The sequence below is a fragment of the Alphaproteobacteria bacterium genome (assembly GCA_033762625.1).
In the GTDB taxonomy this organism is placed as follows: domain Bacteria; phylum Pseudomonadota; class Alphaproteobacteria; order UBA9219; family RGZA01; genus RGZA01.
On sequence record JANRLI010000016.1, the window covers coordinates 1 to 57,671 of the forward strand.

The 57,671-nt window shown below is 50.3% G+C and carries 55 protein-coding genes, 1 tRNA gene and 1 pseudogene (1 of these 57 running past the window's edge); 15 read left to right on the forward strand and 42 right to left on the reverse strand.

Going from position 1 to position 57,671, the window contains the following annotated elements; all coding sequences use genetic code 11:
- From SFW65_07680 to SFW65_07690, 3 genes are all read right to left on the reverse strand, one after another.
- Positions 1-1,345, reverse strand: a 1,345-nt coding sequence (locus tag SFW65_07680; GenBank protein MDX1922992.1) for a DNA-directed RNA polymerase subunit beta', incomplete at its 3' end; no start/stop codon positions are given.
- A 78-nt stretch (positions 1,346-1,423) separates the two neighbouring features.
- Positions 1,424-5,617, reverse strand: a complete 4,194-nt coding sequence (rpoB, locus tag SFW65_07685) for a DNA-directed RNA polymerase subunit beta (protein ID MDX1922993.1) — start codon at positions 5,615-5,617, stop codon at positions 1,424-1,426.
- A 387-nt stretch (positions 5,618-6,004) separates the two neighbouring features.
- On the reverse strand, positions 6,005-6,280 hold the full coding sequence (locus SFW65_07690) for a hypothetical protein (protein ID MDX1922994.1): 276 nt from the start codon (positions 6,278-6,280) through the stop codon (positions 6,005-6,007).
- 305 nt (positions 6,281-6,585) lie between these two features.
- Here SFW65_07690 and rpmE point away from each other — a divergent pair.
- Positions 6,586-6,792: pseudogene (gene rpmE, locus SFW65_07695) on the forward strand (50S ribosomal protein L31).
- Positions 6,793-7,006: 214 nt separating this feature from the next.
- Here the strand turns inward: rpmE and SFW65_07700 are convergent.
- Genes SFW65_07700 through SFW65_07710 form a run of 3 tightly spaced genes read right to left on the reverse strand, consistent with a single transcriptional unit; the run spans position 7,007 to position 10,144 of the window.
- The gene (locus SFW65_07700; GenBank protein ID MDX1922995.1) at positions 7,007-7,591 is read right to left on the reverse strand and encodes a hypothetical protein; all 585 of its coding nucleotides are present in this window, start codon (positions 7,589-7,591) and stop codon (positions 7,007-7,009) included.
- A 41-nt stretch (positions 7,592-7,632) separates the two neighbouring features.
- On the reverse strand, positions 7,633-7,785 hold the full coding sequence (locus tag SFW65_07705; GenBank protein MDX1922996.1) for a hypothetical protein: 153 nt from the start codon (positions 7,783-7,785) through the stop codon (positions 7,633-7,635).
- Position 7,786: 1 nt separating this feature from the next.
- A complete protein-coding gene (locus SFW65_07710; protein ID MDX1922997.1) occupies positions 7,787-10,144 on the reverse strand; it encodes a hypothetical protein in 2,358 nt (785 codons plus the stop codon).
- A gap of 181 nt (positions 10,145-10,325) precedes the next feature.
- On the opposite strand from SFW65_07710, the gene SFW65_07715 reads away from it, so the two are divergent.
- Positions 10,326-11,297: an NrtA/SsuA/CpmA family ABC transporter substrate-binding protein gene (locus SFW65_07715; protein ID MDX1922998.1), complete on the forward strand. Its 972-nt coding sequence runs from the start codon at positions 10,326-10,328 to the stop codon at positions 11,295-11,297.
- 81 nt (positions 11,298-11,378) lie between these two features.
- Here the strand turns inward: SFW65_07715 and SFW65_07720 are convergent, their stop codons facing one another.
- A complete protein-coding gene (locus tag SFW65_07720; protein MDX1922999.1) occupies positions 11,379-12,200 on the reverse strand; it encodes a flagellin in 822 nt (273 codons plus the stop codon).
- A gap of 123 nt (positions 12,201-12,323) precedes the next feature.
- The gene (locus tag SFW65_07725; GenBank protein MDX1923000.1) at positions 12,324-12,791 is read right to left on the reverse strand and encodes a DUF1465 family protein; all 468 of its coding nucleotides are present in this window, start codon (positions 12,789-12,791) and stop codon (positions 12,324-12,326) included.
- Between the two features lie 580 nt (positions 12,792-13,371).
- Between SFW65_07725 and SFW65_07730 the strand changes: the two genes are divergently transcribed.
- Together SFW65_07730 and SFW65_07735 are read left to right on the forward strand one after the other, a co-directional pair.
- Positions 13,372-13,446 (forward strand) — tRNA-Gln (locus SFW65_07730).
- Between the two features lie 438 nt (positions 13,447-13,884).
- Positions 13,885-14,715, forward strand: coding sequence for a hypothetical protein (locus SFW65_07735; protein ID MDX1923001.1), 831 nt, complete (start codon positions 13,885-13,887; stop codon positions 14,713-14,715).
- A gap of 86 nt (positions 14,716-14,801) precedes the next feature.
- Here the strand turns inward: SFW65_07735 and SFW65_07740 are convergent, their stop codons facing one another.
- Together SFW65_07740 and SFW65_07745 are read right to left on the reverse strand one after the other, a co-directional pair.
- The gene (locus tag SFW65_07740) at positions 14,802-16,367 is read right to left on the reverse strand and encodes a DUF5666 domain-containing protein (protein MDX1923002.1); all 1,566 of its coding nucleotides are present in this window, start codon (positions 16,365-16,367) and stop codon (positions 14,802-14,804) included.
- Positions 16,351-17,181: a DUF6502 family protein gene (locus SFW65_07745; protein ID MDX1923003.1), complete on the reverse strand. Its 831-nt coding sequence runs from the start codon at positions 17,179-17,181 to the stop codon at positions 16,351-16,353. The genes SFW65_07740 and SFW65_07745 overlap by 17 nt, the downstream gene beginning before the upstream one ends.
- A 174-nt stretch (positions 17,182-17,355) precedes the next feature.
- Between SFW65_07745 and SFW65_07750 the strand changes: the two genes are divergently transcribed.
- The gene (locus tag SFW65_07750; GenBank protein ID MDX1923004.1) at positions 17,356-17,895 is read left to right on the forward strand and encodes a hypothetical protein; all 540 of its coding nucleotides are present in this window, start codon (positions 17,356-17,358) and stop codon (positions 17,893-17,895) included.
- A 145-nt stretch (positions 17,896-18,040) separates the two neighbouring features.
- Here the strand turns inward: SFW65_07750 and SFW65_07755 are convergent, their stop codons facing one another.
- The 4 genes from SFW65_07755 to SFW65_07770 form a co-directional block, all read right to left on the reverse strand.
- On the reverse strand, positions 18,041-19,021 hold the full coding sequence (locus SFW65_07755) for a TerC family protein (protein ID MDX1923005.1): 981 nt from the start codon (positions 19,019-19,021) through the stop codon (positions 18,041-18,043).
- A gap of 27 nt (positions 19,022-19,048) precedes the next feature.
- A complete protein-coding gene (locus SFW65_07760) occupies positions 19,049-19,276 on the reverse strand; it encodes an amphi-Trp domain-containing protein (GenBank protein ID MDX1923006.1) in 228 nt (75 codons plus the stop codon).
- Between the two features lie 27 nt (positions 19,277-19,303).
- Positions 19,304-19,540 carry a hypothetical protein gene (locus SFW65_07765; GenBank protein MDX1923007.1) on the reverse strand — a complete coding sequence of 79 codons (237 nt, stop codon included), beginning with the start codon at positions 19,538-19,540 and terminating at the stop codon, positions 19,304-19,306.
- Positions 19,541-20,108: 568 nt separating this feature from the next.
- On the reverse strand, positions 20,109-22,058 hold the full coding sequence (locus tag SFW65_07770; protein MDX1923008.1) for an autotransporter outer membrane beta-barrel domain-containing protein: 1,950 nt from the start codon (positions 22,056-22,058) through the stop codon (positions 20,109-20,111).
- Between the two features lie 250 nt (positions 22,059-22,308).
- Between SFW65_07770 and SFW65_07775 the strand changes: the two genes are divergently transcribed.
- On the forward strand, positions 22,309-23,223 hold the full coding sequence (locus SFW65_07775) for a hypothetical protein (GenBank protein MDX1923009.1): 915 nt from the start codon (positions 22,309-22,311) through the stop codon (positions 23,221-23,223).
- Between the two features lie 6 nt (positions 23,224-23,229).
- On the opposite strand, the gene SFW65_07780 is transcribed toward SFW65_07775, so the two are convergent.
- From SFW65_07780 to SFW65_07850, 15 genes are read right to left on the reverse strand one after another with little or no spacing between them, the layout of a single operon-like run.
- Positions 23,230-24,765 (reverse strand): cryptochrome/photolyase family protein, encoded by a 1,536-nt coding sequence (locus tag SFW65_07780; GenBank protein ID MDX1923010.1) that lies wholly within the window; start codon positions 24,763-24,765, stop codon positions 23,230-23,232.
- Position 24,766: 1 nt separating this feature from the next.
- On the reverse strand, positions 24,767-25,639 hold the full coding sequence (locus tag SFW65_07785) for a complex I NDUFA9 subunit family protein (protein ID MDX1923011.1): 873 nt from the start codon (positions 25,637-25,639) through the stop codon (positions 24,767-24,769).
- A gap of 2 nt (positions 25,640-25,641) precedes the next feature.
- Positions 25,642-26,205, reverse strand: coding sequence for a glutathione peroxidase (locus tag SFW65_07790; GenBank protein MDX1923012.1), 564 nt, complete (start codon positions 26,203-26,205; stop codon positions 25,642-25,644).
- A 22-nt stretch (positions 26,206-26,227) separates the two neighbouring features.
- Positions 26,228-26,908 (reverse strand): heme-binding protein, encoded by a 681-nt coding sequence (locus tag SFW65_07795; protein ID MDX1923013.1) that lies wholly within the window; start codon positions 26,906-26,908, stop codon positions 26,228-26,230.
- Positions 26,909-26,940: 32 nt separating this feature from the next.
- On the reverse strand, positions 26,941-27,708 hold the full coding sequence (locus SFW65_07800) for an SDR family NAD(P)-dependent oxidoreductase (GenBank protein MDX1923014.1): 768 nt from the start codon (positions 27,706-27,708) through the stop codon (positions 26,941-26,943).
- Position 27,709: 1 nt separating this feature from the next.
- The gene (locus SFW65_07805) at positions 27,710-28,231 is read right to left on the reverse strand and encodes a DUF3833 domain-containing protein (GenBank protein ID MDX1923015.1); all 522 of its coding nucleotides are present in this window, start codon (positions 28,229-28,231) and stop codon (positions 27,710-27,712) included.
- Positions 28,191-28,835: a hypothetical protein gene (locus SFW65_07810; GenBank protein MDX1923016.1), complete on the reverse strand. Its 645-nt coding sequence runs from the start codon at positions 28,833-28,835 to the stop codon at positions 28,191-28,193. Before SFW65_07810 ends, SFW65_07805 begins: the two co-directional genes overlap by 41 nt.
- A complete protein-coding gene (locus tag SFW65_07815) occupies positions 28,825-29,988 on the reverse strand; it encodes a cyclopropane-fatty-acyl-phospholipid synthase family protein (protein ID MDX1923017.1) in 1,164 nt (387 codons plus the stop codon). Before SFW65_07815 ends, SFW65_07810 begins: the two co-directional genes overlap by 11 nt.
- Positions 29,989-30,045: 57 nt before the next feature.
- Positions 30,046-30,840 (reverse strand): DUF1365 domain-containing protein, encoded by a 795-nt coding sequence (locus SFW65_07820; GenBank protein MDX1923018.1) that lies wholly within the window; start codon positions 30,838-30,840, stop codon positions 30,046-30,048.
- Entirely contained in the window at positions 30,831-32,084 is a 1,254-nt protein-coding gene (locus SFW65_07825) for an FAD-dependent oxidoreductase (protein MDX1923019.1), read from the reverse strand. Before SFW65_07825 ends, SFW65_07820 begins: the two co-directional genes overlap by 10 nt.
- Positions 32,085-32,133: 49 nt before the next feature.
- Positions 32,134-33,135, reverse strand: coding sequence for a HAMP domain-containing sensor histidine kinase (locus SFW65_07830; protein MDX1923020.1), 1,002 nt, complete (start codon positions 33,133-33,135; stop codon positions 32,134-32,136).
- Positions 33,125-33,799: a response regulator transcription factor gene (locus SFW65_07835; GenBank protein MDX1923021.1), complete on the reverse strand. Its 675-nt coding sequence runs from the start codon at positions 33,797-33,799 to the stop codon at positions 33,125-33,127. The genes SFW65_07830 and SFW65_07835 overlap by 11 nt, the downstream gene beginning before the upstream one ends.
- The gene (arsC, locus tag SFW65_07840; GenBank protein MDX1923022.1) at positions 33,796-34,209 is read right to left on the reverse strand and encodes an arsenate reductase (glutaredoxin); all 414 of its coding nucleotides are present in this window, start codon (positions 34,207-34,209) and stop codon (positions 33,796-33,798) included. Before arsC ends, SFW65_07835 begins: the two co-directional genes overlap by 4 nt.
- 16 nt (positions 34,210-34,225) lie before the next feature.
- Positions 34,226-34,987 (reverse strand): ABC transporter permease, encoded by a 762-nt coding sequence (locus tag SFW65_07845; protein ID MDX1923023.1) that lies wholly within the window; start codon positions 34,985-34,987, stop codon positions 34,226-34,228.
- Entirely contained in the window at positions 34,987-35,937 is a 951-nt protein-coding gene (locus SFW65_07850; protein MDX1923024.1) for an ABC transporter ATP-binding protein, read from the reverse strand. The genes SFW65_07845 and SFW65_07850 overlap by 1 nt, the downstream gene beginning before the upstream one ends.
- Before the next feature lie 160 nt (positions 35,938-36,097).
- Between SFW65_07850 and SFW65_07855 the strand changes: the two genes are divergently transcribed.
- From SFW65_07855 to ilvA, 3 genes are all read left to right on the forward strand, one after another.
- Positions 36,098-37,240, forward strand: a complete 1,143-nt coding sequence (locus tag SFW65_07855; protein MDX1923025.1) for a hypothetical protein — start codon at positions 36,098-36,100, stop codon at positions 37,238-37,240.
- Between the two features lie 20 nt (positions 37,241-37,260).
- Positions 37,261-37,716 carry an organic hydroperoxide resistance protein gene (locus tag SFW65_07860; GenBank protein MDX1923026.1) on the forward strand — a complete coding sequence of 152 codons (456 nt, stop codon included), beginning with the start codon at positions 37,261-37,263 and terminating at the stop codon, positions 37,714-37,716.
- A 184-nt stretch (positions 37,717-37,900) separates the two neighbouring features.
- Positions 37,901-39,448, forward strand: a complete 1,548-nt coding sequence (ilvA, locus tag SFW65_07865) for a threonine ammonia-lyase, biosynthetic (GenBank protein ID MDX1923027.1) — start codon at positions 37,901-37,903, stop codon at positions 39,446-39,448.
- 25 nt (positions 39,449-39,473) lie between these two features.
- Here the strand turns inward: ilvA and SFW65_07870 are convergent, their stop codons facing one another.
- The 6 genes from SFW65_07870 to SFW65_07895 all read right to left on the reverse strand — a co-directional run bounded on the left by SFW65_07870 (position 39,474) and on the right by SFW65_07895 (position 46,692).
- On the reverse strand, positions 39,474-41,675 hold the full coding sequence (locus SFW65_07870) for a hypothetical protein (protein MDX1923028.1): 2,202 nt from the start codon (positions 41,673-41,675) through the stop codon (positions 39,474-39,476).
- A gap of 8 nt (positions 41,676-41,683) precedes the next feature.
- Entirely contained in the window at positions 41,684-42,199 is a 516-nt protein-coding gene (locus SFW65_07875; GenBank protein MDX1923029.1) for a hypothetical protein, read from the reverse strand.
- A 13-nt stretch (positions 42,200-42,212) separates the two neighbouring features.
- Entirely contained in the window at positions 42,213-42,926 is a 714-nt protein-coding gene (locus SFW65_07880) for a hypothetical protein (protein MDX1923030.1), read from the reverse strand.
- 174 nt (positions 42,927-43,100) lie between these two features.
- The gene (locus tag SFW65_07885; protein MDX1923031.1) at positions 43,101-46,043 is read right to left on the reverse strand and encodes a hypothetical protein; all 2,943 of its coding nucleotides are present in this window, start codon (positions 46,041-46,043) and stop codon (positions 43,101-43,103) included.
- Positions 46,044-46,150: 107 nt separating this feature from the next.
- On the reverse strand, positions 46,151-46,363 hold the full coding sequence (locus tag SFW65_07890; protein MDX1923032.1) for a hypothetical protein: 213 nt from the start codon (positions 46,361-46,363) through the stop codon (positions 46,151-46,153).
- Positions 46,360-46,692: a hypothetical protein gene (locus SFW65_07895; protein ID MDX1923033.1), complete on the reverse strand. Its 333-nt coding sequence runs from the start codon at positions 46,690-46,692 to the stop codon at positions 46,360-46,362. Before SFW65_07895 ends, SFW65_07890 begins: the two co-directional genes overlap by 4 nt.
- A 316-nt stretch (positions 46,693-47,008) precedes the next feature.
- On the opposite strand from SFW65_07895, the gene SFW65_07900 reads away from it, so the two are divergent.
- Positions 47,009-47,320, forward strand: coding sequence for a DUF1153 domain-containing protein (locus SFW65_07900; protein MDX1923034.1), 312 nt, complete (start codon positions 47,009-47,011; stop codon positions 47,318-47,320).
- A 121-nt stretch (positions 47,321-47,441) separates the two neighbouring features.
- Here SFW65_07900 and SFW65_07905 read toward each other — a convergent pair whose 3' ends face one another.
- Both SFW65_07905 and ubiA read right to left on the reverse strand, forming a co-directional pair.
- A complete protein-coding gene (locus SFW65_07905; GenBank protein ID MDX1923035.1) occupies positions 47,442-48,155 on the reverse strand; it encodes a 50S ribosomal protein L11 methyltransferase in 714 nt (237 codons plus the stop codon).
- Positions 48,152-49,036: a 4-hydroxybenzoate octaprenyltransferase gene (gene ubiA / locus SFW65_07910; protein MDX1923036.1), complete on the reverse strand. Its 885-nt coding sequence runs from the start codon at positions 49,034-49,036 to the stop codon at positions 48,152-48,154. Before ubiA ends, SFW65_07905 begins: the two co-directional genes overlap by 4 nt.
- Positions 49,037-49,261: 225 nt before the next feature.
- Here ubiA and SFW65_07915 point away from each other — a divergent pair, with 225 nt between their 5' ends.
- The 4 genes from SFW65_07915 (at position 49,262) to cysK (ending at position 52,529) form a co-directional block, all read left to right on the forward strand.
- A complete protein-coding gene (locus tag SFW65_07915) occupies positions 49,262-49,816 on the forward strand; it encodes a LemA family protein (protein MDX1923037.1) in 555 nt (184 codons plus the stop codon).
- 18 nt (positions 49,817-49,834) lie between these two features.
- Positions 49,835-50,899, forward strand: coding sequence for a M48 family metallopeptidase (locus SFW65_07920; protein MDX1923038.1), 1,065 nt, complete (start codon positions 49,835-49,837; stop codon positions 50,897-50,899).
- An 87-nt stretch (positions 50,900-50,986) separates the two neighbouring features.
- Positions 50,987-51,505: a serine O-acetyltransferase gene (gene cysE / locus SFW65_07925; GenBank protein MDX1923039.1), complete on the forward strand. Its 519-nt coding sequence runs from the start codon at positions 50,987-50,989 to the stop codon at positions 51,503-51,505.
- Between the two features lie 25 nt (positions 51,506-51,530).
- On the forward strand, positions 51,531-52,529 hold the full coding sequence (gene cysK, locus SFW65_07930) for a cysteine synthase A (GenBank protein MDX1923040.1): 999 nt from the start codon (positions 51,531-51,533) through the stop codon (positions 52,527-52,529).
- Here the strand turns inward: cysK and SFW65_07935 are convergent.
- Positions 52,526-52,999 (reverse strand): hypothetical protein, encoded by a 474-nt coding sequence (locus SFW65_07935; protein ID MDX1923041.1) that lies wholly within the window; start codon positions 52,997-52,999, stop codon positions 52,526-52,528. The two genes, cysK and SFW65_07935, sit on opposite strands and share 4 nt — an antisense overlap.
- 89 nt (positions 53,000-53,088) lie before the next feature.
- On the reverse strand, positions 53,089-53,445 hold the full coding sequence (locus SFW65_07940) for a hypothetical protein (GenBank protein ID MDX1923042.1): 357 nt from the start codon (positions 53,443-53,445) through the stop codon (positions 53,089-53,091).
- Positions 53,446-53,580: 135 nt separating this feature from the next.
- Between SFW65_07940 and SFW65_07945 the strand changes: the two genes are divergently transcribed.
- Positions 53,581-54,303, forward strand: a complete 723-nt coding sequence (locus SFW65_07945; GenBank protein ID MDX1923043.1) for a hypothetical protein — start codon at positions 53,581-53,583, stop codon at positions 54,301-54,303.
- A gap of 97 nt (positions 54,304-54,400) precedes the next feature.
- Here SFW65_07945 and SFW65_07950 read toward each other — a convergent pair whose 3' ends face one another.
- The 3 genes in view from SFW65_07950 to SFW65_07960 are tightly spaced (at most 26 nt apart) and all read right to left on the reverse strand, a layout consistent with a single transcriptional unit that may run on beyond the window.
- Positions 54,401-54,907, reverse strand: coding sequence for a hypothetical protein (locus SFW65_07950; GenBank protein ID MDX1923044.1), 507 nt, complete (start codon positions 54,905-54,907; stop codon positions 54,401-54,403).
- A 26-nt stretch (positions 54,908-54,933) separates the two neighbouring features.
- Entirely contained in the window at positions 54,934-56,925 is a 1,992-nt protein-coding gene (locus tag SFW65_07955) for a hypothetical protein (protein MDX1923045.1), read from the reverse strand.
- 26 nt (positions 56,926-56,951) lie between these two features.
- On the reverse strand, positions 56,952-57,671 hold the 3' portion of the coding sequence (locus tag SFW65_07960) for an adenylosuccinate synthase (GenBank protein MDX1923046.1). Its footprint extends 573 nt past the window's final position; the window shows 720 of its 1,293 coding nt (coding positions 574-1,293); its start codon lies beyond the right edge, outside the window — the gene reads right to left on this strand; it ends in the stop codon at positions 56,952-56,954.

Genomic DNA, 57,671 nt, shown 5'->3' on the forward strand with positions numbered 1-57,671 from the left:
GGATAGCTTTACCTTCGATCAATACCGGTTCGAATGCCTGAATACCAAGTCTGTGGAGCGTTGGCGCGCGGTTAAGCAGCACGGGATGCTCGCGGATAACTTCTTCCAGGATATCCCAAACTTCGGGGCGTTCCTTTTCAACAAGGCGTTTTGCCGCCTTGATGGTGGATGCCATGCCGTAAATTTCCAGTTTGGCGTAAATGAATGGCTTGAACAATTCCAGCGCCATCTTCTTTGGCAGACCGCATTGGTGAAGCTTCAATTCTGGGCCAACGACGATAACCGAACGACCCGAATAGTCCACGCGCTTACCGAGCAAGTTCTGACGGAAGCGACCTTGCTTACCCTTCAACATGTCGGCGAGTGATTTCAGCGGACGCTTATTCGCGCCGGTAATCACGCGGCCACGACGACCATTGTCGAACAATGCGTCAACTGACTCTTGCAACATACGCTTTTCGTTGCGGATGATGATGTCTGGCGCGCGCAGTTCAATAAGGCGTTTCAAACGGTTGTTACGGTTGATGACGCGGCGGTACAGATCGTTCAAATCCGATGTCGCGAAACGACCACCATCCAATGGAACCAATGGACGCAATTCAGGTGGAATGACCGGAACAACTTCCAAAATCATCCATTCTGGGCGTGCGCCGGATTCAAGGAAGCTTTCGATCAGCTTCAGGCGTTTTACCAGCTTCTTGCGCTTGATGTCGCTGCCGGTTTCGCGCATATCATCACGAACCTTCACGCGCTCCGCGTTCAGATCAAGGCTGATAAGCATTTTCTTGATTGCTTCCGCGCCAATGCTGGCTTCGAATGCGTCTTCGCCGTATTCATCCTGCGCGTTGATGTATTCTTCTTCGGTGATCAACTGGCGGAACTTGAATGGCGTAAGGCCGGGTTCGGTCACCATGTATGATTCAAAATACAAAACCTTTTCAAGATCTTTCAAGGTCATGTCGAGCAACAAACCGCAACGTGAGGGGAGCGACTTCATGAACCAGATATGCGCAACAGGCGCGGCCAATTCAATGTGGCCCATGCGGTCGCGGCGAACCTTTTGCAGCGTGACTTCAACGCCGCACTTTTCGCACACGATGCCGCGATACTTCATGCGCTTATACTTACCGCACAAGCATTCGTAATCTTTAATTGGTCCAAAAATGCGCGCGCAGAACAAACCATCGCGTTCTGGCTTGAACGTACGGTAGTTGATGGTTTCCGGCTTCTTGATTTCGCCGAACGACCAGCTGCGGATGCGCTCTGGCGAAGCAAGACTAATCCGGATGTGATCGAATTGCTGGGCCTGCGTCTGCTGATTAAAAAGGGCCATAATATCGTTCATTTTACTTCTTCCTTTTTTCTTTTAGGAAACTTCAAAAATTTTCTGAAAACCGCCGGAGCGTTTGCTCCGGCAATTCCGTTATTCCTTACCAATCAACAAAGCTGGTTTACCCGGTGTGTCGTCATTGGCTGCTGGTGCGCCTTCCAATGCTTGGCCTTCCGCGCCCAAATCCTGGCGGGTAAGCTCGACATTAAGACCAAGTGAACGCATTTCCTTAACCAAGACGTTGAAGGATTCAGGGATACCTGCCTCGAAATTGTCTTCGCCGCGGATGATGCTTTCATAAACCTTGGTACGACCGGAAACGTCATCCGACTTAACGGTGAGAATTTCCTGCAAGGTGTATGCAGCGCCGTAAGCTTCAAGTGCCCACACTTCCATTTCACCAAAGCGCTGACCACCAAAGTGCGCTTTACCGCCCAGCGGTTGCTGCGTAACAAGCGAGTAAGGCCCGATCGAACGTGCGTGGATCTTGTCATCAACCAAGTGATGCAGCTTCAGAATATAAATGAAACCAACGGTCACCTTGCGGTCAAACGGTTCGCCCGTGCGGCCATCGATTAGTGTAACTTGGCCGGAGCTATCAAGGCCGGCTTGTTTCAACATGCCGACGATATCGTCTTCGCGTGCGCCATCAAACACTGGCGTTGCAAACGGAACACCCTTACGCAGGTTATTCGCCAGCAACATCAGCTGATCGTCATCCATGCGTTTGATGTCACGGTTATAAATATCTTCGCCATAGACTTCGCGAAGACGCTCACGCACCGCTTTCAAATCACCGCGCTTGTAATAATACGCATCGAGCATTTCGCCGATTTGCTTACCAATACCGGCAGAAGCCCAACCCAAATGGGTTTCCAGAATTTGGCCCACATTCATACGTGAAGGCACGCCGAGCGGATTAAGCACAACGTCAACCGGTGTACCGTCTTCAAGGCATGGCATGTCTTCAATCGGGTTGATCTTGGAGATAACACCTTTGTTACCGTGACGACCGGCCATCTTATCGCCGGGTTGCAGCTTGCGCTTCACGGCAATAAATACCTTCACCATCTTCATCACGCCGGGGGACAATTCATCGCCGCGTTGCAGCTTTGAAACCTTGTCTTCAAAACGCTTCTTTAATGCATCAATTGCTGCATCAAAGCTCTTTGAAACGGCTTCAATTTGCTCCATCACGCCGTCATCTTTAAGCGCAATTTGGCGCCATTGGCCATGGGTGTAGTCCGCGAGCAATGCTTCGGTGATTTCTTTGCCAGCCGGGAAGTTCTTAGGACCCGATACGGCCTTTTGGCCGATGAGCAAGTTCTTCAACTGGTCAAAGAAGCCGCGTTCCAGAATGGCGCGTTCATCATCACGGTCTTTTGCAAGACGGGTGATTTCTTCGCGTTCAATCGCAACGGCGCGTTGATCCTTATCAACGCCGCGGCGGTTAAACACGCGCACCTCAACGATGGTACCGGAAACGCCGGGCGGCACTTTCAAGCTGCTATCGCGAACGTCGGCAGATTTTTCACCGAAAATGGCGCGCAGCAATTTTTCTTCTGGCGTCATTGGGCTTTCACCCTTTGGTGTGACCTTACCAACGAGGATATCGCCGGGGTTCACTTCTGCGCCGATGTAAACAATACCTGCTTCATCGAGGTTCTTCAGTGCTTCTTCGCCCACGTTTGGAATATCGCGGGTAATTTCTTCCTGACCCAGTTTGGTATCACGCGCCATCACTTCGAATTCTTCGATGTGGATGGAGGTGAACACGTCATCGCGCACGATGCGTTCGGAGATCAAGATACTATCTTCGAAGTTGTATCCGTTCCATGGCATGAACGCGACGAGCACGTTGCGGCCAAGCGCCAATTCACCCAGCTGCGTGGATGGGCCGTCAGCGATGATATCGCCGGCCTTTACCACATCGCCTACGCGCACCAATGGGCGCTGCGTAATACAGGTGTTTTGGTTGGAACGCTGGAACTTCAGGAGGTTGTAAATATCAACGCCAAGACCACCGTTCTTTGCGGCCTTATCATCATTGACGCGGACAACCACGCGGGTGGCATCCACTTGGTCAACAATACCGGCACGTTTTGCAACTACGGTCACGCCGCTATCGCGTGCTACGGTGCCTTCCATACCTGTACCAACAAGCGGCGCATCACTTTGTAATAAAGGTACGGCTTGGCGTTGCATGTTGGAGCCCATGAGCGCGCGGTTCGCGTCATCGTTTTCAAGGAACGGAATAAGCGCAGCAGCAACCGAAACCAGCTGCTTGGGCGATACGTCGATGAATTCGATTTGGTCTGGTGGCAGCATCATGTACTCACCGCCCTTACGGCAGGAGACGAGTTCTGCAGTCAATTTGCCCGATGCGTCCAGCGCAGCGTTGGCTTGCGCCACCACATGCTGGCCTTCTTCCATCGCGCTCATATACACAACTTCATCCATCACCTTGCTCTTGGAAACGCGGCGATATGGCGTTTCAATAAAGCCGTATGGGTTTACCTGTGCGTAGGTTGCAAGCGAGTTGATCAAACCAATATTCGGACCTTCCGGTGTTTCAATCGGGCAGATGCGACCATAATGGGTTGGATGGACGTCGCGCACTTCAAAGCCAGCGCGTTCACGCGTCAAACCACCTGGGCCAAGGGCCGATAGACGGCGCTTATGGGTGATTTCCGACAATGGGTTGGTTTGATCCATAAACTGTGAAAGCTGTGATGAACCAAAGAATTCACGAACAGCTGCCGCTGCTGGTTTTGCGTTCACAAGGTCAGATGGCATCACGGTATCGATTTCAACCGAACCCATGCGTTCCTTGATCGCACGTTCCATGCGCAACAACCCAACACGGTATTGGTTTTCCATCAATTCACCGACCGAGCGAACACGGCGGTTACCCAAGTGATCGATATCATCCACTTCGCCGCGGCCATCTTTCAGGTCGTGCAAAATCTTGATGATCTGAATGATGTCGGCCTTGCGCAACACGCGTACGGTGTCAGCAGCCTGAACATTCAAACGGCCATTGATTTTAACGCGGCCAACGGGTGAAAGGTCATAGCGTTCCAAATCAAAGAATAATCCGCGGAATAAGGCTTCAGCCGATTCAAGAGTTGGCGGTTCACCGGGGCGCATCACGCGGTAGATATCGATCAGCGCTTCTTCGCGGGTGGAGTTGCGGTCAACCATCATGGTGGAGCGCAAATATGGGCCCACATTCACATGGTCGATTGCCAGAACAGGAATTTCCTTCGTGTTCAATTCAGCAAAGTTTTCCAGCATGTCCTTGGTGATTTCATCGCCAGCTTCGTGCAATACAAGGCCGGTCTTGGCATCAATCACGTCTTGGGCAAGGTATTGGCCCATGAGTTGTTCGGATTGAATGAGGATTTCACGCAGACCTTCTTCTTCCAACTGCTTTGCCTTGCGGGCGGTAATCTTCGCGCCGGCTTCCACTACCACTTCACCGCCCTTGGCGTTGACAAGGTCATGGGTCAGCTTCACGCCGCGCCAGTTTTCTGGGATGTAGCGGGTCTTCCAACCGGTCTTGGTGCGGTCGTAAGTTTTGGTTTCGTAGATGGAGGAGAGGATTTCTTCCTTGCTCATCCCAATCGCTTCACCGGGAGCGAGTGGCTTTTCCTGCGCATCGCGTTTTGCGCGCATCTTTTCGGTCGCTTCATCGTCCAGCGCATACATCAATGTGGTCACTGGAAGTTTACGGCGACGGTCGATACGAACATACAAAATATCCTTCGCATCGAATTCAAAGTCGAGCCATGAACCGCGGTAAGGAATAACGCGCGCAGCAAACAGGAATTTACCCGAAGCATGGGTCTTGCCATTGTCATGGTCAAAGAACACGCCAGGTGAGCGATGCATCTGGGATACGATCACGCGTTCGGTTCCGTTGATAACAAACGTACCGTTATTCGTCATCAATGGCATATCGCCCATATACACATCTTGTTCTTTGATGTCGCGGATGGAGCGAAGGCCCGTGGTTTCATCCACGTCAAATACGGATAAACGAAGGGTTACACGCAATGGCGCGGCAAAGGTCATGCCGCGTTGCTGGCATTCTTCAACGTCGTATTTTGGTTCTTCGAGTTCATAAGAAACGAAATCAAGAACAGCGCGCTCAGCAAAATCTTTAATCGGGAAAACGGATTTGAAAACTTCCTGAAGACCAGTCACCGTGCGGCCAGTTGCAGGTGTGCCCATCTGCAAGAATGCTTCGTAAGATTGGCGTTGCACTTCGATGAGGTTTGGCATCGAGACAACTTCGCTGATGCGACCAAAACTTTTACGGATGCGTTGGCGTCCGGTGAAGCTGTTTGTATCTGGGAGAATTTCTTTTGTTTTTAGAATCGTGGCCATGTCATTCCCTTAAGGGTCAAAAGTTTTTGCGCGGCGCATTTGCGAAAAAGACAAAAAGCGAAAACGACCGATAGTAAAAAAAATTCTGCCACGCGGCCTATCACCTTTGATCAGTGATGCGTGTCATCGGGTATCTTTATTGTCAGCAAGTGTGCACGAGGGGTGAATCACCATATTTTAGAGGGGCATGCAAGCACAATTTACAGATTTTTAATGCCCGGGGTTTAACGCGCGAAATAGGGGAATTTTAATCTTTAGCCAGCATGGGCTGATCGCCCTATTTTATTGAAGCTTTTGCTTCACACATTCGGCAATACGCCTGCCAATGCTGCACGATGGGCGCGCAGCCGCCCCTTCGGTCATATTTCCCTCGTAATCAAAGCGGCATGGCTCGAATGTATCGGTTTTGGGGTTGGTGGTTAGCACGTTATACCCCCTAGAACCGCCAATAAAATGGAACTTTTGCGGAATTACAGGCTTTAAGTCATCCGCGCATAGCCGTGCCAATGCCGATGGGTCTTTCAAAGCATGCTGCCCATGCGCCGGGGGAATGGGCATCGTCACCACCAGCCCGCCTACAAAAGCAAGGTCTGCAAAAAACTGCGCCGTTCTAAATCTTAAAAAATGCATCACTACTCTTTAACACTCATATCATTGAATGATAAGCATCATTTCCAGTATCGTTTTCTTGGCGGACAGAATTAATGAATTCACTGCGAAAAGCCCTTGCGTTGCAAGGTTTGGCTGTCTATAAACGCCGCTTGCCGAACATTTAAAGGGCGGCGACTGCCGACCCGCGAGCTAATGCGAGCGAAGCCCCCATAAAAAACAATACGGCGTTTGAGCGATTTAAGGACAATACTATGAAAGAAAAAATTCACCCCGATTATCACACCATCAAGGTCATTATGACCGATGGCAGCGAATTCGAAACCCGTACCACCTGGGGTAAGCCTGGCGATACCATGCGCCTCGACATCGACCCAAAGACCCATCCCGCTTGGACAGGTATTTCCAAGTTGATTGGCAGAGGCGGTCAGCTCGACAAATTCAAAAACCGTTTTGCTGGCATCGTTGATGTTAAAGGCCACAAAGAAGGCGAAAAAGTAACCGGCAGCGTAAACAAGGCCGAAAAGAAAGCCGCCGACAAGGCAGACGCCAAGAAGAAGAAATAATTTAAGAGCAGGGCCGGTTGCGGGAACCGCAGAGGCATCGCTCAAACAACTATAGAATTTAAAAACCCCGCTCTAAGGCGGGGTTTTTTTCCCTTATATATAAATCCGGTTACGCAGGCTGTGGCATCGCTTTAATCGCAGCAATAATCGCTGCTGGAATTTGTTTTCGGTAAGCCCCCAGCTCTGTGGCATCGCTGGCAATTCGTGGCAATTGCGCACCGACCAACTGCACCACCTTTCCAAACACCGCATCAATATCTGGGCGATGCGTCGGGTTCATCGCTCTCGCTGGCGCAACCGGCAGGCGGCTTGCAAGAATGCCAACAGCCGCATAAACCGCCTGGCCTTGGCGAATGGCATCGGGAATACCTTCTCTGATTTTTGCAATTTCAGCGGCATCGGTTGGCATTTCAACACCAAGGATGGGTGTTGGCTTCTTCAAATCTTCCTCAATCGTCGCAACAACCGCATCAAAGACGTACTGAATGTCATCGGGGTTGTGCGGGTCTAAATGCAGTTCGCCATTCGCAATTGCGCGGCGCGTAATTTCCATCGCGGTCAATACCGCTTGCCCCAAAATACCGGTCACACAGGATGAAACATGCGTTGCACACGTGCCGCATTCGGTTAACCCCAAATTACCTTGCGGGCCTGCGCCGGGTGTTGCGCCATTATCGATATTCAATTGTACCATTATACGCTCCTTTAAAAAACGAAGTTAAAAATATCGCGCCGCTACTTCGCGGTTTGATTATATTGCTGCAAGATCAGTGCAACCTGTTCCTGCATGGCAGCCAATTGCCCCTGCCGGCTTTGGCAGTTATTACAATCGCCTGAACATTCTTTGGTTTTTTCTGTCACCTGCGTGACGTGGTTTGTTTCACACATATTATGCTGCCTTTCCTGGTGCTGGCGCTGGTGGCGCAGCTTTGGCCCGCGGCGCCAGTTTATCCAGCGCTGCGTTACGTACTTGGGATGCTAGATTTGGGTCTGCGGCCGTGCGGCTGCACCCGCCGGGCCCGCATCCCGCGCAACCGGTGCAAGGGCCTTTGTTTTTATCAAAATCTTTTTTTGCTTCTGCAACATTTTGATCGCTAACCCTCAACTGAACGACCGTCGATCCATTGCCAGTAAGCGAAGCCCCCTTGCATCCGATACAACCCGATCCCTTGCTGGGGCAAACATCGCATCCGCTTTCGACTTTTACGTCTTTCTTATCTTTGGAATCCTTGTTATCGGCCTTCGCTTCTTGTGCGCGATCATTCGGGCGTTCCGGTAATTTCTGTTCTTTGGGGTCCGCTGTTTTTGCTTCACCCGCTTTGGGATCACCTGCCTTCGCTTCTCCACCCTTTGCATCACCTTGCCTTGCTTCGATGCGCGTTTCTTCACGCGCTTCGTGACGCGCTTCGTGACGCATGTGAACTGGCTGGCCTTTGGTAACATTTGCATCTGTGCCTGACGGAACGGAACGCGCTTCAACACCCTTCGCGCCCGTATCTGCACCCATGGGCTGAACTGTGGTATCAACAGCCGTTTGAACCTGCACAGCAGCTTGGCCTTGCTGCACGGCAACGATTGGCGCATTCCCGGTTACTTGTGTGCCACTAACTTGCGTTCCTCTAATCGGTGCTGCCGTTTGCTGCATGACAGGTTGAGATGCGATCGGCTGCGAGCCGTTCACTTGTGTAACCACCGGCTGTGTAACCACGGGCTGTGCACCTGTCGGCTGCATTCCAGCTGGTTGCACATGTTGCTGGACGCTGGGTTCACGATGTTGGGGTGTCTGAACAACCGCCTGAACAACCGGCTGAACAACCATTGGCGTACTGCGCGCAGGTGTTGTTTGAACAGAAGTGCTTTGCAGCGCTGCGTCTGCACTTGCAACAAGCGTTGTCACTCCGTTAGCGGGACGCGTGATGTTAAGCGCATTCGCGAGTGATTCCTGCATGGTGTGCACAGGTGATGTCACAACTGCTGCTCTGGCAACGGCCTGTTCTAGCGAAACATTTGGCGAAATAGCGGTTACGGTTGTGCCTTTTGGTGTTTGCCGCGCCGCATCCACGCGCACTTGTTCAACTGCAACCGGCGCAGATTGTGCGCGCGCTTGAACATGCACATTTGCGGTTGCATTTAGCTGCACGCCGGTTGCTGACGCTTTTACGCCTGCATCAATGCGCGCCGCTGCATCAACGCGCGTTTGCGGCGTTGCGATTGGCGCAGTTTTGACTAGCACATCACCCTTTGTCACAGGCGCAATCGGTTGGCCTTTTGCATCAACGCGCACTTCTGCGATTTGGCCTTTTGCAATAGGCATTGTTTTTGCTTCTGCAGTTATTCGCGCATCCATTCTTGTGGGCGGTGTTGTCTTTATGTCAGCAGCTACTTTTACATCACCCTTCACAGCCGCATCAGCGCCTTTAGCAGCTGGAGCTATTTTTGCTTCCACCACTGGCGCTTTCATTTGCAAAATGGTTGCGGATGCACGCGGCGCGGTTGACACCATGTTGAATTTTGCCTGCAAGCGTTCTACCTGCTGCATGACCATATTTTTAACGGCGATATGGCGCGGATCAACCGCAGGCAATGCGCGGATTGCTTGCGTAATCGCAGCAATGGCCGCCGTTTTTTGCTCAGCGGTGGGCAGTTCCGCCTTGTTCTGCAAGCCTTTTTCAATCTGCTTGGTAAGCGCTTCAACCTGCTTGAACACCGCCGTGAGGCCTTGCACGAATTTCTGTCCAGCAGCAATCATGCCCTGCACCACTTGCGATGAACCGCTGCGATCGGTCATCTCCAATTGCTTCATCACCACATGTTGCAGGTATTGGATGCGGCGCAATTCCATCAGCAACCGCGTATCTTCTTTTTGTTCTTCGGTATAGTAAATGTATTGTGCGGTGACGCCGGCATCCGGAAACTTCAATTGCGCATCGGGCCCGTTTTTTAATGCGTCTTCCCCCTGCACCACTTCCAGCAAGACGCGCCGTTCCTTATTGCCGAATTTTTCCGCGCCATCAGCAATTTGATTGATTTGAAGTTGAGTGAGTTCTTTAATCGCTTCGCCCAGCTTTGCTCTGGTTTCGGCAGCCACGATGACGGGCTTTCCATCCACCGTGAAACGATTCGAACCCATACGTTCAATCGTATCTTCAAGCTCGCGGAGAAATTCTACTTCACTGTCGTTATGGTTCTCCGGAGCATCAATCTCTGCTTCGGCCTTTGATAATACTGAATAATTGCGGGGTCTCACGATAAAGCCTATCTGGTACAGGGTGGTTATGCGACTAAGAATGATTATTAATAATGGTGTTATAATGATAATGATCCTTAATATCAATAAGGATCTTTATTAAATTATAATTTTGCTAAGTTGTTGTTTCTATGTATTATTTTCATTAATTGCCATCCGCATCACAGCCACCAAACCGCGCATGAACAACCTCGAGAAAATAGTCATCATTGCTGGCGCTTCGCTCGTTATCGGGCTCAGCGCCGCCGTGTTCTGGCCAAAACCAGAAGTAGTGGTCGTGGATTTGCGCACCGTGCGCATTGGGCGCGTCGGCCAATCGGTCAGCTACGCACCTTTTTATGTCGCCAAGCATAACAAGAAATTCGAAGAAGCATTTGGCGAGTATGGCTACAAGGTCGAATATTCAACCTTCACCACACCTGAAGAAGTCAACATGGCGTTTTTAAATGATCAGGTTGATGTGGTATTTCAAAGCGACATCGTGCCGGTCATCATGGCGAAAGCGCAAAAAATTCCGGTGTTCATCGCGCAGGTCACATCCACCTATCAAGAACAATTGATGATACCCACAGACAGCACTATCAAAACGGTTGAGGAAATGCGCAACCGCAAGGTGATTGTGCAAAAAAATACCACCAATCACTACAACTTGCGCAAAATGCTGGGCGTGGTTGGCGTTACACCAAATGATTACGACATCACTGAAATGCCGCTGCGGGAAGCAATTGCCGCAATGAAAGAAGGCAGCGTGGATGGCTGGGCGGTAAACTCCCCTTATGCGGAATTGGGCGAATTAAATCGCTATATGCGTCTGCTTCCGAAAAGCGAGGCCAAGGCTTACAGCATCATGGTGGTGCGCGATGCGTTCAAAGCGCAAAAATCCAAAGCCTTTGTCGATTTGGTCAACGTGCTGGATGAAGCAAAAGCATGGATACCCTTTAACGAGATTACCGCGATTACGATTACAGCACAGGAATTAAACATGCCGGTCGAAGTTGTGCGCAAGGCCTTCTGGCGCCACAACTGGGGCGCAAAACTTGATGAATCGGCGGTCAACATCATGCAGCCCTTTGCCGATTTCCTTCGCGAGCAAAAAGTGATTGATGACGCCGTCGATATCCGCGGGACGTTGATTAAAACCAATCTGGAATAAAATGTGCAGTGCAGATTACTTTAGCTTACTGTAAAAATGCATGACTGCACCGTAAAAAAGCTGATAACGCATTGATTACGACTAGAACAGCTTCAGCACATTCTGCTGTGCCTGATTTGAAATACTAAGCGCGGAGATGCCAAGCGAGTTTTTAACTTGCAGCGCAAGCAGATTTGCCGCCTGCTCGTTAATATCATCCAACGTCAGATTATCCGATGCTTCCTTCAAGGTGTTAATCGAGTTGGAAATAAAATCCGAACGGGTGCTGATAATTGTCGCATTATCGCTGATATTTGCCGCGGTCGTGCGAAGCTTGGTCGATGCCGTTGTTAAATTGCTGAATGCAGCATTGATATCGCTGTCATTGGCAAACGCATTTGTTGATGCAGCAACCCCCAAACCTGTGGACGTCAAATCCGTATTTGCGATTGTCAGAGTGCTGGTGCTGGTTTCATTGAAATTGACGGTAAGTGCACTTGATGTGCCATCAATCAGGTTACGGCCATTTAAACTTGAATCCGCAACAATCCCGTCAATCTGGCTGCGCAAATCATCAAATTGCTGGGCAAAGGCCGCTCTGGCGGTCGGGTCTTGGGTTTGCAAAGCAGCGGTGGCAATACCCTTTGCCTGATCCACCAGTTTGGATACTGCATCAATTCCGTTATTGGCCGCATTCACGGTTTGCAACGCAGTTGAAACGCCGTCTTTGACATTCGATAAATCGTTGGCGCGGTCTAAAAATGCCTGACTTGCGAAGAATGCGGTTGCGCCGTCCAGTGCCGAATTGACCTTTTTGCCGGTTGCCAGTTTTTGCTGCGCGGATTGCAGCGCATTGGCTGTCTGTTGCAGCGAGGTTAAACTGGTTTTGGCAGAAGACGATAAGGATACATTTGAAACAGCCATCGGATATTCCCCTAAAAAATAACACTTAAAATAAATAAACCAAAAAACCACAGTCCAAATAGCAAAAAGCCTGGCCAAAAACGACCAGGACTTTTTCCCGTAACTTAAAAAACCAAAACTTTTTTAATTCGCGATCTGCAATGCCGTCACGCCCATCTTTGAAAGACGTGCGGGGTCAATGCCGTGCGCGGGCTGGCCACGTACTTGTTCATCAAGACGTGCAACACGCATATACAATTTGTGAGTGCGGTCTAAAAGACTGCGCAACCCTTGTGGCAATTCTTCCATATCCGGGCCGGTATCATCGGTGCATTCAGGGCCACCGCCAAGCGCAAAGGCCGGAGCCTGAAATTGTTCACGGGTGATTTCACCGCTGTTCACGGCTTTCATCGCAAGCAACCAGGTCATGATTTGAATAAGGCGCGCAGAAACGCGGGTGTGGTGATAGCCAATATGCAGGCAATCAGGAAGGTTTAAACTTTTACGATCCGATTGTTCGTGGAATGCGATATAATTACGCGCTTCCAGCGTCAAGGCAACACCTTCATCAAAGGTGCGGTCAATCGGGTTCTTGATCACGGACTTTTTCATTGGATAGAAGCTCCCCTAGTTAACTAGCCTAACGTCATCCCGTGAATGATTGGTTATTTTTACACCGCATTTGAGGTATTTACCTTGCTGGATACTTCCAAGGTAATCCCACATTGCGGCCTTCACTGGTTTATGCGCTGGCTTGTGGTTTAGTCGGGGCATCATGCGGGTAAGTCCTTAAAAAAAATCCAAGAAAACCTTAGCAAAAGGTGAAAATGGAATTATGAATAATGCCCTTAAACCGCCCTGCACCGTAGGCAGAATCAGGCTTTTTTCGGGGGCAGCGCCGGGGTCGTTCACCTTTCATTTACGAAAAACTTGTGGGAAGGCATCCGAAAAATGCAAGCCTGTGGCTCACTTCTTTAACAAAGCAAAAAAATGTCGTTAAAACACTATGAACATCTTGCGTTCAGGCGTCAGTCATGGTTCAAAGATGGCTCTTTTCCGCCCACGCGGAGAATAATCTGGCGTAGTCGCGGTTGTGCCATAAGGTACAGAGCAGTCACGCAAAAGACGGCCTTGAGTGGTTGCGTCACCCGCGTAGCGGAAGACGCAGAACGAATGGCCAAAAATGAATTATTGGGGTGTAGCCAAGCGGTAAGGCAACGGATTTTGATTCCGTCATTCCTAGGTTCGATCCCTAGCACCCCAACCATTTACTCTGTCCTCCTTGATAACGCTCTAAGCCATATCTGACATTACGAACCTTTTATCACGTGAGGATGCGATGTCATAGTTCGGCGCTTGCAGATGCAAGACAAATGCCGCCCTGTGAGCATCCTTCGCGCGGATGCAAACTAATGCTTTAGCTGTATTTGATATGTGCTTTAGGCACTAAGGTGGCGGTTGCTGCGTTTCATATGGCGCATGCGCCATATCCAGTGAACAGGTTCAGGATATTACTTAAGGAATAATTGCTGAGCATTGCTTTTTCCTGCATCACACCCTGCTTTCATACATCGAGCTGGCTCAACATTACAACAAATGGCGCAATAATTTAGCGTGGGAAATTTTTCCACTTTACTTTTTTGCCAATATAATTGAGGTTTGGTCACAAATTCGTTGACCATCAATTTTAATCTAAGGATTAGTTATGAAAAAATTGCGCTTCTTAACTGCCGCTGCATGTGCACTTATTCTCTGCGGCACACAGGCTGAAGCAGCAGCATCCGCGAAACCTGTAAAGCCGTCCAAAGAGGTTGAGCAAAGCGTTGGTGAATCCAACGGGTATAAGTTCAAGGTCGGCACCGGATTTGATTATAGCTCTGGCAATTACGGAAGCGCGAGCAATACCGAAATATGGTACGTACCCGTTACTGGTAAAGTTGAACGTGATAACTGGACATTGAAGTTGACCATTCCCTGGCTCAGCATCACTGGCCCCGGCGCTGTTGTTGGCGGCGGTGGAACAGGCGTGACACGCGCTCCTGCTGTCGTAACCACGACTGAATCCGGATTGGGTGATATGGTAGGATCGCTGGGTTACAGCCTTGAATTACCCAATGCGTTTTTTGTTGATGTGACAGGTAAAATTAAATTCCCAACAGGTGATTTCAACAAAGGCCTGGGGACGGGCGAAGCCGACTATACAGGCCTTATCGATATCACCAAACAAATCGGCATCGTGTCGTTGTTTGCAGGCGGTGGATACAAGATTACCGGCACTAACAGCACCCTTAATCTACACAATGTGCCATTGGCAAATGTTGGCGCAGGTATTGACGCAACCCCGCAGCTAAACCTTGGCACATCGTATGATTGGCGTGAATCTGCATCGGGCCGCGATAACCCCAGCGAAAGTACCTTCTATGCTAATTATAAGCTGACCAAGCAAATAAATGTACAAGGCTACGGCGTTGTTGGTTATTCCGATGGCAGTCCGGATTATGGCATTGGCTTAATGCTGGGATACAAGTTCCAGTAAGCACCTTTTCATACATTAAATAAAAAGGCCCCTCCAATAATGAAGGGGCCTTTTTCGTTTGCACAACACCGAACACATCACAGTTATTAATGCCTGCTACCGTGACCGCTATGGTCTTCTTTTTCAGGCTTTTCGACTTTCTCCGGTGTTTCTATCTTTTCAACTTTCTCTGGCTTTTCAACTTTTTCAACCTTCTCAACTTTCTCTACCTTTTCAACTTTTTCAACCTTCTCGACTTTTTCTACCTTTTCTACCTTTTCTACCTTTTCAACTTTTTCAACTTTCTCGACCTTCTCGACTTTTTCTACAGCTTCAATTTTTTCTACGCGTTCTACGCCACTGCCATGCCCACTATTATCGGTGCGTTCGATTTTTTCATTCGGCAGCACCTCGTGACCAGAGCCATTACTGCCTGATCCACCGCTACCCGAATGATCTTCATGCCCAGAACCACCCGAAGATGAACCGCTATTAGAGTTTTCATCATGCGAACCTTCATGGCTAGAACTTCCGTGGCCAGAGCTATCACCACTGGAATTGATATCGCCATCTGTTGTTCGCCCACCATGCGATCCAGATGAATCATCGCCCCTGCCTTCATCGCGGCTGCGTTCATGGTTTTGATGGGTGATTGGTTCAGGACTATCCTTAAACGAACGTACATCCACCCCATCATCCGTGCCGCGCGGGCCAGAAAGAATAACGCGCTCACCTGAACGGAGATTCCGCCCATGCACAGCCACATCATCGATAACAGCTTTACCTTGCGCATCATGGCCAGCATAGCCTTCCAGTGAAATAAAATCTGCCTTCTTACGTGCATCATCATTTTCACGTGATATATCATCGGCCACCAATTCACGGCCATTCCATGCACCTTTCACAACCACGCGTTCGGCGGCCCGTATGCTCGGCAAGGCGGATTTATCAATCACAACGGGGGTCTCACCCACGCGTGCCAAGCCAGCCGCATTAATGGCCAGACGCCCAATCACACGATCCGGAAGCGAAGGTGCTTTGGGTTCCACATGGCTTGCAACCAAACGCCCAAGCGGATCTCGCAAGCCACTCACCCGTATATTCTGGCCAAGCGCAAGGCCATGCCACGCAGGCGAATTGATGCGAACCTGTTCATTCATGACACGCACCAAATGCCGTGCCGGATCAATATGCGTTACAGGACCTTCGACTGAACGATGCACCTCGATGGAACGCGCTACCAATGATGTTGAACGCGGCATAGTCTCCGCAATAACTTTGACATATTGGCCAAGTTTCAAATTTTTTGCCTGCGTTTTGCTTTCACCATCTGTGACAGGAGTATCGTCGTCATAGGTCACGCGTAGCCCGTTTATGCAAACACTGCCATAGGCATAAATGGTACCGCTGATATAGATGGTCTTTATATCATCATCATTGTTGATACCCGTACCGCCAACCCCGCGATCTGCGCGCACTCCTGTGCCGCCAAATCCTTTATCATCACCATGACCTGTACCGCCAATCGCGCCGGGTTGAATACCCGTACCGCCAAATCCTTTATCTAAATATCCATTTGCCATGCGGCATGGGTTGTCGGCTGCGCGCAACGGTCCGGCAACACCAAGCAATGCCAACAACAACCACAAAAGCAGCTTATTTTTTTGTACCATGCTTCTCTTCCTGCTCGTCATACAGATACATGCCAAGCGTCATCCGATGACGAGGCCCTGCGCGCCCTTTGTCCGTAGTTGCCAGTTCTTCAGCGCGGCGATAGACCTTCTTTAAAAGCTCCATACCCTCCGTATTCACTAATGTGCGCAGCTCAAGGATGGCCGCTTCAGATAAACCGTCATGAAAAGCACTACGATCAAAATGACCGCCGTGCTCCAGCTCCATATTCGTGGCAGAGGCCGCCATGTGATCGTGGATCTGCCGCGTAAAGAACCGAAGTTTATTGGTAAAGTCCTGCGTTGGTAAAAACGCTTCTTTCTTCAACGTAAGAAGATTATCCGCATCCACATCAACCAAACCCAACCGCTGCAATTCTTCCAGATGCACTTTGGCCCGAACATCTTTGGAGACGCTCTCTACCAGCATGGTAAAGGTTTTTGTTTTGGTATCGGTGCTAGCATAGGGAAGTTTTAACGGCACCTTGTGCTTATCCAAAAAAATTGGATTGGTCATCCATTCGGCTATCACCGCAAACAACGGCGAACTTTCTTTTGGTGATTCTTCGGAGCCTTCAGCCTCTTCCATCAAGCTGGTAATATCTTTGCGATGCAAACCGGTCAGTACAGCCAACTGGCTATGTGATATTTTCGCGGGCTGCGCTTCCAAAATCTTGCGGCCACTTTCAAAAAATACGCGCTTAGACAAATCCACAAACTCGCGGTGCGAAACGCCATGCTGTAGCAACAGCCGCACCAATGGCTGCAGCAGGTGGCGCAACGCTTGCTTCAACAGATTTTTCTTATTTTTTTTCACCCGTCTATTTCCCTACTAAGCCTATGAATTTGCAACCAAGTTTATCAACGGAGCTCGTTTATTTACATGGTACCACAAAAGCGTATTGACGTGGGAAAAAATTCCACATATAACATCTTTATTCGTGGGAATGTTTCCCACGTTGTATTTATGTCTCTTTAGCGAGGTTTTACAATGACTTATAAAGCAATTGCTCTTGGTTTGGCCCTGGGCCTTATGGCTGGAACCAGCCTATCCACCACCGCACATGCCGCCTTTATGGTGGAGCGGGTAGAAACCGTCCGTCAGGAAAAAGTAGAAAAGCCAGAAAAGGCTGAAAAGGCAGCGCGTCCTGAAAAAGCGGAAAAAGTAGAAAAAGCAGAGCGTCCTGAAAAAGCAGAAAAGGTAGAAAAAGCCGAACGTCCTGAAAAAGCAGAAAAGGTAGAAAAAGCAGAGCGTCCTGAAAAAGCAGAAAAAGTAGAAAAAGCAGAACGTCCTGAAAAAGCAGAAAAAGTAGAAAAAGCAGAACGCCCTGAAAAAGCAGAAAAGGTAGAAAAAGCAGAGCGTCCTGAAAAAGCAGAAAAAGTAGAAAAAGCAGAACGCCCTGAAAAAGCAGAAAAGGTAGAAAAAGCAGAACGCCCTGAACATGCAGAACGTCCAGAGCACGCTGAACGTCCAGAACATGCTGAACACCCAGAGCATGCTGAACGTCCAGAACATGGCAGCCACGATTAATTCGCTGAACATGTTACTGTTCAATAAAAACGGGGGCTTTATGCCCCCGTTTCACTATTATATGACTGAAGGCATTAGCCCAACTTCAATCAAAATTGAAAGTCTGGCAAAAGCGAGATGATTGAAAGTTCAGCAGCGCGCGGTTTTATAATCGCGCGACCTTGGTGGTCTTAAGTAGAGAAAAAATAATCCCCGAAGCCAGAATAGCAAAGGTGATAGACAAGGAAATGCTTGGATCCATCTTACCTACCAGTTGGTTCCAGAAAATTTTTCCGCCGATAAAAATCAGAACAGCCGAAAGGGCGTATTTCAAATAAACAAAGCGATGCATCATCGCCGCCAGCGCAAAATAAAGCGCCCGCAAGCCTAAAATTGCAAAGATATTGCTCGTATAAACAATATAAGGATCGGTTGTGATAGCAAAGATTGCTGGCACTGAATCAACCGCAAAAATGATATCCACAAACTCGATCATCAGCAGCGCAAGAAATAGCGGAGTTGCAAAACGCGCCATTTTTCCAGTAGCCGGATCTGTCTTTTTAATGAAAAACTTTTCGCCATGCAGATCATCGGTTACGCGCATGTGCTTGCGCAGAAACTTAACAAGCTTATTTTCACCCATATCCTTTTGATGGGCGCTGGCAAAAAGCATTTTAATGCCTGTCAGCACTAAGAACGTACCAAAGACATAAAGCACCCAGCTAAACTGCGTTACAAGCGTAGCGCCAAGGGCAATCATGATGCCGCGCAGGATTACAACACCCAGAATGCCCCAAAACAGCACACGGTATTGATACTTCTGCGGGATCGCGAAATACGTAAAAATCAGAGAGATAACAAATATATTATCCAGGGCTAAGGTTTTCTCGACAATAAAGCCTGTCAGATAATTCATGCCGGAATCCGGCCCCATTTCCCACCATATCCAACCGCCAAACAACAGCGCAATCGCGATATAGCCTGCGCTCATCCACAGGCTCTCTTGTGCGTTAATCACATGATGGTCTTTATGCAAAAGACCCAGATCAGCCACAAGCAATGTTATCACGATGCCAATAAACAGAAACCATACCCATGCTTCCTTACCCAAAAAATCAGAGTTCAGAAGTTCCATCACAGAATCCATGGGTATCATTTCCATCAAAGTCGGCAGTTAGTTTTTCCATTTAATCTGGAATTCGATCTCCTCGTTACGCCCTTCACGCTCATGCTCCACATTAACGGTTGCATGAGACGGTACATAGATGCGCTCGCCTTGAATTTGAATTTCGAACCGATCGCCTTTTTCAAGGCAATCGGCCAGACGGCGCAACTTCTCAACAAACTGTTCAACGGGATAGCTTTTCTCGATATCGCGGCTTTTTAGTTTAGCGATAGCCATGTTGTTCTCCTTCAAAAGTTGATTGGTTTAGCTCGCGTGCATGCGCCGGTTTTTATGAATACGCACTCTAATCGGCATGGGCTGGAGCGCGACACGAGAGCCAGCGTCAAACAGCATTTGCATGCGGTCTTTAATCGCAAGGCGAAGTTTTTTAAGCTTGAGTAAGCGTATCCAGTCCGGCAAGCGGCGCTGATATTCGCGGTCTATCTCCTGCTGAACGCGGGCAGATTTGAAGAGCAATGAGTTGAAGTACTGAGCTGACATTTTATCCTCCTATATCATCAAGGTTAACTTGATCAGGAGGGTTAGGGCGTGAGTTCGTTTCAATAAATCAAGAACCAACACCGGAAAACTTACTCCCGATGCGGTCCGACATCACAATAAGGGTATTCACTACTTATTGTCAGAGGGGCCCGGCCCGCTAATGATTTGAACATAACATGATTTTTTAAAATTTCAAGCAAAACCGGAAAACATTTTTAAAAAAATTATTTCTTAAAATGTTCATTGTCATTTTAACGCACTAATAATTTTTTTGAAAAATTACTTCATGCTCGGCGAATAACACGCGTGCCGTAAATTTGACAAAATTTATGCAACACGGTTTTTAGTACTTAATAATCTATCCATATCGACAGACCCAATCCCGCATAAGTTAAACTCAAAAATTATCAGCAACCTTTTAGGAATTTCTGCACAGTCACGACACAAGAAATTGCACGTCTGTTAATCCGAAACATTGAACGCGAAAAAATGATTTATTCATCGCCAATAAAGGTCATGCCGCTTGCGGCAACCCCATCCAGCGCAATACCGAAAGCTTTTACTGCTTTTAAAACTTCATCTTCACGCCAAGCGCAAATGTTTGCTCAAACGTGTTACCTGTTGGCAGGTTGACATCATAAGACCCAAACGCATCTACCGTCTCATCAAGCTTTACGGAAGTGCCAAAGCCAATAGCCAGCATATGGGAAGATGGCGTAACGCCTTTGCTTGAAAAACCCGTGCCAAGAACAGTTCCGGTTGTCGCTGAAATAGCATCAAGTGTTTCGTAGCTATATTTAATGCGTGCTTCGGGGGTTACATCCCATTCGCGAATGGTCGTGGGGCGGGCCACTGTTAGGCCAGTGATAAGACGCAGAGAGTGCGTGTCTTTGTCAGAAACCGTTGCATTAAAAATGCCTGCTCCTGTTTCCGTATAACCATCTTCGGCAAGAAGCACATAACTTAACCCTGCTTTGGGAGTAAATGTATAACCATGCATGTTAATTTTTTTGCTGAGCTGTAGCCCGCTTGAAAATTCATGGCCGTCATGGCTGCTGCGCCCGATAAGGCCATTATTGGTTTCAAGGCGCTCTGTATCAATCATGTGCAGGGCATAGCCCAAGCGGGCATGCACGGAAATGTTATCGTCCAATTCTTTGCTGCCATACAACCCGAAGCGACCGGTGTTGCTTTCGCCCCCTGTGCTTGCGCTGTTGGTGGCAGTAATGCTTGTGTGCTCATACCCGCCCGCAGCACCAATGCGCAGTCCTTTTTCCACTTCGCGGTCAACGCCAAACATAAACCCGCCTGTTTCGCTGTCATACCCTGATCCAGCCCCGCTGCTTTCAAGGCTCGCCAAATTCCCGGTTGCCTTAAACCACCCGCCATATTGCTTCATCGCATTGGGCAAACCTTTAACAAGGTGGTTAAGTCCTTGGGTGTTTTCTTCAAGCGCGACGCCCTTCTGCGTCAAGGATGCAAATGACATCGGGTTATTTTGCGTGCCGCCACCCACGCCGCCAAGGTGATCAAAAATAGTTTCGCCCGCTTGGTGTGCCGCGCTAATGGTTGGGAAAGCAAACGTGCTGAATACATCTGTTTGTGTGGCAGATGCCAGCACATCAAATGTCACGGATGTGGGGTTATAGTTAAGCGCACTCACGGCAAGCCCTGCGGGCGCTGTCAAATTCACACTCGAAAATGTACCGGTCACAGTACCTGCAGTGAGCACTGTAAATGTTTTTGCAACATAAGTACCCGGATTGAATGTTACCACCAAACGACCATCCAACGCAGCAGTGCCCGCGACCGCAAGTTTGGATGCCGTTGTAGGCGATACCGTTATGGCAAGTGTTGCGCCCGAACCTTGTACATAATTTCCGCCCACTGCCAGAGTGCCAATGGTGCCGCTGCCAGGCGAAACCGTGCCGGAGTTGTTGGTTACATTCATATTTACTGTGCCATGCCCTGAAAGGGTCCCGCCCAACAGCGTGGTGGTATTTGTGCCATCACCAAAAACGGCGGTGCTATGCGCGACATCACCAATAATCAGTTCACCGTCAAAAACGGTCATCCCGCCCGCGTATGAACTGCTGATGCCGTTCAGTAAAAACCGGAAATTCGATTGCATGGTCAAACTACCGGTCGATGAAAACGCGCCATCAAAGGCAACAAGCCCGGCTGCGCCTATCGGCAGATTCTGATCCAAGGCAAAGTTACCACCGGTAATGGTAATACTTGTTGGGGTAAGTATTGAAAAATCGGCAAGGTCAGTCAGTGCAGGCAAATTGCTAAGCAGCGTTATGGTGCCGCCATCAATGCTGCTACTAAAAAAAATGGTGTCAGATCCACCCAACGAATTAGCATCCAAAATGGCTTGGCGCAAAGACCCCGCCCCGGAATCGTTTGTGTTGGTCACAAAAACAGAACTAGCTAATGCGGGAGAAGCCAGCAGGCCGAAAAGCGCACCCAACGCCGCACCAAAAAAATGGCAGGTTTTTTTAGAAAAAGAAAACATGTGGGGCCTCTTGCATTCAGTCAGGAAGGGATGGCGCTGACAGGCCCATAGAATAATAAAAAAACGCAAGAGGCCCATAGGAAAAATCATTCCCTGCCGTATATTGTGCAGACTTGTTGCTTATATGGCAGCCTTTGTGCAGCTATGAACCCGCTGAAATTCCTTCATTTATTGGCATTAAACTTACAAAAACCAATTATTGCTAAGATTTGCCTAATTATTTTTTAAGGCATTTTTAAAAGCATTTCTTATGAGCGACCCAACACCCAAACGGCGCCCCGGATCGCCTTTGCCTAACGATTATAAAGGCGCGCGCGTGCAAACACGGCGCGGTGATGATGGGCTGCTTACCTATTACACACAATCCGGCAATGCCACAAATTATTCAGTTACCAATTTGCTACCCACGCCTGATGGTCTTTTTATTCCAACGCAACAGAACTTTTTTACCAATGATTCAAATGGCCGGCGCAGGGATTTTTCGCTCAGTTTCACCAATGGTGAAATAACCGCTGCGCATCAATTCACCTATCGACCCGATGGAACACCCTTAGGCCGCATCACCACACAACGCGAAGCCAACCGCACCGCATCAATCGAAAGTACTTACAACAGCGCCGCCAATCGCTGGGAAGATCGGTCACGCACCGTTCGCAATCCCGATGGCGCGATTAACAACATCATCAGATATGCTTCACATGATCAACGCACCGGCAGACCAAATGTCAGCATCACCACGCTTGGCAACGGTTTTTTGCATCATTCGGATAAAACACTGCATCGCCCCGAAGGTGCATTGACCATCACCACCGATCATTTAGGTAACCAGCGCTGGCTGCTTGAGGATAAAGACGGGCGCCCCATCAGCTCCGGCGACGGCAATCTGCCTGATCCAAAGACCAATCCGGCGCTTGCACCATTCTTGACATCAGAAGGGTTTGCCGAATTACGAAGGCTGGATGCGGTGCGCCAACAAGCGGTGGATGGGTTAAAGCGCTCGCCAATCCAACCCACGCCAAGCGTGCCGTTTGATACTGCGGAAATCAGCAGGCTGCACCGCGACGGCGATCGAATTCCATCCACACTGCCACCTACAATTCCATCAACAGGAACGCCTACTGCTGCGCCCTCAACACGCAAACCACCGGCGGGATTGACGCGTTAGCGCATCCTACAGGCTATCAATGTTGTCCAGCAATTCTTGCGCTTTTTGAAGGGTTGCCGTGCGCTTCTGGGCATCCATCTTGTCCCATGTGCGGTACATCTGCATCATTCGTGGATTACCAGAAAGTTTTGGACGATGCTTCTCCAGAAACGCCCAATACAGCGAATTGAACGGGCATGCGTTTTCGCCCACCCCATCTTTGACATCATACGCGCAATGTTTGCAATGATCCGACATGCGGTTGATATACGCACCCGACGATACATACGGTTTTGATGCTAACAATCCGCCATCGGCAAACTGGCTCATGCCCAGTGTGTTGGGCAATTCCACCCATTCATACGCATCGGCATATACCATCAAATACCATTCATGCAGGGCGTGCGGTAAAACCCCCGCCAGCAATGCAAAATTCCCCGTCAGCATCAGCCGCTGGATATGATGCGCATAAGCTTCTTCTTTGGTCTGGGTAATGGCCGCGCGCAGACACGCCATGCGCGTTTCCGCCGTCCAATAAAAATCCGGCACGGGGCGATTGGCAGCAAAGAAATTTTGCTTCACATAGTCCGGCATTTTAAGCCAGTAAATACCGCGGATATATTCGCGCCAACCGATAATCTGGCGGATATAACCTTCCGCCGCATTAAGCGGCACATGTCCTTCACGCCATGCGCGTTCGACCTTTTGGCATATTTCCATCGGCGATAACAATCCGGCATTCATATAAACCGACAGCACCGAATGATATAAAAAGCGCTGCCCTTCCAGCATCGCATCCTGATAATCACCAAATCGCGGCAAGGCTTTTTCGATAAAGCCATCCAGCGCGCAAAGCGCATCATGCCGCGTTACGGCAAACCAGAACGGCTCCAGATTACCAAAATGGCTGGAAAAATCACGCGCCACCAGTTGCATAACATCTTGCGTGATGGCATCCGGCGTAATGCGCAACGGTTGCGGCATGAACAGATCAGGCTTTGCCGCGCTGCGGTTATCATGATCGTAATTCCATTGTCCTCCGGCCGGCTCATCCCCGTCCATCAGCAAGCCGGTTTTGCGGCGCATCTCGCGGTAGAAATATTCCATTCGCAACTGCTTGCGCCCATCTGCCCACGCCGCAAATTCGCCGCGCGAACAGATGAAGCGGTCATCTTGCAGCACGTCAACCGCACATGGCAAATGCGCGTTCCAGCTTTCAATTTCCTGCAGCACGCGCCATTCACCGGGTTCGGTTACAATAAGACGCGCCGGGCTTATTTCGCGAACAGCCTTGCTCACTTCATCGGTAAAGCTGCTGCCTGAACCTGTCTGATCCAGTTTGCGGTAGATGACGCGCCACCCTTGTTCGCGCAAACTTTGCGCAAAATGCCGCATCGCCGAAAACAGAAACGCGATTTTTTTCTTATGGTGTTTGACATAGCGTGTTTCACTGCCAACTTCAGCCATCAACACCACATCGTGTGCGGAATTCCCACACCGCAAGCTGGACAATTCCAGCGTCAATTGGTCACCAAGCACCAGAATTAAATTCGGGTTTGGCATGTCATGCCTTCAGATAGCCCGGCACAATATCTGCCACCCGTCGCGGCACGATGCCCAGATCGTCAAAACCAATTGATGCTGGCGGTACTATATTATCGGTGCGCAATAACTTAAGCTGGTCGCGGGTCAGAATTTTTCCCGGCAATCGTTCCAATAGCGATGCCTGTATTTCGGCGATCCACCACGGCAAAGGCAACAAGATGCGCTTTTTTCGTGTAGTTTCTAAAATGAACTGCATCAATTCCTTAAACGTAAACATATCCGGCCCGCCCAGATTGAAAATCCGGTCATAACCTTCTTTCATCAGCACAATACGCCAGACCGCCAAGACCACATCATTCACATATACCGGCTGGAATTTGCTGACCCCGCCACCAATCAATGGCAAAAACGGTGAAAGCTTTGCCATCTGCGCAAAGCGGTTAAAAAAACTATCATCCGGCCCAAATACAATCGATGGCCGCAAAATGCTTGCATGGGGATATGCCGCCAGTACCGCCGCTTCGCCTTGCGCTTTGCTGCGCGCATATACCGACGCACTGTTTGCATCCGCGCCCAATGCCGAAATATGCACAACCCGCGTAATGCCTTTTTTGGCTGCTGCGCGTGCAATCCGTTCAGGCAAATCGCGGTGAATCCGGTCAAACGTATCCGCGCCGGATGGCGCAAGAATTCCTACACAATTCACAACCAGATCCATATCCGTCATCGCGGATTCAAGATCACCCGCTTCCATACTGAACGGGATACGCCCGTCTGCGGCTGCGCTGTGCACGCTGCGCGTTGGCACCGTCACGTGCCATCCCCCACGTTCCAATTCAGCACGTAGCGCGCGCCCGATTTGCCCTGTTCCGCCAAAAATTATCGCACGCATGACTATTGTTCGTTCAATGCTTTTTCAACATCACCCGTAATCGTATCGCCCATGGGCGATATGCTGGAGATATAGCTGCCCACTAACAACCCATTGCGGCCGATCAGGAATTTATGAAAATTCCAGCGCGGGCGCGCACCCAGCAGTCCTGAGTTTTCCTGGCGCGCCGCCCAATCATAAAACGGGTGCGGTTTATCACCTGTCACTTCTGTTTTGGTCGTTAGCGGAAATGTCACATGAAATTTATTGTGGGTGAATGCTTTGATCTCGCGCTCATTGCCTGGCTCTTGCCCGCCAAAATCGTTGGATGGCACACCCAGAACAACAAGGCCTTTATCTTTATACTTTTCATGCAGCTTCTGAAGCTCTTCATATTGCGGGGTAAATCCGCATTGCGATGCGGTGTTGACCACCAGAATGACTTTCCCGGCATAAGCGGAGAGCGGCAAGGGCTTTCCTTCGATAGACGTGAAGGTGAACGCATACGCATTATCGACGGGCGTCATTTCGGCAGCAATGGCTTGGCTTGATAGGAACAAGCCGAACAGCGCGATAATAAAATGCATGAATGCTCCATGGGTTAGATGTTTATTTTTTGATTTCGATCATGATTTCATTGCGCCGCAAGAAGGGCAGCGTATAAGGCGGGTTAAAGAACGCATAGACGGGCTCCGCCACCCGCTTGAGCGATTTCGAATTAACGTAATCCTGCAATTTCGCTTCTTTTTCTGCCATCACCTCCGGTGTGGCTCGGCCAGAATAGCGGATTACAGCAAAGCGCTTTTCGCCCTGCTCGCGCATTCGGATCTTGCTGTTATTGGGAACCGGTAAATCGGCAAGTTTATACTGCGATGGCATCATGAAGGTGATTGTCCAGTTCGAACCTTTTGATTGCTGCATGACAGGTGCAGTCATGGCAATTTTTTCTGATGCGATTTTTTCTGATGCTGTTTTTTCCGCTTTAGACGGGCTTGCGGGTTGTTGCATCACGGGCGCGGTCATTGCGATTTTGCCTGTCGCCTGATTATCGCCGAAAATATATCCCGCCAGACTTCTAAAGCCCTCTTTAATGGAAACTTCTCGTGGGCCGCTCGCATCCACTTCGGCAACAATCATCGGTGGATATGACCGTATCTCGATATCCCCTTGCGTCTCGACCACATCATAGCGCGCATGCTCCGCTTCGCTGCCCAATATGCTCCACGCCAATGACAAGATGCCTGCCACAATCGCAACAACAGACACAGTAATTATGATTGGTTTCATCATGATGTTCTCTCTTTCAATATCATTACCATCGTTTATGTATGCTTAGACTCAATGACCGGTTTAGACTGCCCATCCCGCACAATCGCGAAATAGAGCTTTGCAGGTAAGAATGACAGCCACCGCAACACGGTTGGGAACACAAAAGGAAAACGGATTTCAAATGCATTCCCCTTCATCCCGCTGATGATTTCACGCGCGGCCCGTTCCGGCTCGATAATGCCTGGCATATGGAAATTGTTTTTTGCCGTAAGGCGTGTGCGCACAAAACCCGGACTTACCACCTGTACCTTGACACCGGACCCATAAAGATCCACCGCCAGATTTTCAGCAAGATGCAATAGCGCTGCTTTGCTTGCACCATAGCCGATAGCACCCGGCAAACCGCGATACGCAGCGATGCTGCCAACCAGCACCAGATGGCCTTTATTCCCTTTGATAAAATCCGGCAAAACATGGCTTAACATGCGCATGCAGCCATTGAAATTGATGTCCTGCATCTTTTCGGCCTCTGCAAGATTAAACTGCTGCGCCGTCATTGGTTCATAATAGCCCGCATTATAAATGACGATGTCGGGCATGCCCCACGTCCTGCGCAGCGCTTCATATGCGCTAGCCAAGGAGGACATGTTCTGCACATCCGCTGGCAGTGCCAGCGCCGAAATTGTTTGCGCCAGCGCATCAAGCTTATCGGCTTGGCGCGCGCTTACCGCAAGCATAGCGCCTTCTTTGGCCAGCGCCTCAGCAAGGCATTTGCCAATCCCTTCACTTGCGCCAATCAGCCAGATTTTTTTACCGCGCATATCAATCCTTTTTCATGAACAGCGTCAGCTCGGCAACCGTAAATCCGAATTTTTTCAGATACGAACGGTTGATCATCACGCCGTCATTCATGCGCCACATCCAGTCATCAAACGTAATGCGGAACGTCTTACCATCAATCGGTACATTCATATCGTAACTCCAGCGCACGGCATTGCCTTTGGTTGCGCCTTCCGCCTTACCGATAATATCCGATGCAGTGCCTTCATAGGTTCCATCGGCGGTGCGGGTGATGGTCCAGATGCGCTGCTGTTTGGTTCCGTCATAATACGTGAAATCTTCTTTTAATGTGCCGACATCACCTTTCCATGATCCGTGCATGGTGACATCAAACCGGCTAACCACCTTGCCGCTGAAATCCTGAATAAGCCCCCACGCCTTGATCGTGCCGGTGAAATACGATTTAAGATCGGCTTTGGGCTCTACCCCTGCATAATCTTCCAGTTTTTGTGACGCGCACGCACTAAGCAGCATAAGCATCACTACGCACAGAAATTTTTTCATACGCTCCTCCATTTTTACTTATCCAGCGGGACCATCCGCCAACAGCCACCATCTTGATAAGGCAAGGAAGCGCCACATAGGCAACAATTAACGCCACATGCTGTTCATCGCTGGTCATCTCCTGCCATACGCCGATAAACAATAATGGCAAACAGCCAAGCATTGCCGCCCCTTTGCCCACAGCCGCCATCATCGCCCAGTTTCGGCGGCGCTGCGGTTCATCATCCACGGATTGGTTCATTTGTTTCATGATATCAATCGGCATAAAAAAGTCGGCGCCGCTGGCAAATCCCGAGATAACGCACAGTGCGGCAAACGCCATATCATCGCCTGACTTTAAAAAGGCAGCGGCGCTGAACGTCAGAATACTATAGACCATCGCCAGCCGCCACGTACGCAGCAGCCCGACATAGGACGCGATTTTATTCCACACCAGCATTCCGGTTGCGCCAGATGCAATGTAAAGCAACAGGAATATCACCAGCATCGGCTCGGAATGGATAATGTCGCGCACATAAAAATAAAATAGCGTCGCAGCGATGGACGAGCCAAACATGCCCATCCCATACCAGATTAGAAACTGGCCCACCGCATCAGGTCGCATGGCGCAACTCCACCTGCATCACATCGGTGCGCCCCACATCGAATGATGCGGCACAAGCGGCCAGATAAAGCCGCCACAACCGGATGAATGCATCGTCAAACCCAAGCGCACGCACCTCCGCGATCTTGGTATCGAAATTGGCAAGCCAACGTCTCAGTGTTTGCGCGTAATGCGTGCCGAAATGGAACTGATCGGCGATGCGTAATCCCACTTTTTGCGCCTCGGCTGCAAAACGCTCTGCGCTTGGCAACATACCGCCCGGAAAAATATAGGTGCGGATAAAATCGCCGCCCTTGCGGTAACTTTCGAAATATTTCTCCTGAATAAGAATGGTCTGAACCAGTGCGCGTCCTTGACGGCGCAACCCTTCGCCCAACTTCTTGAAATAATCGCCCCAGTATTCTTCACCAACCGCCTCGAACATTTCGATGGATACAATGTTGTCGTACTGCTGTTTTTCGTGACGGTAGTCCTGAAGCGCGATCTGCACCGGCTTATCCTTCAACCGTGTATCGGCATAATGCTTTTGTTCGTGGGAAAGCGTCAGTCCCTTGATGCGGTAATCCCCGCGGGCCACCGCGCGTTCGGCAAAACCGCCCCATCCGCACCCGATTTCCAACACATCGCCGCTCGGCAACATCCTATCAACCAAACGGTCATATTTGTTATGCTGCGCTTGTTCCAGCGATTGGTCATGGCCATCAAACAGCGCTGCCGAATACGTCATGCTGGGATCCAGCCATAAACTATAAAACGCATTGCCGAGATCGTAATGTGCTTCGATATTTTTTTTGCTGCCCTGCATGGTGTTGCGGCGGAATACGTATGACAACTTCACCAAGGCGCGTGAAAGAAAATTACCATAGATGTATTGTTCAAGCGCGGCTTCATTCTTGAGCCCCACCATCATAAACGCATAAAGATCATCGGCGTCCCACAATCCTTTGCGATAATCCTCGGCAAGGCCGATATCGCCTTTTCGCGCCATGTTCGGAATAACATCCCAACTGTAGAGACGCAGCGTCGCAACTGCGCCCGGCTCGCTTCCTGAAAACACATGCGATTTGCCGTTGGGCAGCACCACCGTCAGCGTGCCATAGCGCAGCAACGCAAGTGCTTTTAAAAATCCGTACGTAATTGTTTGGTTAAGCATAGTTGGCCTTCTTGTATTAACAGGATGATTATAGTGTGCCCAGCCCTTGATGGCACATTACAAATTCGTAAGCTTGGAACCAGCGCGGCTGGTTTGTTCAGGCAATTGTGGCGGCTTGTTAATATAACGAATGCGTTTCCACACCAGTTTGACTGCCTGCCAATGGATCAACAATACGGTCTTGATGGTCACAAACGGAATCGTGATGAACGCCTCAAGCAGCGCCGCAGCGGTCAGTGGCCGCAGATCACCGATGAGCGATGTGGCCAGCTGCTTTTCACCATTCGCATGGAAATAATCGATCCAGATACCAAGCTGGCGCGCGCCAGATGCGAAACGGAACGCATAATCCCCGCTGCGTTCCAGAAACGGCGATACATGAAACAGCTTTTCTCCGCGCAGAATCATGTCCTGATCAATCACATCACCCTCTGGCGGCAAGCATACATAGCTATGCGTTTCGCCGAATGTATTATTCACTTCTGCAATAACCGCGCACAGCTTCCCGTTTGGATGGTGCACCATCCAGAAACTGACCGGATTAAACACAAACCCCATAATGCGCGGCATGGCAACCAGACTTACAATTTTATCCGCTATATCCACGCCATGCTGGGCAAATAGCCGCGCAGCCCATTGACGCAAATCGCCGCCATCACGCGCGCCATGATCTTTGCGATAAAAACTGAACAGGGCGGGACGATCAACGCCGAATATCAAACCATGATTGCATTCATCCAGCTGGGTTAACGGCAAAACCATGTAATAGACATTATAGGTAAACCCATTCACGCGCGGAAAAAACCGCTTGTGCATCACCTTGGCCATAAATAGCTGCGGGCTTAGTTCCATGGCACCACCGCGCCAAGCTGCCTTGCCACTTCCACCCCGCTGGAAAGACCGTCCTCATGAAAGCCATAGCGCGTCCATGCCCCGCAAAACCACATGTTATCTACACCTTGAATACGGCTTATCTCTTCTTGGGTTTGCATGGCGCCAGCATCAAATACCGGATGCTCAAAATGATGGATATTATAAATTTTATCTTCTGCCGGCATACGCGATGGATTAAGCGTGACAATCACCGGCGGCACATGTCGCAGATTTTGCAAATTGTTCATCCAATAGCTTAACGAAACTGCCTGACCATTATCTTCGCGCTCCTCGCACAGATATACCCAGCTTGCCCAGCACGCGGCATTCTTTGGCATAAAACTGGTATCACTATGCAATACAACCTTGTTTGGCTGATAGCGCACGCGCGATAATAACCGGCGCTGATCTTGGGTGGGCTGCTTTAATAATGCCAAGGCCTGATCGGCATGGCATGCAAAAATCACCTGATCAAAACGGCGCACACCGCTCTGGCTTTCGATAACCACGCCATTGCTATCCGTGCTCACCGATATCACGCCATCATTCAGCAATATGCGGTCGTTGAACGGCGCCGTGATGCGGGCAACATATTCGCGGCTACCCCCAGTTACCGTATGCCATTGCGGCTGGTCATTGATGGTCAGCAAGCCATGATTATGAAAAAAGCGTACAAAGCTGCGCGCCGGAAATTCCAGCATTTGCTTTAACGGACAGCTCCAGATCGCGCCGCCCATGGCCAAAATAAAATAACGCCGGAACCACTCACCCATCTTCAGAGCATCAAGACACTGCCCCAGCGTGATGTCAGGTGCCGCATCCAGATACGCCAGCGCCTGTTTATGAAAGCGCAGCACATCGCTAACCATTTTCCAGAATTGCGGGCGCAAAATATTCCGGCACTGCGCAAAAATACTTTTTAAATCCTTGGTTCCGTATTCCAGCCAACCATCATCAATGCTCGCTGCAAACGACATATCGCTGGGTTCATACGGAACGCCGGCATGGCTAAACAATCCCAGCAGGTTGGGGTAATTGCGTTTGTTGAATACAATAAATCCGGTATCGACGGGAACCTTGCCCTGCGGCGTTACAACATCCAGCGTGCGGCTATGCCCGCCGATATAATCGTTTTTTTCATAGAGCGTTAATTGATGCTGAGGATGCAACAGATACGCCGCGCCAAGTCCTGAGATACCGGTTCCGATGATTGCAATGTTCATGAAGCTAAAATGCCTGATTATGTTGAATTGTAAAATTACAAATTGGTAATTATCCGAACGTCACCTTAACAACCAATCCGGGCACGGCATCTTCCAACCGTATTGATGCTTTGTGCAGGTCTGCCACCGCCCGCACCAGCGAAAGGCCCAGCCCGTTGCCGGGGGTATGACGACTGCTATCGGCGCGATACAACCGGTCAAACACGCGCATTTTTTCATCATCCGCAATACCCGGGCCGCTATCCGCAATGGCTGCGCTGATAACACCATCCTGCTGGGCAAGCGTTACTGTAATCCGACCATTTTGCGGCGTGAATTTTACTGCATTATCGACCAGATTGGCAAAAAGCTGAAACAGCAGATCCCTGTCACCCTTCATCTCTACCGCGCTGATGCGGCTGGAAACGGCAATCGCTTTTTCTTCGGCAATGGGCGCGTATAATTCCAACACATCATATAAAATTGTATGCAGTGCGACCGGCTTGAAGGCCTGCTGGTGCATGCCCTTTTCGATATTGGCAATACGCAGCAATGCCTGAAAGGTTGAAAGAATGCGGTCCGTTTCCTGCAACGCGATGTCCACGCCAGCATGATCGCTCGCATCCGCCATTTTTTGCAACTGGCCGCGCAACCGTGACAACGGTGTTCTTAAATCATGCGCGATATTGTCGGAAACATCGCGCACATTCTGGATTAATTGCTCCATGCGCGACAAAAAGCTGTTCAGCAATTGCGCGAGATCGCTTAAATCGTCCCAGCGGTTTTCTACCTCGATGCGGCGCGTCAAATCACCCGTCTCGATAATCTGCCGCGCGGTTTCAGCAATCTGGTTCACGCGCCCCACCACAAAGAGGCTGATGTAAAAGCTTATAACAACAATAATCACCATCGCCGCCAGCGCCGCGCCGCCCAGCCAGAAGAATAACGGATCTTCAATTGGCGAATGCACGCCTAGGGCATAAATCACAAATGCGGCAGCAAGCGCGAGCAGCATCAAGAACAACGATGCCATGACAAAGCTGGAGCTGGTAAAATATCCCCTACGTTTCATCAAGTACATACCCCGCGCCGCGAATGGTTTTTAACAGCTGCACGTCAAACCCTTTATCGATTTTGCTGCGCAATCGGCTGATATGCACGTCAATCACATTGGTCTGCGGATCAAACATATAATCCCATACCGCTTCCAGCAGCATCGCGCGCGTAACGGTCTGCCCGCGATTACGGGCCAGATATTCCAACAGCCGGAATTCACGTCCCTGCAAGCCGATAATCTTTCCGCCGCGCGTGACTTTGCGCGCCAAAAGATCGATCACCAGATCACCGATGACAATGCGCGTTTCGCCCGCATTGGCACTTGCGCGCCGCGCCAGAATTTCCAGCCGTGCCAGCAGCTCTTCAATCGCAACCGGCTTAACCAGATAATCATCCCCGCCGCTGCGCAGCCCTTTCACACGGTCATCCACCTCACCCAATGCGCTCAGGATCAATATCGGCGTGGTTTGTCCGTTCGCACGGAGCGCCGCAATAATTTCCAACCCATCCATTTTCGGCAACATGCGGTCAATGACCAGCACATCATGCGTATTGGATTTGGCTGACTTTAAGCCGGCCACACCATCATCGGCACAGCTCACTTTGTGGCCCGCTGCTTCCAATGCTTCGGCAAGCTGCTGGCTTTGTGCCTTATCGTCTTCGATGAGAAGGATCTTCATGGTTTTTTCTGAAACACCACAACCTCGCCATCTTCCTTGGTGAATGTGCCGATATGGGGGTTGGGTAAAAGTTCCAGCACTGTTTCAGAAGGTCGGCATAGCCGCGCGCCTTTTTCCGTCACGACAATGGGACGGTTCATCAAGATAGGATGCGCCACCATGAAATCGATGAGTTGATGTTCAGTCCATTTCGGATCAGCCAATTGCAGTTCGTGATAAGGCGTTCCTTTTTCGCGCAGCAATTCGCGCGCCGTGATACCCATCGCCTTAATCAGTTCCACCAGCCGTTCGCGCGGTGGCGGATTTTTCAGATATTCGATAACTTCAGGTTCCACGCCCGATTGGCGGATCATCGCCAACGTATTTCGTGACGTTCCACAGGCGGGGTTATGATAAATAATTATCGACATCATGTAGCCTTGTTGCCTATTTGCGCAAGCGATAACCGGTTCTAAACATCCATGCGATAATCGCAATTGAAATGGTTGTGAAAGCGGTAATCATGATGACGCTGGTGGCAAGGCTGACATCGCCATGCTCGTAAAAACTCCAGCGAAACCCGCTAACCAGATACACAACCGGGTTCAGCATGGACACACCGCGCCAGAATTCCGGCAACATGTTCACCGAATAAAAGCTGCCGCCAAGAAAGGTCAGCGGCGTAACGATAAGTAAGGGTATAAGTTGTAATTTTTCAAACCCGTCCGCCCAGATGCCGATAATAAAGCCCATCAAACTGAAGGTCACGCTGGTCATCACCAGAAAAAACAGCATCCAGAACGGATGCATGATGCGCATCGGCACAAAAAACGCGGCGGTAATCAGCACAATCGAACCAATAAGCACCGATTTACTGGCGGCCGCGCCAACATACCCGATGATGATTTCAACATAAGATAACGGCGCAGAAAGAATTTCATAAATCGTGCCTGTAAACCTTGGAAAATAAATGCCAAACGAAGCATTGGAAATGCTTTGCCCCAAAATGGTCAACATGACGAGGCCCGGCACAATAAATGCGCCATACGGAATATCATTTATCGACTGAATACGCGAACCGATTGCCGCGCCAAACACAATAAAATATAAAACGGTTGAAATCACCGGCGATGCAATACTTTGCCCAATCGTGCGCCAGGTACGGCTCATTTCGAAATTATAGATCGCTGCAATGCCACGTGTATTCATTAAACACCTACCAATTGGATAAAGATTTCTTCAAGGCTGCTTTGGCGGCTGTCAATTTCCTTGGGGCGGATATTATTTGCCCGCAACACCTCCATCATATCGGAAACGTCATGCGTCACATGGTGGGAATTATACGTGTAAATCAGCTTGGCGCCATTTTCAGCAAGCGCCATGTCATAGCCTGACAGCCCGGCAGGAATGGTTTGGATCGCATCGCGCAGCGTGAACACCATCTGGCGCTTGCCCATTTTTTGCATCAGCACTTCTTTTGCTTCGGTTAATATCAGCTTGCCTTTGTTGATCACGCCAATCCGGTCGGCCATTTCTTCGGCTTCTTCAATATAATGTGTTGTCAAAATCACCGTCACGCCGGTTTCACGTAAGCTGCGCACCTGCGCCCACATCGATTTACGCAGCTCAACATCAACGCCTGCCGTTGGCTCATCAAGAAACAGAACCTCCGGTTCATGCGATAACGCCTTGGCAATCATCACGCGGCGCTTCATTCCGCCCGACAGCTTGCGGATTTGTTCATCTTTTTTATCCCACAGCGATAAGTCTTTCAGCGTTTTTTCGATGATATCGGGATTTTTTGGTTTGCCGAATAATCCGCGGCTGAAACTTACGGTGTTCCATACGGATTCAAACGCATCGGTGGTCAGTTCCTGCGGCACCAGCCCGATTGCGATGCGCGCTGCGCGGTAATTACGAATAGTGTCATGCCCGCAGACCGTAATACTTCCGCTGCTGGGCTGCACAATACCGCATACCGCATTAATCAGCGTTGTCTTGCCCGCACCATTGGGACCAAGCAATGCAAAAATTTCACCGCGTTTAATTTCAAGATTGATGTCGGCAAGCGCTTTAAATCCATTATCATAACTTTTACTAAGGGCAGAAATGACAATCGCATTCGCATTAACACTGGGGTCAGGCATAAAATCGGGCATGAAAGGCTTTCCAAGGAAGCAGCTTAAAGACCTTAATATATATACTGAAAGCCCAATTTAAAGGCCATGCGTATATTTCATATCCCAAACCTTGTTGTGGATATGGAAGAACTAGTGCAGATTAGCAGCATATTTTTAAAACCATAAATCACCGGCATATATGTCTATTTATAGTGAATTACCAACCCTGTCAGAACTGCGTAACAGCAGCGCATTTTTAAAACTCGCCAAGGTTCACCAGCGTCTTAAAAACGGTGGGCACGACAAACGCTCGTTCCGCACAGCAGAAGAAGCGATTGTCGAACTGAACAGACTGAAGGGCTTTGTCGGTCAGGGATCCAGCGATACGTCCGATGCGCTGGGCAATCATCCGAAAAAAGTAGAGGAATGGGGTTTTTCATCCTCCAATTTCTTCTTTGTACGCGATGATACGCGCGGCGGCGCTAGCGATAACGCGAATGATACCCGTGAATGGGTTTATCTGGTTTGCATCCGCTCCGATATGCAGCATAAATTCGGCGCACTGAGCATGCGGCGTTTTCCGGTACGCATGCAATTCAAGCATATACGCGAGCGCTTGCTGCAACGGTCCGGTACGTTGCTGGATCTCAATAGCGATCCGATCATTTTTACCGCGTTGGCAGGAACGCTTCTTGCGCATCAATTACCATTGATTGCCAAAGCTCCCAAACACGAAGGCATGTATCCGGTTTTCCTGCCACAGCCACAAGGCATGTTTTTGTGTTACGGCAAACCGTGCGCAACCGATGATTTTAACTACACCTATGGTGAATTCATCCGCTGGATAAAAGATGCGCCGCTGGCGGCACCCGCAGGAAAAAAAGCTTTGCCCGGCCTTGGTGCGCCGATGAAACCAGCGCTTCCTGGCCTACCTGGTATTACGCCATCATCGCCTGCATCACGGCCATTTTTACAAGCCGCGTTGCCGGAGCGATGTGTGATTTCTGAAATCAAGCCAACTTTTTTCCCTGCACTTGAACTTGAGATCAACACCTACATCGATGCACGAATGATGAAGGGTGCGCAGCGTGGTCTGTTTAACCAGCAGCTAGTCCAGTTACTGGATGATGCAGAATTCTTAGCCAGCACAAGCATCATTGTGAGCACTTATACGATTGGTAATATACCCATCTCACAAGCAGACAAAGCAATGATTGGCAGAATTGCCTATGCAGAAAACATGCTGCGCGGTATTATTCTTGGGCGTGAATGGGCGGATGCATCAAAACATTCCATCCGTTCTTACATCAACAAGACTGATCCGCTTAACGATCCCACCTAACCCGCTAGAGGAGAACCATCATGGCTGCATACACCATCAAACCGCTCGTAACTGCTACTGCAAACTCAACAGGCGGCCGCAACGGTCACTCGGAAACAACCGATGGATCGGTCAGCGTGAATTTATCCGTGCGCAAGGAAATGGGCGGCCCCGGCCTTCCAAATACCACAACTCCTGAACATTTATTTGCTGCGGGTTATGCGGCATGCTTTGGCGGCGCGCTTGATTTCATTGCCACCAAACATAAAAAAGACGCATCAGGCGCAACGGTTACCTGCGAAACATCGGTTGGTCCACGCGAAGGCGGCGGGTTTGGCATTGCGGTAAAAATGCGCGTGAAGGTTCCAAACCTTTCCCAAGCAGATGCACAGCAACTGGTGAATGAAGCGCACGAAACCATCTGCCCTTACAGCCATGCAACGCGCGGCAATATCGATGTAAGCTTTGCTGTTGAAGGAATGGCGCAGGCCGCCTAAGCAAGCCGAATATCAGGCCAACTATCAGGCCACAATCCCGTTACGCGCTACGCGGATGGGGTTGTGGCCTTTTTTGTGTAAAACCACCACATCACATAGGCAGTTAACGCGCACCATACCTTCGTAAAACCGCCATCAAATAGTGGCTTTTCATATCCACTTGGCATCAGCACATGAAACAGCGATAGTCAGCAGCACAAACCGGATTCAAGAAACGATGACTGACTACATAAAAAAAATTACTGCCGCGCAGGTTTATGATATTGCATTAAAAACGTCACTGGATGAAATGCCGCGCCTTAGCCGGCGTCTTAACGCCGATGTGTTGCTCAAACGCGAAGATCTGCAACCTGTGTTCTCGTTTAAATTGCGCGGCGCCTATAACCGCATTGTGCAATTATCGCAATCTGCGCGAAATTCCGGCGTCATCTGCGCATCCGCAGGCAATCATGCGCAGGGCGTCGCATTATCCGCGCAGCGCCTTGGCATCAAGGCGATGATTGTTATGCCCATCACCACCCCGCCAATTAAAATCGATGCCGTTAGGTATTTTGGCGGTGATGTAGTATTGCATGGTGATACCTTTGATGAAGCTTATTTGCACGCGCGCGATTTGGAAAAAAAGCATCAACTCACCTTTATTCACCCCTACGATGATGAAGATGTAATTGCAGGCCAGGGCACGATTGGCATGGAAATCCTGCAACAATATCAGGGCCCGATTGAAGCGGTGTTTGTCCCCATTGGTGGCGGCGGTCTGGCTGCGGGTGTTGCGGCGTACATCAAACATTTTCAGCCGCATGTAAAAGTCATCGGCGTTGAACCGGTTGATGCCGCATCCATGAAAGCTGCAATTGATGCAGGCGAACGCGTTACCCTAAGCCGTGTCGGTTTATTCGCAGACGGTGTTGCGGTGCGTCAGGTCGGCGAAGAAACCTTCCGCATTTGCCGTGAATTGCTGGATGATGTGCTTACCGCCAATACCGATGAAATGTGCGCTGCCATCAAGGATATTTTCGAGGATACACGCGTGCTGTCCGAAGCAGCGGGCGCGCTCGCATTGGCCGGACTTAAAACCTACGTTGAACAGCATCCGCAGCGCAAAGGCGCGCTCATCGCCATCAACAGCGGCGCAAATATGAACTTTGACCGCCTGCGCCATGTGGCAGAACGCGCCGATATCGGCGAAGACCGCGAAATTTTGCTTGGCGTTACGATTCCCGAAGAACCCGGCAGCTATCGCCGCTTTGTGCAATTGCTGGGGCCGCGCATCGTGACCGAGTTCAACTACCGCTATGCGGCTGGGCATGATGCGCATGTCTTTGTGGGCCTGCGCATGGATCATGCGCACACCGAAAAAGAAAAAATCATCACCGAACTTGCCAAAGCCGGATATAAGGCAATTGACATGAGCGCGGATGAAACCGCGAAGCTGCACATCCGCTACATGGTCGGTGGGCGCGCGCCAAATCTGCACAATGAAATGCTGCTACGTTTTGAATTTCCGGAACGCCCCGGCGCGCTCATGAAATTTCTGGATAGCATGGAAGCCAGCTGGAACATTACACTGTTCCATTACCGCAATCACGGTGCGGATTATGGCCGCGTGCTGGTCGGTGTTGAAATTCCGCACCAAGACCGCCAGCATTTCATCGCGCAATTGAACAAATTGGGTTATCCCTATGAAGAAGAAACCAACAACCCGGTCTATCAAATGTTCTTGGGGCACTAATCTGTTACGCCGCGTACTGCGTGCTTTATTCCACTCTGTCAAATCCCCACACAGCATTATTGATGCCGGGCTGGGTTGCTGCGCCAACCAGTTCAAGACGCAAATTATTATTCATATGGCGCGGTAATCCAAAGCGCAGCGTACGGTCAGATAATTGCCATTCATGCACGCGGCGAACAACACCCGATGCCAGATCAGCCGAAAGTGTTTCGGTAAACGTGCCTTCCACTACATTGGTCGTGGGTCGGCCGTAAATGCGCACCAGCTCGCTCAGGATATTTTTATAATCACGCTCCAGTGCCGATGAACTATCGCTGGTGTTTTCAAACACCACACCATGGCGAACCAGCTTGCCGTTCTTTGTTTCATACACCACGCGTTGCGGGGTTGAAAGACGCGTGAACACATCATCGCTGACCACAATCATGCCATTTGATACATTCGCGCTAAGATTTTCTTTTTTCAACTTTTCAAGCAGCGCGGTTTGCGTCATGCCCAATTCCGGCTTGCGCAGCAATTCATCGCTGGATACTTCCAGCGCCTCGGTTGCTGCCTTGCCTTCAACCGGCACAGCCACAGTTGCATCCGGCGCATTGCTGAAATGCACCGTATAATTCATGCCTACACGCCATGCGTGGGTGTCTTGGGCTGCGTCAGGATAGCGCTGGAAATAATCGCCCGATAGCGAAACGGTATGAATACCGGTGGTATAGCTATAACGGCCCGATGCGGTTTCACTGAAAATATGGTTGCTGGGCGGCACATATTCTTCTGTGTTGTTATTCTGGTAATTCACATTGAATGAATGGCCATAATAATTTGCATTCGCCGAAATCTGCGGGCCATATTGCAATGAATGGCGCGCGCCGGTTGTGCTTTCGGTAATCACCATACCAGGACTTAAGGTTCCTGATAATTCACCAAAGGTCCATCGCCAATCCGCGCCCAGGGAATGATCATGCGCCTCGGTTATCGCAGCGGTAATATTGTTATGCAGCTTGCGGTAACGAAAGCCATACCGGCCTGATACATCATCGGTAATCGTTTTCGTTACATTCAATCCGGTTGTATAGGTTTGCGAATGCGTGGTTACGCTTTCATTGCGCAAATGCGTGGATGATGCATCAACCGACCCCGTCAGCCCATCAACCAGTGTGCCAAGCAGCGGCCCCGTTAAACGCACACCGTAAGTATTTTCAGTTAACGGGTTTGCCGTCTCCAGCGCGGATTCCGTGCGGTTCTGGCGGCCCGTTAAGCGAAGCCCGCCATCAAACTTCCAGCCAATCTGTGTTTCAAGATGGCTTTGGTTAGACTGCACACTACCCCCCGCAGGCTGATAATTCGTGCCATAGCGTTCAAACAAAACACTATAGGTCAGCGGGATTTTGCTGTGCCCCTCCAGACGCGTGAACAATCCCACATCCGTCTGATTGGTTTTGGGTGATGTGACCACCGCGCCGGGTAAATCGCCATTCAATATACCAACTTCATTTTCAAAGCTCAGGCTTTGCCCCAACAGGTTCATATCGGTTGATGCGCCCAGCGACGTTACATTTTGTTGTAAGTCCAGCGATGAAACCGCGCTATCGGGTTTCTTGTAGTTATAAACATGATTGATAATGAACGAGCCATAGGCATCGTTTTCAGCAAGGTACGATGCACCGGTGAAAAAACTTTTATCAAAATTGACCTGACGGTAAATGCTCTGGTCAAACCCCGCCATGGCGTTAACAGAATGCGACCACGCACCGGAACTGCTTGGCTGCAATTCAATATTTGCGCCTTTTAACGGTAACTGCATGGAACGCGGCGAGAAGCTGGCATAAAAATCACCGGCATCAACCACATACGGCACTGCGCTTTCGCCGTTTTCCCATGTGGTTGAAAATTGCTCCACGCTTCCATTGCGGTACTGGCTGCGATAGTCGCTGCGGTTATAAAGTCCGTTAAAGCGGCCCTTGATGGATTGGTAAGGGGAAATTTCTTTTGAAAACTGCGCGTTGGTTTCGCCGTAAATCTGGTTGCCTGTATTCTGATACGGACTACCCGCCAGCGCGCCCGAATACTGGTAATTCGAAACATCCACTGACGCATCACCTTCAATCAGCCAGCCCGAAAGCGGGTCGAATGACACAGCATTTCCTTGGGCGCTTTCTTCTGCAAATGCTGGCGCAGCCAGCAGTAAGCCGGCCAGTGCGCATGATGTGAAAAGGAAGCGTTTAGTCATTTATGGTGCTAGCTCTTCTGGCGCGTCGTCAATTCAAACAGATATTCGCCCGACCCGCGAAGGCGGGTATTGCCGATACGCGCATCCTGGTAATGCACATCGGTCTCAACTTCGGCGGACACAACGCTGACCAATAGCGGCCTACCATCATCGCCCTGCTTGGTTTTCTGGCCAATCACCTTGATGGCGCGGATGCTTTTAACCTCGATGCGCGCATCAAATGGCACATGGTTATTCAGCGCGCTGATCAATTCACTACGGTTTGGAAAACGCTCGCCCAGATAGTTTTCAATATCCCCCGTGCCCCAATTCGCCATCAGCTTTTCAATCGCCTTGCGGATGAATTCCTGATCAAGTGATACGGTTGGCGCGCCGACAGGACCGCCGCTCTTGTCATCGGCCTGTAACACGCTGTCATTTTCAAACGGGGTTTTGATGGCGCGTTTTTCACGGAATTCACGTGCATCCACGGGCGATGCCACCAGCATCAATCCGGCAACCAGCATCAGAATAATTTTTTTCATATGCACTCTCCCGTTACAGTTTTACAAAACTACTGATGATCACGCTGCCACCGCCTGCCCCGTTGGTTTGTACCGTCAGTGTCATGCGATAGGTCACGCCGCCCTTTGAAATCTGTACATTCGGCGTTGCAAGCCCGCCGCCAAGTCCGGGGATAAGCGTTGTGATATTTGCAACCCAACCATTCAATCCGGTCACGGCTGCACTTACAGTGGTAAAGCTATCCACCTGTAATACACCGTTCAGCGCGGAAGGTCCTGCCGCCATCGAACATGCGCCATTACCCGACGCCGGGAACACCAGATCCACCGATGGCGCAAATGCAAATGCCGCCGGAAAACGCGTACCATCAGGACAGGTCACAAGAGCTGTTGTTGCAGACGAAGATGTTGTCGTAACCGAACGGGTTTCGGGGTCAATCTGGTTACGCACATCACTGACGCGGAAGGGGAGAATTCCGCCCGCACCTGCTGGGCGTTGCTTGAGCAATTTAATATCGACCAGTTCCTGATTGCGGCCATCGATTTTTATGGTTTGCAGTGTAGGTGCGGATTTTGAAACGGATTTTACTTCCGGTACCGCTGGCACAGGCTTGGGCGCCTGCACTTGACTAGGCGCTTGCGTAATCGAATAGGTTGCAACGCCTTCAAATTGCTTGAACGGCACAGCATGCGCAGGCAATGCCAGCAGCGCAACACTTATGCATGGAATGATAAAACTGCGGGTCATTAAAGGGGGATGCCTCTACACAATTTGATTATTTTGGGTAACAAAATGGCGGTTTTTTTACAAGAAATGATTGCGCTAAGCCTGATAATAATGGGGCAAGTCGTCATGAAAACCACAACCTGCCCCATCATACTCAAAAGTAAACCTCAAAAGCACCCATGCGCTAAGTTTTTATTAAGGCTTATACGGATTGCATGCACGCGCCGCAGCATCACACCCTGATGGGCACGGCGCTACATTCATCGCCGCATCATGATAACAGGTGGTGAGTGTATTGGCATCGGAGCAATAATTTCCATCCGCCTTTCCGGAACAAAATGGTGCAGAACCGCCTGATGCCGGGCCGGATGTACTGCGCAAACTACGTGGCGCAATGGGCGCAGCAGGGGCGGTTGGCGCAATTCCATCATTGCCAAGACCTTTAGGCGCAGGTTTTCCATTACCTGCATCCGCATTTTCATTTGCCGCAGGGTCGATTTTGTTTTTTACATCGCCAATGGTGAAAGGCGACACACCGCTTAAGGGTTTTACCTTCATCAAGCGGATATCGACCAGCACATTATCCTTATCACCCACTGCGCGCTTGTCACCGCCAGCGCGTTTGGGTTTTGCGGCATTCAGTGCGTTATCCAGATTTTTGCCATTGCCCAGCTTGTCTTTCAGATTTCCCTTCGCTGCGGCCTTGGTCAGATCATCGGCATGGGCTTCACCCTCGCGCTTATTCTTTTTGGTATCTAACGGGTCTGTATCCAGCCCGTTTTTCGACATGCCGCCAACCCAAGGCTTGATGTCCTTTGCTTTGGTTGCGCCGTTTTTGCCAATACCTTTTTCAATCAGCTTGCGCTCCTGTTCTTTGATTTTGCTGTAATCGGAATAATACAATGATGTATCAGGTGCACAGCATGGGCTTTGCACATATCCGCTCTTGGTCAAATGGCACTTGGCGCGCGCATCCGTGCCTTTACCCGCAGCTTTCACGCACGCCTTGAGCGCGGCGGGCGTTTTGCATACCACGCGGAACAAATCCGGCTTGCCGTCAAACGCAGTACCAAAAGTGCAATTACCGTTTGAATCATCCACCAGCTTCTTTGCCGCTGCCAGTTCTTCAGGTGTACGCTGCGATGGGTCATACGTATCTACATATGCGCTGCCGCCGCCAAATACTGCCGCCACACAACATGGTTTTTCGACTAACCCTCCAGCGCCGATTTTGCATTTTTCCTGTCCGAAGGTGTTTTTACACGTGGTGCGATTGGCTTCGCTGCCGCATGAAATAATGCGCGGGTCATAGGTCAACAGATTGTCCACCGAATAGCCGCCAACCGAACATGCCTGCGCAGGTTCGCCGCCATGCGTTTCCACAAATTTCTTGACGACCGCAACACCTTCCACACTGTCCAGCCCATCCGGATTGAATGAACAGCATACGGTGGTGGCACGGCCCAAATCATCAACCGCCTTGGGGTCGCATACGCGCTGGTTCATCCAGCTGAAATGATTCTGGCATGCCTCATAGGTTTGCTTCAGCGTGCACACAACTTTCAACGGATCATTAGGCGTGGTGGTACAGAACGGTCCACCACTTTCCTTGGCAACCTTGGCTGCAAACTCCATCGCCATTTGCTCGCCCTGGCTGGGTTTTTCGCCGCCCTTACAACATGGAATTTCATTTCCGCCCAATTCCAGCGTGCTGGATACGCAAGCTTTGGGGTATGCCTTTGTACATACATCTAACCCTTGGCCATCCTGACATTTAATCAGGTTACGCATGGCGGAATCCGTGCTGCACAGCCCGCCGGTTTTTCCGGTCATCGCATAGGTCAGGTTTTTCTGAATGGTATTGCGCGCCTTATCCATATCCCATGGATGATAGCTAGATGGGCTATAACTCACAAAATCATCGCAGACGGTTTCAATCGGCACATCATTGAACGCCGCAGCAAAGATATTCGCTTGCGGATAACGCTGCACGAAATACTGCTTACAGGTTGCGCGCACCTCTTCCTTGACTTTCTTGAACTCCGCATCGCCAATCAACGCCGCGCCTTCGGCTTTGGGCTTCACGTTCTTTTTGTAATAATCGCCGCGTTCCACCTGGAATTCGGCCCATTGCAATTTGCCCATGGATTGCACGATGTAGCGGTCACGCAATATCGCACATACTTTTTTGGAATTGCTTGCCGACAAATTGGTAGGCTCAAAATAATCATAGCATTTTTGGTAAAGCGTATTGGCTAAATCCTTATAGCCATCCTTACCCAATTCGGGCACAAACATCTGCGCATAATATTGTTCGAACGGAATGTGATCGCCGCCAATCAATCCCAAACCTTCCGCCAGTGCGCCGCCCGCTGAAACTACAAATCCCACAACCTTACCGGCAACGCTTTCGCATGCAGCAGCCGCCACATCACTCACGATGGGAATGGAACCAATGCCGGAATATTCTTCAGCCAGCTTGCAGGCCACTTTGGGCCCCATGGTGGTAATCATGGTTTCAAGGGCCGCGCCGTAATTTCCATCCTTAATCGACTTCAAGATGGAAATGGTTGTTCCTACAATCTGATCAACCAGTTTTTCAGACGGGAAGTTACTGTCAAACGCGGCATCGCATTCGCAATCCCAATTCGTCAGAATTGGCCCCAGATAAGGAATGGCGGAGATTTCGGAATCTACCGCACTTTTACCCTCACTGATCTGGTCAGCCAGCAAGTTGCGCAGAAAATCCGCTTTGCTCTTGCCCAGATATTCATCGCCCTTGCGGTCGATAAACTGATAAGCCTGCTGGATGGGCTGATAGCTTTTGCAATTCCCGCCGTTGATGGGCAACAGCTTGGGGATGCTTTGCAGTTTGGTAACTTTCAACGCGCCAATAAATCCAACCAGCGAATAATCCTGCTCCAGCGTATAGGCTACAATGGTGCTGGCACATACCGGATGCTTGATTGCGAAAATGGTAGCTTCGCGTTGGTCATTATCCAGCCCCAATAACGGACTAATTTTTTCGAGCACATCTTCCCATGATGGCCATCCGGCATGCGCAGGTGGTGCGCCAAGCACCATAAAACATGCAAAGCTTGCAGCGATTATCCGCTGGAATAGGTGTATCTTGGCCATGAAGGGTCTCGGTCGAAGGAACAGAAATTAGGAGCGTTATTGCCCCTAAACCTTGCCGGACTCTTGTTGTTTTGGTCAAGACAGGATTACTTGACCGGTCCGTCTGACTACCTGTTCATTTCCGGGGTGTGGCCTGAAAGCTCGTCACGTAATGCTAAAAGCACATTACGATGAATATCCGCAAGCATGCGGGTAGTGGGTGAAATCATACCGGCAGGTAACGGGGCGCCTGCACATTTCAACGCTTCCGCACCGTGCCATTCGCGCTTCGTGCCAAGGCTCGATAACTGGGTCAGCTTCACTTCAGTGATAATACTCACAGCCCCTCCCCTAACGGATCTTCCGTTTGGCGCGCGGTGAGCAGCATTTTTTTAACCGGATCAAAATGGAACAGGATATCTTCGGAAATACCGTTCTCATGCGTTTTGGCAATCGTCACCGTAACTGGCTTATCCTTGGCTGATGATGCGATGCTAATCATCGCATCATTGCATTGATAAGTGGAGAAGCGTTCGCTTGGACGTTTCGATGTTCCCTGAGTCGTCGGAGCAGAGGCTGTAACCAAATTCAGGTCAAAATAATTCATCGCCGCTAAAATTTTTCTCGCAGCTTCGGGAATATTGTGATTTGACGCCCCAAAATATTTCATAATTTTTTATCGGTTGCTTCATAAAGCGTTCATCTTCGAACCACTAACCACTCAACGCATGAGCTGGTGCACCTCGCTTCATTCTATGGAAAAATCACAAAGAAAGCGTGAAACCGCCTTAACCAACTGATATTGTTAAGGTTATTCGCGCATTAACCAGGTATGAATTTTCTGTTCAATTTGTGTAAAAAATCGCCTGTATTTATCTAAAATGCCAATGATTTCAATGATTTAATTCAGTTTTTTTTAATACGGCGCAGTTATGCTGTCCGGATAACAAGAAAATTATTTTTTAAGTCACAAAAGGGGTACGACTATGACAATGAATAACGCCAATGCTGGCGCAACTCAAAATCCGGAATTCAAGGCACGCGGTAATGTTGATTTATCGCATTTGCCACCACCCGATACCAAGCGCTGGGTTATCAGCCGCAAAGCCATCGTGGTTGACGCAGTCCGCAAGGGCCACATCACCTTGGCTGAAGTATGCGCACGCTATTCACTATCGGAAGAAGAAATTCGTTCATGGATGAAATTATCCGAACGTGGCGGTTCACGTGCATTGCGCGTTACCCGTCTGCAAGACTATCGCCGCAAGACCACCACAACGGGTACTGCGCAAGCTTAAATACCGATTTTCTTGTTATACCAGTTTGTTCCCTACAAACCACGCGGATCGCAAGCCGCGTGGTTTTTTTTAAGTTTGGCGACTGCCAAACCGCGGGCTTATGCGAGCGTAAAAAACGATACTACTCTTCTTCGGGTGCCAGAAGCTTATAGATAGTCGTGTGTTTGATCTCGCTATCTTCAACCTCTAACGGCGTTGCCACATCATATTCCGCCAGCTTTTCCAATCCCTCTTTGGGCAGATAATTACGCCCGGGATCAGCCAACAATACCGTTTTACCCTGCTTTATTTGCGCGCGCAGCCATTCAATCGCATAACCGGCCATCGGCCATTCATAACAAAAATCACCCGCCAAAATCACATCAATATCGGGTAAATCGCGGTTGATTTTATTATCGTGCAAGACATCCACGCTCACATTATTCGCTGCCGCGTTCATCCCCACTGCCACGATGGATAAAGGGTCCACATCATTCGCAACCACCGATGCCGCACCCGCCATTTTCGCGGCAATCGCGCACAGGCCCGACCCTGATGCAAAATCAAACACCCGCTTGCCGCGAACGATTTCTGCATTATCCAGAACATACCGCGCAAGCGCCTGCCCGCCGGGCCATGCAAACGACCAGAAGGGCGGCGGGATATTTTTGGCTTCAAAGCGTTCTTCGGTTACGCGCCACAGCGCATTGAACACGTCACTTAAATGCAACTTAATCTCGGGAAGCAGCGGCGGATTTTTCAACTGCGTATTGGTGATGATGAACTCGCTATTCTGGGTGATATAGCTTGGCCAATCCTCAACCTTTTTCACGCGTTTGGTTTTTATTGCTGTCATACGATTACCCGTCCTAAAACCATCGCTGCTAATACGATCCAGCCAAAGGTAGTGTTGGCCTTGAATGCGGCAAGGCTACTCGCACGATCATCCATGCGCCAGTTTTTTAATATCCACGCCATATAAACGAACGCAATCGCCATCCCGCCATAAAACAAGGGGCTAAGATGCGCCAGCGCGCCAGCCACCAGCAATAAGGCAAAACTAATTCCCGCCCAGATAACAATGGTTTTCTGTGCGCTATTCCCCAGCACCCGCGCGGTCGATTTAATGCCCGCAACCTCATCATCCGCCTTATCTTGAAATGCGTAGATGGTATCGTAAGCAAGCGTCCAGAAAAAACATGCGGCATATAATACAAATGCCGCAAAGGGCAAGGCGTTTTGCACCGCAGTGAATCCCATCATCGCGCCCCAATTGAAAATCACGCCGAGAAAAACCTGTGGCCACCATGTGATGCGTTTCATCAACGGGTAAAGGGCAATCAGTGGCAGTGATGCCACTGCCAGCACAAACGTAAACCCGTTCATACACAGCACCACCAGCAACCCGATGATGCAGCAGCCGATTGCAAACGCAATTCCCTGCCATGGGCTAATCTCGCCGCTGGCAATCGGGCGTTGTCTGGTGCGCTCTACCTGCGCATCCAATTTACGGTCGATGACATCATTCACCGCGCAGCCTGCCGCGCGCATCACCACCGCGCCAACAAAGAACAGAATAAAAATCCAAACGCTCGGGATCTCCCCTTCCAGTGTTGCAAGCGTTTGCGCCCACCATGCGGGGAATAGCAACAGCATAAAGCCCGCTGGCTTATCAAGGCGCGCCAAACGCGCATAGGGCTGCGCCGCAGCAGGAAGGTGATTTATCAAAAAAGACATATTTACCGCGTAATTTTCGTGAATTGTAATCGGCGCTCAAGCCGCATACACTATAAATCTCGATCGCATTGTCAATTGCGTCAGAATGAGGCGAAAATGCGGGGTTCCGAGAACCGGAGCGCAGCGTACATTTAAGTACGTGAGCACCGGAAGCGCAGGAATACCTTCATTTGCAGCCCATTATCACGCAATTAACAAGCATCCAACCCACTGAAGGAAACACACATGTTAGTTGTAGCCGTTGTTGCAGGGTTCATTATTCTATTCATCATCGGGGTTTATAACCGCCTTGTCGCGCTGCGCCAGGAATGCAAAAACGCCTTTGCCGATGTCGATGTATATTTAAAGCAGCGCTTTGATTTAATCCCGAATCTTGTCGAAACGGTGAAGGGTTATGCGGCGCATGAAAAATCGGTCTTTGAAGAAATCGCCAAAGCGCGCGCGGGTATTTCCAATGCGTCCAACATCTCCGACCGCGTTCAGGCTGAAAACCAGCTCAGCATGGGTATGCGCGGACTATTTGCGGTTATGGAAAATTATCCAACCTTAAAGGCTGACGGAAATTTCCAGCGGCTGATGGCGGAACTCTCCGACATTGAAAATAAAGTATCTGCTGCGCGTCGTTTCTTTAACAATGCGGTTGGCGAATACAATGCTTCCATCCAGCAATTCCCTGCGGTGCTGGTTGCACCAACGCTTGGCTTCAAACAGGAAACCATGTTTGACCTCGGCGATGCGGTGCGCGAACAACTTTCTACTGCACCGTCAGTCAAATTCTAATTATTGCAAAGCAAATCCATGCCTAAGCAAATATTGGGTTTAAAGACGTGGATATGGGCGAATAATTTCAAATCGACCCTGCTGTTGGTCTGCTTTCCCTTTATGCTTGCGCTGCTGTTTTTCATCGGCGCATATATTTTTGTCTATGGCAGCAATCCGCTTCAGGGTGAATTCTTTACGCCTGAATTATTTCAGGCCGCAACCACGCTAACCCTTCAAGGTTTGCCTGCTATTCTGGGCGCGGCCACCCTTTGGGTGTTGATTGCAACGCTATTCAACAGCTGGATGATAAGCGCGGCAACGGGTTCGCGCAGTGTCACGCGCCAAGAAGAACCAGAGCTTTACAATATCCTTGAAAACCTGTGCATCAGCCGCGGCCTTCCCATGCCGCGCTTGGAAATCATTGAAGATGCGGCGCTCAATGCCTATGCCAGCGGCCTGACGCAAGACAGTTTTGCCATCACGGTCACGCGCGGCCTTATGCAAACACTGGACCGCGATGAAATGGAAGCCGTTATTGGCCATGAACTCACCCACATTATCAACCGCGATGTGCGTCTGCTGATTGTCACCACCGTGATTGTCGGAATGGTGTCGTTCCTCTCGCAGCTGGCGTGGCGCAATATGTTTTATACGAATTCCTATAATGACCGCTACACCTATAACAGCAGCGGCAGCGACGGGCGGCGTTCCAATCTGCCGCTGATGATTATTGCAACCGTGCTGCTTGCAATTGGATACTTACTCGCGCTGCTGTTGCGTTTTGCAATTTCACGCAAGCGCGAATACAACGCCGATGCAGGCAGTGTGGAGCTGACAAAAAATCCCGCGGCCCTTGCCAGTGCCCTGCGCAAAATCAGCGGGCAAAGCGATGTGCAAAACGTGCCGCCGGAAGTGAAGCAAATGTTCATCGAAAACAGTGGCGGGTTGCTTGATTTATTTGCAACCCACCCGCCAATTGCCAAACGCATCGCCATATTGGACCAGCTGGCAGGGGATAAACATAATAGCAGTGCGCCTTTATCCCCATCTGGTGCACGCACACCACATACCGGCTCTGTTCCATCCGCCAGTGACCTATAACCGATATTTAGCCCCTTAACATTAACGGGCTTGAACGGTAAGGTTGGGCACCTATTTCAACTAGACGCATAACCCTTGAACCACGCTATGGCCTTGCTCGAAGCATATAAAAAGAATGATCCCGCTGCCCGCAGCCTTTTGGAAGTCGCGCTGCTGTATCCCGGCGTAAAAGCCGTCCTCCTGCACCGCGTGGCGCATCAGCTCTACACATGGGGCATTCCGTTTTTCCCGCGCTTGGTGTGTGAAATTTCACGCCTTATTACCGGTATTGAAATCCATCCCGGCGCGCGCATCGGCAAAAATCTGGTGATTGATCACGGCATGGGCGTTGTTATTGGCGAAACTGCCGAAATTGGTGATGACTGCCTGATTTTCCACGGCGTCACCTTGGGCGGCAAAGGCGGCTTTGGCAAACGCCACCCCACCGTTGGCAACCGCGTGATGATTGGCGCAGGCGCAAAACTGATTGGCAATATCACCATTTCCGATGATGCAAAAATCGGCGCGAATTCGGTGGTCACCAAAAACATTCCAGCAGGCGCAACCGCATTCGGCATTCCAGCCAAGGTTTCATTGCCTACCGAAGCTTCAAACGCAGCTGAATAATTTTCCATAACAAAACAGGTGTTCCATGAACATTCACGCATCCATTCTTGATACGATTGGCAAGACGCCGCTTATCCGCGTGCCGGGGCTGCAAAGCGATGCGGATATCGTCCTTAAACTTGAATTCTTCAATCCGCTTGGCTCGGTCAAAGACCGCATCGGCAAAGCCATGCTGATCGAAGCCGAACAATCCGGCCGCCTCAAGAAAGGCATGCGCATTGTTGAACCCACATCAGGCAATACTGGAATTGGGTTGGCATTTATTGCTGCGGCCAAGGGGTATCACATCACCCTCACCATGCCGGAAACCATGTCGATGGAACGCCGCTCGCTGTTATTACTGCTTGGCGCGGATGTTGTTCTTACGCCCGGCGCTTTGGGTATGCGCGGCGCCATAGCCAAAGCCATGGAGATGTGCGCGGCCGATAAAAACTGCATCATGATGGAACAGTTTGATAACCCCGCCAATCCCGCGATTCACGCAAGCACCACTGCAAATGAAATCTGGGATGATACCGATGGCAAGGTGGATATTGTGGTTTCCGGCGTTGGCACCGGCGGCACATTATCGGGTATTGGCAAAACGCTGAAAAGCAAAAAGCCATCCATCAAAATGGTGGCAGTGGAACCCGAAGAATCCCCGATCATTTCCGGTGGCAAGCATTCGCCCCATAAAATTCAAGGCATCGGCGCAGGCTTTATTCCCAATACGCTCGACCGCTCGCAAATTGACAGCGTTGAGAAAGTGAATAGCGCCGATAGTTTGGCGATGGCGCGCACACTAATTAAACAGCATGGTATTCCTGTTGGCATCAGCAGCGGCGCAGCCGTTACCGCCGCGCTTCGCGTTGGCGCATTGCCGGAAAACAAGGGCAAGATGATTGTCGTGATTATCCCAAGCTACACGGAGCGGTATTTATCAACCGTATTGGCAGAAGAAGAACGCGCCAAAGCAGGAACGCTTGTTGCATCCGAACCCCAAGCCCAGTTTCTGGAACAAGCCGGTAAGCGCTACGGTATTTAGCCGGTAAACGGGTTGAACTGCGAACGCGCCGCAATCTGGCGGTTCTCAGGAACATAACCGGCATATTCGCGGGATGCACCAGCCTCACGCGGTTTAATGCCTTCAAGCTGGGAAATCAATTGCTGGCGCTCTGCGGGTATTTGCGCATCGCCATTGAATGGATCAGGCGCATTCAGCGCAGAAAGAACATCTTTTTTGTTGCGTTGGAAAAATTCGCTGTTCCGCAACTGCTCCATCGCAACCGGATTACCTTTAAGCATTAAAGGATTGCTCATCAGGGTCTGGGTCAGTGCAGTCAGGTCATTACTTTGCAACGCCTGCTGCAATCGCACTTGCGGCGAAACCTGCTGGTCAAAGGCTTTGGATTTGCTCGCCAGACTATGCGCAAGACCTTGCTCATGCGTGGTCATCATGCCCAAGGGGCTGGTGCGTGGAACAGGTACGCCATTATACTCAAGCGGTGCGGCCATATAACTTCCAAAAATTCAAATACCAAAAATATCCACTCATCCTATCGGTGAGTTCTAAATGACTGCTGAATAATTATGGTAAAGACGCGTTAAGTACTAAGCGTCGTATCTCTGGGCGGTGTTGGCCCGCCAAGCACCCGTGTCATACCAGCGGGTTCAGGCAAGGCCGCGACACGCGGGTTGCCATCTTCGCCTGTTGCTGAGGGTGTTGCATCTTCCGGCTTATTTTCACGCGCGGCGGCCCGTGCAGCCAAGGCTGCGGCCATTTGTTCTTTGGCAAGCTGCGCTGCTTTTTGCGCTTCAATTCTGTGTTGATCAGGCTCAAGCCCTACTTCACCGCGCTGCGCCAATGCTACAACACCCTGCTGCTTTGGACGTGATGTGCCGCCCAATGTATCATCGGCTACTTCATATTCCGGTTGTCTTGCAAAGGCGCTATAGGCCATGACGTCCCGTCAAAAGGGTTTAACGCAGTATCCTAGCCTTCTAACCCTAAACAATGTCTGAATATGCGTTAACATCCGGCTATTTCAACTATTTGTTAACCTCGTTTTCAGCACTTGCGCCCTAGGCTTGAGCATATGAGTCAGATTGTGCGCCCCCTCCTTCGTCCTGTCTTTTTTTTAGTGCTGCTTGCGCTAGGCGCCTTGATCGGCATGGCCCCGTTTGCGCATGCAGGCGGCGCGCGCACCATGCCCACCTATTCCGAATGCCAGAAATTGGCCAGTACTAAAACGAGCGCTCAGGAAAAAGCGCAGATTACCCAGATTTTTAAAACGCATGGGCTTTACTGCTCCATGGTGTCATCGCCGTTTCAAGCGCAACATGTATTCGGACAAGGACAAAGCAAGGCGCAGCTACGCATCGTCATGTCAAAATCCAACCATTACGTGATTGATGGAAAAACATTGCTCGACGCCTTGCTGCCCGACCGCAATGGCATCCCGCCCGCACAAATGGTCATGCTGGCTGGGCAGTTCTTCAGCATTGTGGGCGATTTGTTTGCATCCGATTTAAATGCAGATACCTTGCAGCGCATGAGCAAACATGTCGGCGCGTTAACCGGCATGCTTGGCGTGAATGCACGTGCGGCACAAATGCAGCTTGATGCGCTGCGCGCACAGACACGGCTGGGCGAAACGGACATCGAGCCATCGTTCTGGCTTACAAAACTAAGCATTATCCCTGCGCCAACCACGCAAACCGCAGCGCAGCAGCAAGCGCCAAAGGTTGGCCCCGCATGGATGCAGAAATTAATGGGTGCCGGCCAGCATATTATGGGTACGCTTCAGGGCGGCGAATAAAATAAATATTGCACGCACCAGCGCAAGCTGGTGCCTAGTTTGGTTGTTTTTAATGAGTAACTGGGTCCCAGCTTTCGCTGGGACATACGAAAAGGAATTATCCCTTCACGTCTTCGCCCCAGATTTTACGTATCTCTGCTTGATTGGTTTTCATCTTCTGTAACTTGAATTCCGAAATACTGGTCAGCACTTGCGCAACCACGGGCGGAATAAGCGTAAGCAGCGCAAGGCCGATACCCGCACCGCCCCACATGATCAGCCAGTTCAGCGGGTCTTGCAAAAGCATCATCGCGTAATCAAGACGCATTCCTTTTTGAAAAAGCTGGACAACGATATAGGCAACGCCGGTCAAGTTCAGCGAACCCACCGCTACGGTCATACTGCGTGCACGACTTTTATCGGTCAGCATCGTTGCAATCGTTGGAATGAACCCGCACAACGCCACAATGGTGGCGGGCAACACAAATACCGCGCCAATTCCAAGGATAACAAAGGATACCGCCAATCCCTTGGCCTTGCCGCCGCCTGACGCACCTTTACCGCCTTTTGGGGCGCCTTTTTTGGCGGGTACTTTTGCAGCGGGTTTGGCAGGTGCTTTAGACATCGGTTGTTTCCTTCACTGAAACTCTATTATTGAAACAGGCGCAGCAGGATAATCAGCATAATAAAAAACGAAATGCCCACCGCAATCACCGCGGCAAGCGGTTGTCCGGCCTGTTCCGCCAGCATTTTTTTGTTTTTGGCATATTCACCCAGACGTTCGGCCTCAGCTTCCATTTCCTTATACAGCATTTTGGCAGCAACAAATTCCTGCGCGTCCAGCACAACGGTATCGGTATCATCGACAAGATTAAGCAGGTTACTCAAACGTCCCGTAGCCGCTGCGGCTTTCAATTCTTTGCGCACGCGCTCCTGACGCGGGCGGTTATGGAACCGCTTCACCGCTTCTTCGGTCAACGGCAACAGGGTTGCCGCCAGATTTTTTAGATTATCCGGCCCGAAACTTTCCTGTAAATTGGCATAGAGATTCAAAATACCGATATTCCGGCGGGTCATATCGCGCATCTGGTCAATATTCTGCATCAATAGCAGCGAGATGTTCTTGTCTTTTGCCATCAAAAACGCGGCGATATGCCTATCAATCAATTGCAATCCGCCCAGCGGCGCGCGGCGCTCCAACGCTTCCAAGAGCTGCTTGGGCGTTTGCACATAACGGTCGCGGATTTGCGGATTTAAACAGGGCAAACTCGGGTTACCATCGTACAGATATCGCTCAAGCCCGAAGCCCAGCGATTTATTCTGCACAACATCAACGGCTTTTTCACACAGCTGCACCACAACAATCGAATTGCCGATTTTGCCATCCGGCTGGTATTCAAGCCATAAGGCAGGGAAACGGTTGATGATGATTTCGGCAATAGTGGTCAGCTGCGCTTCACCCAGCATCATCTGCGCAAGCAGCACAGGCAAGCCGGATGGATAAACGCTAATCCCGCGATACCGAATGGGCGCCAGCGGGTCTAGCGCCAGCTGCACATTACTGACCAACCGCTCCTCTTCACTGCCCAGCCGCTGCTGGCGCGTAGTCGCTATCGCCTGATCCAGATTTTTAATCGCCTTCTCATCCGAAAAGCCGTGGCTGATCCAGCGCGCCAATTCCTGATTGGCAATCATGCTTGCCGCCAATTTCGTATCGCTGCTCATTGCGGTCAGCAACTGGCGTAATTGCACAAAATCCTGCGTGCCGAATTTTAGCGGACGGCTGGCTTTTTTGGCAATCGTCGATTGGCGCGGCGTCAACCGGCGGCCCGCAACCCAATGTTCGAAATCTTCATGGGTCCAGCGCAGCGCAGGGTCATCGGTTAAAAGTCCGCGCAGTAATTCGATGATCGCTTGCGAAAATTTGCGCTCGCCTGCCAGTGCCGAATAACTACCACGTTCGATTTTCAATTGCACAATCGCTTCGGGTGTTAAATCACGCAGCGGCAGATCGCCAATCAATGCCGTTAAAATCAATACACCAAAGGCGTAAAAATCATCGGCCGATGTTCCCATGCCGCGCGCAATATCGGGGGCAAGGGCGCGGTGCGGCGTTTCATATTGCGCGGGCTGGCGGAATGCGCAAGGCGCGGTCAAACATTCGCCCAACGTCACACTATTACCATCGCCCATAAACACATTATCGGCGCGGATGGAGCCATGGAATAATCCCATCTTGGCAATCTGGCAAATAGCCTGGCCCAGCGGCTTGATGACCCCTTCGATCAGCGCCGCTTCTTTAATGGCCGGAAAGGGCCCGTGAATATAATCCGGCGCATCACCCAGCGGCGCAAGCCGCGCGCCTTTGATCATGTCATAAATAATCGCCATGTGGCGGTTGCCGGATAACGGCCAATCGATCACATGCGCTTCATGCACCAGACTTAAACTTTTATGGGAAAGCCCGTGAAATCCCGCCAACATGTCCACGCGCGTCGGCATGTGACCGTTCACCACATACGCCATTAATGCAGCGCCGCTATTGACCTTGCCATGCACGGCATACGCCTTGGCCGTGCCGGTATCAAAATCGGGCAACGGTTGCATTTCATCAATGGTGTAGCGTTCGTTGAAGATGGCCATAGAAGCAAACTATAGCCAGTTATGCGTCATCCTTCAAACGGGTCTTTCATCAAAATGGTATCTTCACGCTCGGGGCTGGTTGACAAAATGGTCACCGGTGCGCCGGTCAATTCTTCAATGCGGCGAACGTATTTGATTGCTTGCGCCGGCAATTGCGCCCAGCTGCGCGCACCTGCGGTCGTGCCTTGCCATCCTTCGATCGTTTCATAGATAGGTTCGATTTTTGCCTGCGCGAATTGGTCGGCCGGCAAATAATCAAGCGTATCTTTGCCGATCTTGTATCCGGTGCAGATTTTTAATTCGGAAAAGCCATCAAGCACGTCAAGCTTGGTCAGCGTCAATCCATCTATGCCGCCGAACTTCACCGCTTGGCGCACCATCACGCTATCAAACCAACCGCAGCGACGCTTGCGACCCGTGACGGTTCCAAATTCGCGGCCGCGCTCGCCAATCTTTTCGCCAATTGCGGTCAATTCTTCGGTTGGGAATGGGCCCGAACCCACGCGCGTTGTGTATGCCTTGCAAATGCCCAGCACCATGCCAATGGCCTTGGGGCCAATGCCACTTCCGGTTGATGCTTGCGCCGCAACGGTGTTGGAGGATGTAACGAACGGATACGTTCCAAAATCCACATCCAGCATAATGCCTTGTGCACCTTCGAACAAAATGCGTTTGCCGGCGCGGTTCGCTTCATCCAGCACGCGCCATACCGGTGCAGCATGCGCCAATAACCGCGGCGCCATCTG

Bases quoted from the DNA above. Each gene is read 5' to 3' on its own strand.
- rpoB (MDX1922993.1), bottom strand. From the start codon at position 5,617: ATGCCAAACCTCATCGAAGTGCAACGCCAATCTTACGAAGCATTCTTG.
- SFW65_07690 (MDX1922994.1), bottom strand. From the start codon at position 6,280: ATGCCCATTCCCCCGGCGCATGGGCAGCATGCTTTGAAAGACCCATCG.
- SFW65_07700 (MDX1922995.1), bottom strand. From the start codon at position 7,591: ATGGTACAATTGAATATCGATAATGGCGCAACACCCGGCGCAGGCCCG.
- SFW65_07705 (MDX1922996.1), bottom strand. From the start codon at position 7,785: ATGTGTGAAACAAACCACGTCACGCAGGTGACAGAAAAAACCAAAGAA.
- SFW65_07715 (MDX1922998.1), top strand. From the start codon at position 10,326: ATGAACAACCTCGAGAAAATAGTCATCATTGCTGGCGCTTCGCTCGTT.
- SFW65_07720 (MDX1922999.1), bottom strand. From the start codon at position 12,200: ATGGCTGTTTCAAATGTATCCTTATCGTCTTCTGCCAAAACCAGTTTA.
- SFW65_07725 (MDX1923000.1), bottom strand. From the start codon at position 12,791: ATGAAAAAGTCCGTGATCAAGAACCCGATTGACCGCACCTTTGATGAA.
- SFW65_07735 (MDX1923001.1), top strand. From the start codon at position 13,885: ATGAAAAAATTGCGCTTCTTAACTGCCGCTGCATGTGCACTTATTCTC.
- SFW65_07740 (MDX1923002.1), bottom strand. From the start codon at position 16,367: ATGGTACAAAAAAATAAGCTGCTTTTGTGGTTGTTGTTGGCATTGCTT.
- SFW65_07750 (MDX1923004.1), top strand. From the start codon at position 17,356: ATGACTTATAAAGCAATTGCTCTTGGTTTGGCCCTGGGCCTTATGGCT.
- SFW65_07755 (MDX1923005.1), bottom strand. From the start codon at position 19,021: ATGGATTCTGTGATGGAACTTCTGAACTCTGATTTTTTGGGTAAGGAA.
- SFW65_07760 (MDX1923006.1), bottom strand. From the start codon at position 19,276: ATGGCTATCGCTAAACTAAAAAGCCGCGATATCGAGAAAAGCTATCCC.
- SFW65_07765 (MDX1923007.1), bottom strand. From the start codon at position 19,540: ATGTCAGCTCAGTACTTCAACTCATTGCTCTTCAAATCTGCCCGCGTT.
- SFW65_07770 (MDX1923008.1), bottom strand. From the start codon at position 22,058: ATGTTTTCTTTTTCTAAAAAAACCTGCCATTTTTTTGGTGCGGCGTTG.
- SFW65_07775 (MDX1923009.1), top strand. From the start codon at position 22,309: ATGAGCGACCCAACACCCAAACGGCGCCCCGGATCGCCTTTGCCTAAC.
- SFW65_07780 (MDX1923010.1), bottom strand. From the start codon at position 24,765: ATGCCAAACCCGAATTTAATTCTGGTGCTTGGTGACCAATTGACGCTG.
- SFW65_07785 (MDX1923011.1), bottom strand. From the start codon at position 25,639: ATGCGTGCGATAATTTTTGGCGGAACAGGGCAAATCGGGCGCGCGCTA.
- SFW65_07790 (MDX1923012.1), bottom strand. From the start codon at position 26,205: ATGCATTTTATTATCGCGCTGTTCGGCTTGTTCCTATCAAGCCAAGCC.
- SFW65_07795 (MDX1923013.1), bottom strand. From the start codon at position 26,908: ATGATGAAACCAATCATAATTACTGTGTCTGTTGTTGCGATTGTGGCA.
- SFW65_07800 (MDX1923014.1), bottom strand. From the start codon at position 27,708: ATGCGCGGTAAAAAAATCTGGCTGATTGGCGCAAGTGAAGGGATTGGC.
- SFW65_07805 (MDX1923015.1), bottom strand. From the start codon at position 28,231: ATGAAAAAATTTCTGTGCGTAGTGATGCTTATGCTGCTTAGTGCGTGC.
- SFW65_07810 (MDX1923016.1), bottom strand. From the start codon at position 28,835: ATGCGACCTGATGCGGTGGGCCAGTTTCTAATCTGGTATGGGATGGGC.
- SFW65_07815 (MDX1923017.1), bottom strand. From the start codon at position 29,988: ATGCTTAACCAAACAATTACGTACGGATTTTTAAAAGCACTTGCGTTG.
- SFW65_07820 (MDX1923018.1), bottom strand. From the start codon at position 30,840: ATGGAACTAAGCCCGCAGCTATTTATGGCCAAGGTGATGCACAAGCGG.
- SFW65_07825 (MDX1923019.1), bottom strand. From the start codon at position 32,084: ATGAACATTGCAATCATCGGAACCGGTATCTCAGGACTTGGCGCGGCG.
- SFW65_07830 (MDX1923020.1), bottom strand. From the start codon at position 33,135: ATGAAACGTAGGGGATATTTTACCAGCTCCAGCTTTGTCATGGCATCG.
- SFW65_07835 (MDX1923021.1), bottom strand. From the start codon at position 33,799: ATGAAGATCCTTCTCATCGAAGACGATAAGGCACAAAGCCAGCAGCTT.
- arsC (MDX1923022.1), bottom strand. From the start codon at position 34,209: ATGTCGATAATTATTTATCATAACCCCGCCTGTGGAACGTCACGAAAT.
- SFW65_07845 (MDX1923023.1), bottom strand. From the start codon at position 34,987: ATGAATACACGTGGCATTGCAGCGATCTATAATTTCGAAATGAGCCGT.
- SFW65_07850 (MDX1923024.1), bottom strand. From the start codon at position 35,937: ATGCCCGATTTTATGCCTGACCCCAGTGTTAATGCGAATGCGATTGTC.
- SFW65_07855 (MDX1923025.1), top strand. From the start codon at position 36,098: ATGTCTATTTATAGTGAATTACCAACCCTGTCAGAACTGCGTAACAGC.
- SFW65_07860 (MDX1923026.1), top strand. From the start codon at position 37,261: ATGGCTGCATACACCATCAAACCGCTCGTAACTGCTACTGCAAACTCA.
- SFW65_07870 (MDX1923028.1), bottom strand. From the start codon at position 41,675: ATGACTAAACGCTTCCTTTTCACATCATGCGCACTGGCCGGCTTACTG.
- SFW65_07875 (MDX1923029.1), bottom strand. From the start codon at position 42,199: ATGAAAAAAATTATTCTGATGCTGGTTGCCGGATTGATGCTGGTGGCA.
- SFW65_07880 (MDX1923030.1), bottom strand. From the start codon at position 42,926: ATGACCCGCAGTTTTATCATTCCATGCATAAGTGTTGCGCTGCTGGCA.
- SFW65_07885 (MDX1923031.1), bottom strand. From the start codon at position 46,043: ATGGCCAAGATACACCTATTCCAGCGGATAATCGCTGCAAGCTTTGCA.
- SFW65_07895 (MDX1923033.1), bottom strand. From the start codon at position 46,692: ATGAAATATTTTGGGGCGTCAAATCACAATATTCCCGAAGCTGCGAGA.
- SFW65_07900 (MDX1923034.1), top strand. From the start codon at position 47,009: ATGACAATGAATAACGCCAATGCTGGCGCAACTCAAAATCCGGAATTC.
- SFW65_07905 (MDX1923035.1), bottom strand. From the start codon at position 48,155: ATGACAGCAATAAAAACCAAACGCGTGAAAAAGGTTGAGGATTGGCCA.
- ubiA (MDX1923036.1), bottom strand. From the start codon at position 49,036: ATGTCTTTTTTGATAAATCACCTTCCTGCTGCGGCGCAGCCCTATGCG.
- SFW65_07915 (MDX1923037.1), top strand. From the start codon at position 49,262: ATGTTAGTTGTAGCCGTTGTTGCAGGGTTCATTATTCTATTCATCATC.
- SFW65_07920 (MDX1923038.1), top strand. From the start codon at position 49,835: ATGCCTAAGCAAATATTGGGTTTAAAGACGTGGATATGGGCGAATAAT.
- cysE (MDX1923039.1), top strand. From the start codon at position 50,987: ATGGCCTTGCTCGAAGCATATAAAAAGAATGATCCCGCTGCCCGCAGC.
- cysK (MDX1923040.1), top strand. From the start codon at position 51,531: ATGAACATTCACGCATCCATTCTTGATACGATTGGCAAGACGCCGCTT.
- SFW65_07935 (MDX1923041.1), bottom strand. From the start codon at position 52,999: ATGGCCGCACCGCTTGAGTATAATGGCGTACCTGTTCCACGCACCAGC.
- SFW65_07940 (MDX1923042.1), bottom strand. From the start codon at position 53,445: ATGGCCTATAGCGCCTTTGCAAGACAACCGGAATATGAAGTAGCCGAT.
- SFW65_07945 (MDX1923043.1), top strand. From the start codon at position 53,581: ATGAGTCAGATTGTGCGCCCCCTCCTTCGTCCTGTCTTTTTTTTAGTG.
- SFW65_07950 (MDX1923044.1), bottom strand. From the start codon at position 54,907: ATGTCTAAAGCACCTGCCAAACCCGCTGCAAAAGTACCCGCCAAAAAA.
- SFW65_07955 (MDX1923045.1), bottom strand. From the start codon at position 56,925: ATGGCCATCTTCAACGAACGCTACACCATTGATGAAATGCAACCGTTG.